The sequence below is a fragment of the Croceivirga lutea genome, assembly GCF_014235875.1.
Lineage (GTDB): Bacteria > Bacteroidota > Bacteroidia > Flavobacteriales > Flavobacteriaceae > Croceivirga > Croceivirga lutea.
In genome coordinates this window covers 345,859-403,529 of record NZ_JACJUK010000001.1, presented here as the reverse complement: position 1 = coordinate 403,529, position 57,671 = coordinate 345,859, and the positions used below count along the sequence as shown (strand labels likewise).

The window sequence follows — 57,671 nt, the reverse complement described above, 5'->3', positions numbered from 1 at the left end:
TCTGCAATAGTTTCGGTTTCATGGTCAAATACCGAACTCTGACGCACATACAAAGTTTTAGAATCTGGTAAATACTCAAAATTAAAATAGGTGTCATTTAATTTTTGAAGGTATAATGGGGTGTCAGCTGTACTTCTTGCGCTTATCCAAGTTTCATTTGGTTTAGTTAGGTTGTAATCTCTTGATAAATCTTCATACGCTATTTGCGGTAAGGCATAGGTGAAGGTGTTACCCTCTTTTTCAACGGTTATTTCTACAGTGGTCCCCAGTTCTGGAATAACACCTTGTGCATGTAATACGGCAGGTACACCTAAAAAACGTATGCCATAAGCTTTAAAATAACTGTCATTTTCAACTGGTACTACGGGGCGAATCATAGCGAGGGCTTCTTCAACCGAAAATGCACCTACGCTCAACACTTTTGCTCCATTTATTTTTTCATGTGCCTTGGTGGTTCCTTCAACATAAACTCCATCTTTAAAGTGATATAAATTCACAGGAAGCACACCGTATTTGGCTAAAGTGCTAAACGGTACTTGAGTATGACCGTATTTAAACATTGCTACCATTTTTGAAAAACCCACTTTAATCTCATGGGATTCTAAGTTGGGTATAGCATTTCGAAATTCAGCAGCAGCGGCATCCCACTCTTCAGCAGTTACTTTTTTAAATAGAAAGGGAAAATTAGAATGAACTTCTTCTTTTAAAAAATCTACATCTGCTTGCCATTGCGTTGTGGTTAACCCTTCTTGGGCTACCCCAAATACGGTAAACGCTAAGAGCATTACTGCGCATAGCATTGTTTTAATTGTATTCATTTTTTGTGTTTTTTTGATTGATTACGCTATTAGTTAGGTATACCTACAATTTGTTACATAGCAACTTAACAATTTTTTAGTTACCCTACACCTCGTAATACTTCTAAAGGGGCGCTTTTAAGTACAGGTCTAATATTACTTAATCCAATAGCTACGATTAATAAAACCAATGCAGGAAGAAACACTAAAAACGGAATTATAGAAGGAACGAAGGCTTCTTCAAACAGATAATACGCTAAAAACACGCTGCCTACAAGAGCTAAAACTAAACCTACTAGAGAACCCAAAACTCCTAAAAACAAGTATTCTAACACAGCTATTTTAATAATATGATGGTTTTTAGCACCAATAGTTCGTAACAAAACCGATTCTCGAATACGTTGATATTTTGAAGTTCGTACAGAACCAATAAGCACTATTATTCCCGTCAAAATACTAAAGAACGCCATAAAATTAATTACCCAAGAAACCTTATCTAAGATGTCTTCGATAATGGTGTACACTTGCCGTAAATCAATAATTGAAACATTTGGGAATTGCTCTACCAAGTCGCGCTGCAAATATGCAGAACGTTTTTCATCGGGCACGTAAGAGGTTAGCACATTAAATTGTGGCGCATCTTCTAAAACACCTTTGGGGAAAACAATAGAGAAGTTAAGCTGTAAACGTGTCCAATCTACTTGCCGAATACTCGCTACCACAGTTTTCATAAGTACGCCTTGTACATTAAATACAAGGTTATCGCCAATAGCTACCTGCGCATCGTAAGCAATATTATCTGAGATGGAAATTGGAATAGGTTCTCCGCTTCTATGTTGGGCTACCCACTCCCCTTGTTGCAATTGTTCTGAAGCAATTAAACTATCTCTGTAGGTTGTTCTAAACTCGTGATTTAGAATCCAGCCGCGAACACTACTTGTAGTATCTTTTTTAATATCATTAATTGTTACGCCTTTAATACTGTGCATTCGCATAGTGACTAAAGGAATGTTATTAATTACCTCTAAATCATTTTTCTCAAATGTTTGTACTACGGAATCTAACTGTGCTGTTTGAATATCTAATGCAACTATATTAGGATTTTGAGCTGTGTCTTCAATACTGGTTTTAGCCAATAGAATATCCTTTGTAAAATAGAGTGTTGCAATTAAGAAAGTTCCCAATCCAATAGCCACCAACAGCACTAGTGTTTGATTGTTAGGTCGAAATAAATTTAATAAGGGTTGGCGTATAGTGTACGACGCTTTTTTAGGGTAAAATCGTTTTACTAATCGCATGGTTAACAACGCAATTACAGCTAATATGGCGAAAGTGATTATTACACCTCCAACAAAAGCCAAAGCATACCAACCATCTTTAAGCAACCAGAAAGAAAAGGCATACAAAAAACCTAGAATAAATACCGCTAAAATCCATCTTGCCTTACGCGATTTAAACGTAGTTTCGGTTGTAATTCGAAGTACCTCTAAAGGAGAAACATACCATGTTCGTAACAAGGGTAGTAAAGCGAATAATACACTCATTAAAACCCCGAGGAGTACACCTAAAATTAAGGGCTGGGGTATCACTTCTACTTCCACCTCAAATGGTAAAAGCGATTTTAAGATGTATGGAAAAAGCTCTTGAATAAGCACACCTAAAGTGGTGCCAAGAATTCCGCCCAATAAACCAATTCCGGCAATTTGTATTAAAAAAATAAGAAAACTCTGTTTTCTAGTGGCACCCATACATTTTAGAACCGCTACCGATGGTAGTTTTTCTTTAATGTAAATATTTACAGAGCTCGCAATGCCAACACAACCTAATAACAGGGCTATGAACGCAACTAGATTTAGAAATTTACCTACATTATCATAGCGTCTACCTAAACGACTACTGGTACTGGTGTGCGTATCTATATCTGCATTCTCTAAATCGAGTTTGGGGTCTATAACGGAATTTAAAGCTTCTAAATCTACTACCGCATCTTTATAGAAATATTGATATTCTTTACGACTACCAAATTGTAACAGCTCAGTTGCGGTTATATACTGATACGGCAGTATCACCGGAGGTGCTACAGAGGTGGAGATAGCAGTGGTTCCTGGTATTGCTTTTAGCGCTCCTTGAATAGGTAGTGTTATTTCACCCACCTTAATAGAATCACCGGGCACTACATTATATTGAAGCATTAAAGTAGCGTCGACTAACGCACCACCTTCGGCTTGATACCTAGTTCCTGCGTTTTTAGGTTCTGATTCTATTTCACCATAGAATGGAAAATCACCCTGAATTCCACGAATACGTACTAATCGGGTTCCACCATTTTTAGGAAAAGCAATCATAGAGACAAAATTGACCTCCATAGCATCTGGACCTAAGGAATCTATAATTTGCTGTGCACGTTCTGTAGGCTCTTGGTCCGTATCAATCAAATAATCTGCGCCCATTAGGGCTTTTGATTGCACTTGTATATTATTTTTTAAATTCTCACTAAACAATTGAATTGAGACTACAGCTGCAATACCCAGTACAATAGATGCCATAAATAGTAGTAAGCGTATCTTACTAGCTTTGGCATCTCGCCAAGCCATTTTAAAAAGCCAAGCGGTATTTGTTTTGTTTTTAGATTGTATAGTTGTTGTACTCAAATTGAAGTTGCTGGTTCGTTAGTTACTATTTGCCCGCCTTTTAGACGAAGAATTTGCTGGGTTCTGCGAGCCAAATCTAGGTCATGTGTAATTATCACTAATGTGGTTCCAGCCTCTTTATTTAGCTCGAAAAGCAATTGTATTACTTTTTCTCCTGTTTCTTCATCAAGATTCCCTGTAGGCTCATCTGCAAATAAAATGGAAGGCGTATTCGAAAATGCTCTAGCTAAGGCTACCCGCTGTTGTTCACCACCCGATAATTGCGACGGATAGTGGTCTAAACGATTACCCAACCCTACTTTTTCTAATAATTCTTTGGCCTTATTGGCCGCATTTTTATCGTCCTGTAAGTCGAGAGGAACACTAACATTTTCAAGAGCTGTAAGTGTGGGAAGTAATTGAAAATTTTGAAAAATAAATCCCACCTCTTTGTTTCGGAGTTGAGCACGCTCATCTTCATTTAAAGCAAATAATTGATGCCCGCACAATTCTACCGTTCCTGCATTGGCGGTATCTAAACCAGCACATAAGCCTAGTAAAGTGGTTTTACCACTGCCCGAAGGGCCAACAATAGCAAAAGTTTGCCCTTTATCGACATCAAAAGAAACATCATTTAAAACAGTTAATTCTTTAGCTCCGCTAGTATAGGTTTTTCGTAGCCCGCTTATCTTTAATATCTTTGAGTTGCTCATCTAAAATTCACTTTCGCTCTAATGGCTAAAACTAAACAATCGTTTATAGATTCACTACTCCGAAGGAATCAAAACTTCTTAAAGTTCTGTTATTTAATGTTTTTTTTAATGCTTGTTTCTTGTAAAAATGAAACAACGCAAAAAAAGAAAACAGAAGCCAACGTTGAATCTATTGCGGAAACCAACACAATTACTGAAGATAAAAAAGTGATTTTATTTTTTGGAGATAGTTTAACCGCTGGCTATGGGTTGGAAGATGAAAACGATGCGTTCCCGGGAGTGATTCAATCTAAAATTGATTCTCTTGGTTGGAATTACCAGGTAGTGAATTCTGGTGTAAGCGGAGAAACCACCTCTGGAGGCCGAAGCCGAATTAATTGGATTTTAAAACAAGAGATTGCTGCTTTTGTTTTGGAATTGGGTGCAAACGACGGATTACGAGGCATACCTTTAACCGAAACCAAAGAAAATTTACAGGCCATTATTGATGCAGTTCGAGTCAAAAACCCTAATATTCCTATTGTGCTCACCGGTATGCAATTGCCTCCGAATATGGGAAAAGCATATACAACACAGTTTCGTCAGCTATTTATAGATTTGGCCGAGCAAAATAAAATAATTCTAGTTCCATTTCTATTAAAAGATGTAGGTGGTATAGCAGAATTGAATCAAGAAGATGGTATACACCCAACAGTTGAAGGGCATCAAATTCTAGCTAAGAATGTGTGGCCTTATGTAAAGCAGGTGATAGCACCTTAATTTTTATTGCTTCTAGAAATTTTACTGGGTAAGTAACCATAATACTTTTTAAAAGCGACTGTAAAATGTTGGGGGTTTTTGTAACCTACTTGATGTGATATTTGAGCAATTGATTTCTCTGACTCTCGCAATAAAACTAATGCTTTTTGCATGCGTAAACTTGTAAGATGTTTAAAAACCGTAGTTTGAAAAGTACTTTTAAAGTCGGTTTTCAATTTTGTTGTGTTGATTCCTGCGAACATAGCTAACTCTGAAATAGTTACACTTCTGTGAAGATTATAGGTTAAATAATCATGCACTTTATACATAAGGTTAGTAGTCTTTGGTATAGTGTTTACCTGATTAATCTTATTTGAAATAGTTTTCAATTGTGATGTAAAGATTTCATTTAAAAACTCAATTAGAATAGTTTCATAAAATGATTTTTTAAAGCCTTCAGGATAGGTATTCATTTTTAACTTAGAAAGTTGAGTCGTATGTACTGTAGTAAGTTTCACATTAGGTGACCATAAAGCGGATAAATGTCGTGTTGTTTCCATAAATTCAATTTGTTTCAATACTACAGGATTTCTTTCTGCTAAAACTTTTAACAACTTGGAGTCTATAGTAAAGCCTACTTAGAATAGAAAACTTAGCTGAAATTTTTAACATGTCGACCACTTATGTAAGCGAATTCTTCCGTAAGCAAATGAAAATGTCTTTACGCGAGTATATGATAAAAGCAAAGCTTAAACTTGTAGAAATACGTTTACTTAATAGCGATTATACGTTTACTCAAATAGCAGATGAGTTAGGTTTTACAGATGTAAGTCACCTCTCTAAAACCTTTAAACGTTATTCGGGAACCTCATTGAAAGAATTTAAAACCAACGGTGAATACCAATTGTTGAAACGAAGTGCTTGCTCTGCTTAAACTTTAATTTTTTAAAGCATAAAATAAATGATTCATGGTCCAAGCCGGACCAATTTTCAAAACTGTAAATTCATTAAAAAAAGATGGTTTCTAACCTTCATTATTGTGCCCTAAAATTAAAGGATACCTAACCATTTAATTGTACCAGACCAAAATGACTAAAAACGGTAAACTAGAACAACTCTATGACTATCTAAATACTATTGAAGATGCCAGAGCATGTAAAGGAATTAGTGAAGAAGAATGCAAAGAAGCGCCTGGCAATTATTTTATAATCCTTTTAAGTAATACGCTTACAAAGCTTGGAGATACCCTCAGCAATCCTAAAACTGTGCTAACGTGGGTTATGAGCTATATTAACGCTCCTGTTTATCTTATCAGCTTTATAGTACCCATAAGAGAATCTGGGTCTATGCTACCTCAAATAATTATTGCTAGTTATGTGCGAACACTGGAGAGACGAAAATGGGTATTTGTAATTGGCTGTATTTTACAAGGTTTAAGTATTGCTGGTATAGGTGCAGTAACCTTGTTTTTAAAAGGAACTATTGCAGGTTGGGCAATAATTGCATTACTTATCTTATTTAGTCTTTCTAGGGGGTTGTGTTCTGTGGCCTCAAAAGATGTTTTAGGCAAAACCATACCCAAAAAGAAAAGAGGAAAGCTAAAAGGCTATACCGTTTCTGCATCAGGGGTTTTGGTGCTTATTGCTGGGTTATATATTATGTGTCAATCTAAAAATGGGGCTGATGTAACCTTCTACGCTACCACCCTATTTTTTGCTGCTTCACTTTGGGTAATTGCTGCATTGCTGTACAGTAGAGTTATAGAATACAAAGGCGCTACAGAAGGTGGTAAAAACGCATGGAAAGAGGCTATTGACCGCATGAGTTTGGTAAAATCAGATAAAAACTTCAGAAACTTTATAATTGCTAGGTCACTTTTGTTATGTTCAGCATTAACCGCACCTTTTTATGTTTTATTGGCACAGAATCAATTAGGTAAAGAAAGTTATTTATTAGGGTTATTCATCTTAGCAAATGGTCTGGCTTCAATTATAAGCGCACCAATTTGGGGACGTATGGCCGATAAAAACAGTAAAAATGTTATGAGTATTTCAGCCCTTTTAGCCGCCGGCTTGGGTGTTCTAATGTTTGTTTTTATCACCTATATTCCATTCTTGAGAAATTCTTTTTGGCTTTATCCGGTTGCTTTCTTTTTGTTAGGTATTGCGCATAGTGGAGTTCGATTAGGAAGAAAAACGTATATCGTTGATATGGCTGAAGGAAATCAAAGAACCGACTATGTATCTGTAAGCAATACCATTATTGGTGCAATACTTCTAATTACAGGTGGCATTAGTGCATTAGTGGCTCTAATTTCAACAGAAGGAGTGATTCTTGTACTTTCCCTTTTTGGTATTTACGGCGCCTACCGTAGTTTTCAATTACCAAATGTGGAAGCGTAATTGTAAAATTAAAAATGCTTGTTAAATAGTACTTTTCTTCATATTTATTTTTAGAAGGATTTATGATAAAAGTCAAACTCTAGGAGCAAAACAAGTAATATCTTTAATTTACTAATAGCAAATGTATTTACAACTATGGAAATAAACTTTGAATATCACGATGTACACTCTAGCCAACGTCTAGAATCTTACGCAACAGAAAAATTAAAAGGATTAAGCAACCGCTATCAATTTATGGTAGACTCGGATGTTTACTTCAAAAAAGAAAATTCGTCTGACCCTGAAAAAGGAAAAGTTGCAGGTATACGTATTAATGTACCAAATGATAGGTTGTTCGCTGAAGCCAATGCCAAGGAATTTCAACATTCCATTAATGAAGCGCTAAAAGCATTAGAGCATCAATTGGCAAAATATAAATCTAAGTTGAAGAATTACTAAGGGTTAAGCCAATTTAACCAAGTATTCAGCGAGTCGTTGCTCAACTTGCTTGAAACGCAGCAATAAGCCTTCTATTTCAGTTTTAAATGATTCGCTGATTACTTGTTTCTTTTTCAAATTATTAATTGATTTAACTTGGTCTTCACTCAATAACGTTAAATCTGTTTTAATTCGCTGAAATAATTGGAAACATTCGTAATCTTTAGGCTCAAAACGGTAAGACCTTAGTTTAAGCAACATTCGAGAAACTGATTTATGGTCGCGTTCTACACGTACCTTTAGCGTTTCAATGGCTGTAAAATTTTCAGTAGTTGTTGTCACGATTATGGGATTTTTTTAGCTATCCCACAAAATTAAAAATATAACGTCAGAAAAAACTGATAAATATCAGGTTCTCATAACCTTAACAGAGAGATAACTTTAGTTTTGTTTGTTGTTAACGATTGCCGCAATATCGATGAGCAATCATTAGTAAACTATAACACAAATTTTATAAGGATATTGTATAAAAAAACCGAAAAACTCAGCAAAAACTGAATCTTTCGGTTGTCTACTTTCCGCTAAACTAACATATTACCCTTTGGTTTGTTGTATAGCTTCTTCTTTTAATTCATCATTGGCTATTATGGCTAACTCTACTCGTCTATTTTGCGCTTTACCTTCAGCGGTTTCGTTAGATTCCTTGGGTTGAGATTCTCCATACCATTTTGTTGTAAATCTACCTCCGCTTATACCTTGTGTTACCAAATAATTGGTTACCGATTCCGCACGTTTTTGAGAAAGCCCCATATTATATTCCTCACTACCGGCGCTATCTGTATGACCTTCTACCAGAATATTTGATTGCGGATATTCTTTGAATATTCCAGCAAGTTTATCTAAAGTTGTAGCCGAAGTACCTTTAACGTCTGATTTGTTAGTATCAAAATACACTCCTGCGTCTTCAGTAAATGTTACATTTATACCTTCTCCTACCCGTTGCACTTCCGCTCCAGGAATTTCTTGTTCAATACGTTCTGCTTGTCTATCCATTCGGTTACCAATGTATCCACCAGCCGCTCCACCAACAGCTGCGCCAATAATTGCGCCTAAAGCAGTATTACCTTTGCCTACATTATTACCAATTACTCCGCCGATTACAGCCCCACCCGCTGCGCCAATAGTAGCGCCTTTTTGTGTGTTATTTGCATTTTTAACCGCATTACAGCCTACCAAAAAAGTAAAGGCTATCAATAATGCTGTTGATTTTTTAATTGTTGTTATCATTATTTTATTGTTTTGAAAATTCATAAACTACAGTTACGGTTTCTCCGTCAACCGACACATTTGAGGTTAGCGTCATTTGAGTTTCCGTTAGATTGGTAATATTTAAGCGATAACCATATCCGCCTGAAAGATCGTTTCTTTTTTCATCAATAAATTTGAATTGTAATTGACTAACACTATTTGCAGGCTCTACAACTGACCAACGTATAAAACGGTCTCCACCTTGGCATAAAGAGCCTTGTTCTATGGTATAGTTACCTGTGCTATTGTTATCTCTAAAATACCATTGACTGCCCTCAAAACAGATGTCTTTGGCATCACCGAACAATACCGAAGAAAATGCTCCAGAATTGTTTTGATAATCGATGTTGTTTAAAATCCAAGTGCCACTAATAATATTACGTTGTGTTCTTGCAGATTTAGAAACCGAACAAGATGCTAAAAAGCCGAATGCCATTAGCAGAAGCATATATTTAGTTGTTTTCATATAAAAGTATTTTGCTGTTTATAGTTACGTTTACCGTAATTTATTAAGACACCAAGGAGTCATTAATAATTTGTTAAAACCGACAAACTGCACGCAAGATACCTTTACTGTAAAGTATAGATGGATGGAAAAGAATTAATTATTAACTCGAAAACTAGTATCGAAGTAATTCTATTAATTCTTCTTCAAATCGTTGTTTAGGTAAGTAGTTTTCTTCTAAACTTCGGGCAAACGGAATAGGCGTTTCTAAACTCCCCACTCTTTTTATTGGGCCGTCTAAGTATTCAAAACAATTCTCGGTTACCATTGCTGAAATGTCACTGGAAATTCCGCCAAACAAACTATCTTCTTGTAGAATAATTAATTTACCCGTTTTCTTTACACTAGTATAAATTGCGGCGGTATCAAGTGGCTGGAGCGTTCTTAAATCAATTAATTCTGCATCTATTTCTGGATGTTTCTCTAAAGTTTCTAAAGCCCAATGTACGCCCGCACCATAGCTTACTATGGTTATTTGTGTACCAGAGGTAATAATACTTGCTTGCCCAAAAGGTAAGGTGTAATAGCCTTGAGGGACATCTCCATATACGCTTCGGTACAAACCTTTATGTTCAAAAAAGAGTACGGGATTGGGGTCATTAATAGCTGTTGCTATTAAACCTTTTGCATCTGCAGGAAATGCCGGATATACCACTTTTAAGCCTGGTGTTTTTGTAAACCAAGCCTCGTTAGTTTGCGAATGAAATGGGCCGGCACCAACACCGCCCCCACAAGGCATTCTTATAACGGTGTTTGCAGGCTGTCCCCATCTGTAATGCACTTTTGCTAAATAATTAACAATAGGATTGAAACCAGTACTTACAAAGTCGGCAAACTGCATTTCTACTACTGATTTTATAGTATTAATTGCTAATCCCATAGCTGTAGACACTATAATGGATTCACAAATAGGGGTGTTACGTACTCTCTCTTTACCAAATTCTTCAACAAAACCTTCTGTGATTTTAAAAACACCGCCATATTCCGCCACATCTTGCCCCATAATAATAAGGTCTTTATGTTGGTGCATAGCTTGTTTTAACCCTTCTGAAATGGCATCAACAAATCGTATATTATTTGTTTGTGATGATAGCTCTACCATCTTATTATCAAAATTATAATATACATCACTTAATTCTTTACTTGAAGAACTAATAACTTCACTTTCGTTGTTAGCTAATGCCAGATTTTCATCAATTTCTTTAGAAATTTCTAGCTTTTTATCTTGAATCCATTCTTCTGAAATAATTTCATTTTTTAATAAAAAAGATTCATAATTGGTAATTGGGTCTTTAGCTTCCCATGTTTTCATTAGTTTTTCTGGAACATATTTTGTTCCACTTGCTTCCTCATGACCTCGCATTCTAAAAGTCTTAAACTCTATGAGCATAGGTCTTGGTCGTTTTCGTATGGCTTTAGCAAGCTCTTTTACTTTTGTGTATACTTCTAAAATGTTATTTCCTTCAATAGTACGGCCTTCAATACCGTAACCTTTGGCCCTATCCACTAAATGTTTACAGCGGTATTGTTCATTCGTTGGCGTTGACAAACCATACCCATTATTCTCTATACAAAAAAGTACCGGCAAATTCCATACAGAAGCTACATTCAATGCTTCATGAAAATCACCTTCACTTGTTCCTCCTTCACCTGTAAAAACAGCAGTAACTTTTCTCTGTTGTTGTAAAACATCGGCCAAAGCTATACCGTTAGCTACTCCTAGTTGTGGACCCAAATGTGAAATCATACCTACTATGTGATGTTCTTTTGACCCAAAGTGAAAACTACGGTCTCTACCTTTGGTAAACCCACTTTGTTTGCCCTGCCATTGGGCAAACAGCCTATTTAAAGGAATACCTCTGCCTGTAAATACTCCTAAATTTCTATGCATTGGTAAAATATACTCATTGGTTTTGAGAGCATTTACTACACCCGCTGCAATAGCTTCTTGGCCAATTCCACTAAACCATTTAGATATTTTACCTTGCCTAAGCAACACCAACATCTTTTCCTCAATCATTCGAGGCTTCAACATACTTAGGTATAGTTTTTTTAATTTTTTATCTTCTAAATCACCAATGTGATATCTCATAAAAGTGTTGTTTAAAATTGGCAGTGTGTTTCTCAAATTTAAAACAAACCTAATTTGTTCTAACTATAATTCTTGAAAGGATTTATTATTGATTATTTTTGTTCATCTTAATACCTAAAGCATTATGAAAGCAATACCCAGTGTAAATCTTCAAGAGTTTTTATCTGACGACCCAACGGTTAAACAAAAATTTATTGATGAAATTGGAAATGCTTTTTCGGAAATAGGTTTTGTGGCTTTAGGGGGTCATTTTTTGTCTGATGAATTGGTGGATAACTTATACACTCAAGTAAAAAAGTTTTTTGAACTACCACAAGACATTAAAGACACGTACGAAATTGAAGGTATTGGTGGTCAACGTGGCTATACTTCTTTCGGAAAAGAACACGCTAAAGGTCGTAAAGAGGGCGATTTAAAAGAGTTTTGGCATTTTGGACAATATGTGGAAGACAATTCTAAATTAAAAGCTGAATACCCTGACAATGTTATCGTTAATGAGTTGCCAGAGTTTAATCAAGTTGGCAAAGAGACTTTTCAGCAGTTAGAGAAAACTGCCAAATATGTTTTACGTGCCTTAGCGCTTTATCTAGGTTTAGAAGAGACTTATTTTGACCATTATATTCATAATGGGAATTCTATTTTAAGACCTATTCATTATCCGCCAATAACAGAAGAACCTAAAAATGCAGTTAGAGCAGCAGCTCATGGTGATATTAATCTAATTACGCTTTTAATGGGTGCTCAAGGTAGAGGTTTACAGGTTCAAAATCATGAAGGTGAATGGATTGATGCCATTGCACAACCTGGGCAATTAATGATTAACGTTGGTGATATGCTTTCTAGACATTCTAATAACATATTGAAATCAACCATACATCAAGTTGTAAATCCTCCAAAAGAAATGTGGGGCACTTCTAGATATTCTATTCCGTTTTTTATGCATCCTATTAGTGAAATGCCACTAAATTGTCTTGAGAACTGTATTACCGCAGATAATCCTAAACAATTTGAAGACATTACTGCTGGTGAGTTTTTACATGAGCGTTTAATTGAACTCGGTTTAGTTAAAAAATAAAAGGGAATGGATTTAAAAGACCAGTTACAGAATTTATTTCCTGACCACAAACCAGAAGAAACTCCAAATAATAACACTACTGAACCACAATTTTGGTTGCAAGATGACCCCATTATATGCAAATATGAAAAGCGTAAAGGAAAGCCTGTTACAATTTTAGAGGGTTATAATGGTGCAAAAACAGATTTTAAAAAGCTTACCAGTGCTTTACAATCTTTATTAAGTGTTGGAGGCAGTTTTAAAGATGAAACCATAATTATTCAAGGGGATTACCGCGAAAAAATTATGGAATTCCTTAAAAATAATGGGTTTAAAGTGAAACGTGTTGGAGGCTAGAGTTTTAGACCGATTAGTCTTTTCAAATTTTATTCGACAAGCTGTTAAAATTATCGATGTTTAACACAGTTTATTTCTTTTAAATTTTTGTTTTCCCATTATAACTTATACATTTACCTCCTAACCAACTAACACCTAATCTCAAAGATGAAGGCATCACTTTTGCATATAAGCAATGGGGACAGTTTCACTAGTAGGTTGAAAAAACTCCCCCTACATGGTGACATTATCACTTGGCGTGAAATGTTGTGTGAAGGAAAAACATTAAGCACGGTAGGAAGCGAGTCGTTTTGGAAGACACGTTTTGAATTTCTTAATAAAAACTACAAAGTTTCTAAGTCTTGGTTTATTGAGAAAACACTAAAGGAATACCGTTCACTTTGTAACCACAAGCAACAAGACCAAATAGTTCTTTGGTTTGAATACGATTTGTTTTGTCAAATAAATATGTTAGCTGTTATCAGCTGGCTAAAAACGCATAGAAGACATGCAGAAATTTATTTGGTTTGCAGTGGAAATGAAGACAATTCAGATAAGCTATACGCTTTAAATGAGCTTTCTGATGACCAAGTAATGGGTCTCTACAAAAACAAGAAACTTTTAACTCAAGATGATATTGAGTATGCTGACTATGTTTGGCAATTGTATTGTAGTGATAATCCTATACGATTAGAAAATCTGACCGATTTTAGTACCTATCAATTTGACTACCTTTCTGATGCTATACAAGCACATTTAAAACGCTTTCCAACTATCACCAATGGTTTAAATGCGGTCGAGAATAGAGCTTTAGAAATTGCAGACACAGAGAAATTAGATTCTAAAAAAGCCTTTTTAGGTAGACTTTTAACTAATCAAGGGTATTATGGATTTGGTGATTCGCAATACGAGCGTATGCTAGCTCACCTTAGACCACTTTTCAATTCTTTTAATCCTGTTAAGTTGACTAAAAGAGGAAAAGAAGTATTAGCTGGGCAAGAAAATTTTTATGCTAAAATACGTGATAATCAATCGTATCTAGGTGGTTCCTTAAAGTATAACTTCTTGTATAACGAAGCGGCTGGTAGAATTCATAAACTATAATGGAATCTATTCCTGATTCCGAATTAATATTAAATGCTGACGGTAGTATATATCATTTAAATCTACTGCCAGGAGATTGTTCAGAAACCATCATCACCGTTGGTGACCAAGAACGTGTTGGTCAAATTTCTAAACATTTTGATTCGATTGAACTGAAAAAAGGAAAGCGAGAATTTAGTACACATACTGGCTGGTACAAAGGGCATCGTATTTCTGTAATTTCTACGGGTATTGGCACAGATAATATCGATATTGTTTTTAATGAGCTAGACGCATTATTTAATATCGATTTTACAACAAGAAAACCAAAATCAACCAAAACAAAACTTAAGTTTATTAGAATTGGTACTTCTGGGGCTTTTCAGAAAGATATTGCTATTGATAGTTATTTGCTTACCAAAAAAGCTATAGGTATAGATGCTTTACTACATTTTTATGAAACTAAAGATTTAGAAAATAAACGATTTAAAAATGCTTTACATCAACATTTAAACTGGGCTAAGCATACTATTAATCCATATGTCTTTGATGGTAGTAATACCTTATCTAGTTTATTTAAAAACACTTTATTTAAAGAAGGATGCACAGTGACTAGTCCAGGATTTTATGGACCTCAAGGTAGAATTTTACAACTACAACCTAAATTAAAAGACTTTTTTGAAACGTTAAGTACATTTGAATTTGAAGGGGAGAGACTAACCAATTTGGAGATGGAAACTGCTGGTATTTATGGCTTAGCTAAACTTCTTGGGCATGAAGCAATTTCACTTAACGCTATACTTGCCAACAGAGCAAATGGAACCTTTTCAAAAACACCTCAAGAAACAGTTGAAAAGCTAATTGTTTTAACATTAGACGTTTTAACCAAGTAATCCTCTTAACATTTACTTTAAAACAATTGTAAATGTATTCTCTACATTTGAATTCATGGAAAATAGACCCTACAAAAATAGAGACATCAATTGGCTTTTTTTTAATGAACGTGTATTACAAGAAGCTGCCGACACCACTACTCCACTTTTAGAACGTTTGAAGTTTTTGGCTATTTTTTCTTCCAATCTAGACGAGTATTTTAAAGTTAGAATTTCACAACTGCGCCAGTTAAAAAATGTTGACAAGTCGCTTCGTAAGCGACTTATGACAAAAACCAATAAAACCTTAAAGATTATACTAGATATTGTAGCCAAACAGCAAAAACAGTTTGGTGAAACCATAAAGACTACTTTATCAGAACTTGAAAAAGAAGGGATTTATATAAGAACACGAGAAGACCTTACTCAAGAGCAAAAATTGTTCTTACAAGAACTATTTACTAATGCTATTAAAGAACATTGTAATATCATAAATATTGTGGAACAGGACCATGTTCAAGACAGCACAATTTATTTAATTGCTCAATTTTCTGCTCAAAAATTTGAAACAGTTAAAATACCTGTTGAGGAATATGGAAGATTTATTCCATTGGGGGGCGAAAAGCATCAATTTATATTTTTAGATGATGTGTTAAAGCTTTTTGCGCAAGAACTATTCCCCGACACTAAAATTCTGGCTAGTTATACAATCAAAATGTCCAGAGATGCAGAATTATACTTAGACGACGACTATACAGATAACGATTTGGTGGATAAAATTTATCAATCTTTAGGCCAACGTGATTCTGGTCAACCTACTCGTTTACTATATGAAAAAGAAATGCCCATATCTTTGGTAAAAGCCATACAGTCTGCTTTAGACTTGGCTGATGTTGATATGGTATTGGGTGGTAACCATCACAATTTATCTGACTTCTTTACTTTTCCTGAAATCGCAGAGAAAGAACATTTATACTACAAAAGAAAACCTGCGTTACGTCATCCTACACTTTCAACTTCAACAGATTTATTCAAAACCATTGCTTTTAAAGACCAATTGGTTCATTTTCCATATCAAAAATTTGATGTTGTGGAAAAATTTATCATGCAAGCAGCTCTAGATAAAAACGTAACAGCCATCAAAATGTCTTTGTATAGAATTGCTAAAACATCGGTGCTTACAGATGCTATTCTCAAAGCATTAGAAAATGGTAAAAAAGTAGTGCTCTTTGTTGAAGCTAAAGCTCGTTTTGATGAAGAAAACAATATTCATTGGGGTAAAATTTTTCAAGAAAAAGGCGCAGAAGTAATTTTTAGCGTGCCTAATATAAAAGTGCATTCAAAAATCGCACTTGTAGAACGTTTAGTAGATGACGTTATGCAACGCTTTGCATATATAGGCACTGGTAATTTTAATGCCAAAACTGCAAAAATTTATTGTGACCATGGTTTGTTTACTGCTCACAAAAAAATAACATTAGATTTAGCACAAGTGTTTGAAGTTTTGGAACGAAAACTCATTATACCAAAGCTTAAAAGGTTGTTGGTTTCCCCTTTTACCACACGTAGCACTTTTATGCAGTTAATTCAAAATGAAATGATGTTTGCCAAAGCTGGAAAAGAAGCTCGTATAGTTGCTAAAATGAATAGCTTAGAAGACTCGCATATGATATCAGCTTTATACCGTGCTAGCGAAGTTGGTGTAGAAGTGCGCCTAATTGTTAGAGGTTTCTGTTGTTTGGTTCCTAGAAATACTAATTTACTACCTAATGAAAAGCCTATAAAAATCACCAGTGTTGTTGACCGTTATCTTGAACATGGCCGTGTATACCTTTTTGAAAACGGGGGTAATCAAAAAATGTTTATGGGTTCTGCCGATTGGATGACCCGAAATCTTGATAGAAGAATTGAAGTGTTAACACCTATTTTAGATAAAGATGTATTTGCAGAATTAAAAGCTATTTTAGCTATTCAACTTACAGATAACGTTAAGGCACGTATTTTAGATGAAGCGGATAGTAATTTAAAAGTTCAAACTTTTGAACAAGCAGCAGACAATCGTTCGCAATATGCTATCTATGAATATTTAAAAAATAAACTAGATGAAAAAGATTAGAGTAATAGGGGTTCCTGAGCATTTTAACTTTCCATGGCATTTGGCTAATGATGAAGGAGCATTTGAAGAACGAGGTATTGAATTAGAATGGACAGATATTCCTGAAGGTACTGGTAGAATGGCCAAAATGCTAGCAGAACAGGAAACCGATTTAGCTATTATTCTAACCGAAGGTATTGTAAAAAGTATTGCAGGGGGCAATCCTTCAAAAATTATTCAAACCTATGTAGAATCGCCTTTGCTATGGGGAATACATGTGGCCGCCAATAGTAATTATAAAAATCTAACTGACTTAAAAAACGCAACAGCTGCTATAAGTAGATTTGGCAGTGGAAGTCATTTAATGGCTTTTGTTAATGCCCAAAACCAAGGATGGTCAACAGAGAATTTACAGTTTAAAGTGGTTAATAATTTAGATAATGCTGTTCAAAGCTTAACTAAAGGAGAAGCCGATTATTTTATGTGGGAACACTTTACCACCAAACCATTGGTAGATAATGGCACTTTTAGGAGAATTGATGATTGCCCTACTCCATGGCCATGCTTTGTTATCGCAGCTACGGATTCAATTTTAAAAAATGAGCCGGGTGTTATTAAACATGTTTTAGATGTTATAAACACCTATTCAGAGGAATTTGCTGATATTCCGAGTATTAACAGAAGTATCGCTAATGTATACGGACAAAAAGAAGAAGATGTTACCAATTGGTTGTTTCATACATATTGGGGACAAGAGCAATTATCAGAAGAGTTAATTAATCATGTTCAAAAGACATTGGTTGACTTAAAATTAGTAGATAAAATACGTCCTGCCTCTTTCTTTTTAGCTTCCGTTTAAAAGAAATGTTTATTTATTAAAGCCCTAAATTTAATATCTGACAACGGTTTTTGAGCAGTATCTTTTACATTTGGGTCCTGCAAAGCTTTACCTCTAGATTCAGGCGAATCATATGGTGTAATCATTACTATCTTTGTTTGCGACTTAACTACTTCATCAAATTTATTAAAGAATTCTAGAAATTGCCAACCATTACATTCTGGCATGTTGGTATCTAATATTACCATCATGGGAAATATTTGATTATCCTTGTTGGCCTCTATAAAATCAATAGCCTCCTTACCATTATTTGCTGTTTCAACTTTAAGATTCGAATCTAGTTGAGCAACAAAAAACTTATTCAAAAAGTTGGTGGTTAAATCATCATCAATCAATAATACTGTAGTTAACTCTTTCAATAGTAGGATTTTTCTTATACTGAAAGAAATAACGCATTACAATATTAAATATTTTAATGTAATGTAATTTTCACCACTTTATGGGTTTTTCACCGCTGTTTACTAGAATTTGATTTGTTATGCTAAAATGTTTGTTTCCGAACCAATATCCCCTATTAGCGCTTAAAGGTGAAGGATGACCAGAGGTTAAAATATGATGTTTAGAGGTGTCTACAAGTTTTGCTTTTTTCTTGGCAAATCCACCCCACAACAAGAATATCACTCCGTTTAAATTGTCTGAGATTGTTGAAATAACCGCATCTGTAAACTTTTCCCATCCTTTATTTTGATGACTACCCGCTTCATGAGCTCTTACAGTTAAGGTTGCGTTTAATAGTAATACTCCTTGTTTTGCCCATCGTTCTAAATCTCCATTTTCTGGATAGTCGGTATCTATATCAGCAACAATTTCTTTAAAAATATTAATCAACGATGGTGGATGGGTAATACCAGGTTTAACTGAAAAACACAAACCGTTTGCCTGGTTAGGTCCATGATAAGGGTCTTGCCCAATTATAACCACTTTGGTGTTTTCTAAACTACAATAATCAAACGCTGCAAAAATGTCTGAGCCTTTTGGATAGCAGGTATGATTTTGATATTCTTCTTTAACAAAACTAATTAATGATTTAAAGTATGCTTTGTCAAATTCTGTTTGTAATTTTTCTTTCCAAGAAGTCGCTATTTGAATGTTCAATTAAAATAGGTTTTAGTTGTATTGCGAAGTAAATAAAAAATACTTGGTATCAACAAAATCAATTAATTACTTTTTGAGGTATAGTTACTACTTTTCTTGCTTTTAATGGTAAATATTCATAAAAATTGTAATCAATTTTAGCAATACCCTTTATATTTAATTGAAATTATATACCATAACCTATGGAGGTTTCCTACCGAATAGAATATTTAAAGAAAAAATTTCCTTTACGTATAAGTAGAGGTGTAAGAGATGGTCAACACAATCTTTTTGTTGCTGTAACAGATGAAGAATATACCGGTTGGGGAGAAACTTCTCCCGGTAAATCTGAAGGTGTTGCCACTGCAGAAGAAGCCCAAGAACAACTGGAAAGGTTTTTGAAAAATCAAACCGATTTATCGGCAATAAATATCGTATACGATAATGCAATATCTTCTGGATTAGCACCTTGCGCATTAGCCGCTCTAGATATTGCTTTATGGGATTTAAAAGCAAAAAAAGCACAAATGCCACTTTACCAGTTACTTGGTTTTCCAAAACCAATACATCCTACTTCAATCACCTTAGGAATTATGACTCCTGATGAAGCTACCGAAAGATTACCACTGATTTTAGAAGATGAAGGCATTAGAACTCTTAAAGTAAAATTAGGAAATCCTGAAGGTATTGAGGCTGATAAGGCAATGTACGAATCTGTTTTAGCCTATAACAAATCGTATACGATAGCCATAAGAGTAGACGCTAATGGTGGATGGAGTGTTACAGATGCCAAACATATGATGCAATGGCTGGCCGAACGTAATTGTGAATATGTTGAGCAACCTTTGAAAGAAGGTGATGAAGCTTATCTTCCTGAATTGTATAAAAATAGACCTTTACCCATATTTTTAGATGAAAGCTGTCGGTTTGCTACTGATATCCCAAAATGGGCGCATACAGTTGATGGAGTTAATATGAAGCTTATGAAATGTGGTGGTATTACAGGGGCACTCCGTATAATTGCCACAGCTAAGGCATTTGGGTTAAAAACAATGATTGGTTGCATGGGCGAAACTTCAATTTCGATTGCCGCTGGCGCTGCTGTTTCGGGTATGTTAGATCATATTGATTTAGATTCTCACCTTAATTTGAATCCGGACCCCTGCGAAGGTGCTCCACTTATTAATGAAATAACCATGCCTTTAGATGTGCCAGGACATGGTGGAAAATTTAAATAACCATAGCAATGTTTTCAACTAACCAAAAAATATGCATCTTCATGGAAGATGCTTTAGACAATGATTCTGGCAAAATGGGATTTGGTCTTATGCGATTTTCTAAACATCCCATAGTTTGTGTAATTGATTCTAAATATGCAGGTAAAACTGTAGCAGAAGCCGTAGGGCTCCCCTATGCCATTCCTGTTGTAGCTACCGTTGATGATGCCGTAAACTTAAATGCAGAAATCATTGTCTTAGGTATTGCTCCAAGTGGAGGCCGTTTTCCAGCAGCTTGGGATGAGCCCATAATCTATGCCCTAAAAAATGGATTATCATTAATAAATGGTTTGCATGACGACCTAAATGCAAGATTTGGTCAATATCTGACAACAAACAGTATTTGGGATGTTCGTAAACCACAACATTCATATCCGATAGCTACAGCTAAAGCTGCAGAACTTAAAAACATTAGAATTTTGATGGTTGGTACAGATATGGCAGCAGGAAAAATGACCGCTGGTTTAGAGTTGTATGCAGCACTTTTAAATGCGGGAATTGATGTAGGATTTGTACCTACCGGTCAAATAGGTATTACATTAATGGGCAATGGTATTCCATTAGATGCTATTAAAGTAGACCAAGCTGCTGGTGCCGTTGAGCAAGCGGTGCTAGAGTTTTCAGATAAGCAAGTGGTAATTATTGAAGGCCAAGGTTCATTAGCCCATCCAGGTAGTACGGCTACGCTACCTTTACTTAGAGGCGCACAACCAACGCACTTAATACTCTGCCATAAGGCTGCACACTCCCATTTACGATACCCTGTTTCTCATGTGGCTATTCCGCCCCTAGATGAATTTATAAAATTGAATGAAGCAATGGCTAGCGTTTGTGGTTCCTTACAATCGGCGAAGACAATTGGTATAGCTTTAAATACCATTGGTTTAAGTGCTATTGAAGCTGAGATTAAAATTGAAGAAGTAGCATCCTTAACTAATTTACCAACTACTGATGTGGTAAGAGTTAGCACCGAAAAATTGGTCAAAGCTGTACTTGATGTTTTAAATGAAAAACAATAAAAGACTTATTGGTATTTTAATTTTTATTCTTTTGGCTTCGGTCATTAGATATCTTTCTTTTAGATATACTAGTGAAGGACCAATTGCCAACAAAGCCTTTTTTGTAGGTGTTGTTATAGCTATTATTTTCGGAGTACTTATCGATTTTATATTTCGGAAAACAGCAACAAACAAACGAAAAAGATGGCTTCTATTGCTAGTGTTGGCTATTTTAGTATTGCTATGGATAGAACTTGCAGTTGGAATTTTTAATACTCCATTTGCAGGAAGCTAAATCCCCAAAATAGCTTTAAAAAAATATAGCCTTTACCATTACTATTTTCATAATCGCTGCTCAGCTTCTACGTTAACTGATTGTAAAATTTTGTCTCAACCCTAATAATTACTTTTATTAATTGTAATATTGCGATTAATTTTATAGGCTTTACGCCTTTTTTATGTATTTAAAATATCGTTTTATTGCGATTAAGCATTTAATTGTTTTTTAAGATAATCACTTACAATGAAGAAAAAGTTAGGTTTTTTAGATAGTTATTTGACCTTATGGATATTTTCTGCGATGATATTAGGCGTTGGTATCGGTTATACATTCCCTTCGTTTCCAGCATATATAAACAGCTTAGGTAGTGGCAGCACTAATATTCCGCTTGCTATTGGCTTAATTTTAATGATGTACCCACCTTTAGCTAAAGTTAATTTCTCTTTGTTACCAAAGGTTTTTAAAGATGTTAAAATCTTATCGATTTCGTTACTTCTAAATTGGATTATTGGTCCAGTGTTAATGTTTGTTCTTGCCATTATATTTTTACGTGATTATCCAGAATACATGGTTGGGGTTATTTTAATTGGTTTAGCCCGTTGTATTGCTATGGTGCTCGTATGGAATGATTTAGCTGATGGAAGTAGCGAGTATGGTGCCGGTTTAGTAGCTCTAAATAGTATTTTTCAAGTTTTTGGATATAGTTTTTATGCTTGGCTGTTTATAACTATACTACCCCCCTATTTTGGTTTTGAAGGCGCTATTGTAGATATAGCTATTGGAACTATTGCAGAAAGCGTAGCTATTTATTTAGGTATTCCTTTTGCGATGGGAATTTTAAGCCGTGTAATACTAGTTAAACTAAAAGGTGAAAAGTGGTATACCGAGAAGTTTATTCCGGCTATTTCTCCTCTAACATTAATTGCTCTACTTTTTACAATTGTAATTATGTTTTCTTTAAAGGGTGAGTTAATTGTGCAAATTCCAATGGATGTACTTTTGATTGCTGTACCGCTATTAATATATTTTGGTTTAATGTTCATTATTGGGTTTTTCTTTACCAAAGCCGTTGGTGGAACTTACGATCAAACAACTTCTGTGGCCTTTACTGCTGCTGGTAACAATTTTGAGCTAGCCATTGCCGTTGCCATCGCTGTTTTTGGTCTAAATTCTGGACAAGCCTTTGCCGGCGTAATTGGTCCATTAGTTGAAGTGCCAGCATTAATTCTATTAGTAAGAGTGTCCTTTTGGCTTAAAAGAAAATACTATGACAAAAAATCAACAGAAAACTCCGTAGCATAATTTCATGTATAGGTAAGAAGTTTCTACGGTAGTTAAAGGCACTTTTTAAGTAAAGTGCCTTTTTATTTCCATTGTATTTAAAGCAAAATATGCCTTTGTAGTATATTTGAACTTGCTAGAAAAGAAAATGTCTTCTATACACACTAAAACGCTTCAAGATTTAGAATTTCCAACGGTATTAACACAACTTTCTGCACGCTGTAATACAGAATTGGGAAAGGTGGCTGCTTTAGAGTTAAGGCCGTTAGAGAATCATGAAGCCCTTTTAAATCAATTAGGGCAAACCTCAGAATATTTGTCTTCTTTTGAAAATGATAATCGAATACCTAATCACGGTTTTGACGCCATAGATAAAGAATTAAAATTGCTTCAAATTGAAAACACTGTTTTAGAGGTTTCTGGATTTAGAAGAATTTCGCATTTATGCGAAACCATAAGCCTGCACAAGAAGTTTTTTAAGAAATTTAAAGAGTACTATCCCCTATTATTTGAAGCTACTGAAAAACTTCAAGAGAACCCTTTTATACCCAAATCAATTTTAGAGGTTATCGATAAATTTGGTGAAGTTAGAGACAATGCATCGGTTGATTTAAAACGTATACGATTTGACATAAATAGCGTGCGAGGCAAGATAAATCAAAGCTTTGGAACCGCACTACAAAGATATCAGGCCGCTGAATTTCTTGATGACATTAAAGAATCTATAGTTGAAAATAGAAGGGTGTTAGCTGTTAAAGCAATGTACCGAAGAAAGGTAAAAGGTACTGTTTTAGGTAATTCTAAAACGGGTAGCATAGTTTACATTGTTCCAGAAACTACTTTACAATATACCACCGAATTAAGCAATCTAGAATACGAAGAACGTGAAGAGATTCGAAGGATTCTTTTACAGCTTACCAATACTATCCGACCAGAATCTGGGTTGCTAGAAACCTATCAGTATTTTTTAACACATATTGATGTTACCGCTGCTAAAGCCAAGTATGCCAACGAAATGCAGGCCATATTGCCTAATCTAAATACGGAACGAAAACTGTTGCTAAGAGATGCTTTTCACCCACTTTTATTTCTAAATAACAAATCAAAGGGTGAAAAAACGTGGCCACAAACTATTGAGCTATCCCAAAACAACAGAATTATCGTTATTTCTGGACCAAATGCTGGTGGAAAAAGTATTACATTAAAGACCATAGGCCTATTACAGGTAATGCTGCAATCTGGTTTATTAATTCCGGTTCATGAACGCAGTACTGTTTGTTTTTTCGATAAGATTTTGACAGATATTGGTGATAATCAATCTATTGAAAATCATTTAAGTACGTATAGTTACCGTCTCAAAAACATGAACTCCTTTTTAAAACGCTGTAACAAGAATACACTGTTTTTAATTGATGAGTTTGGAACGGGTTCTGACCCTGAATTGGGTGGTGCCCTAGCAGAAGCTTTTTTAGAAATTTTTTACGAAAGAGAAGCTTTTGGAGTTATTACCACACATTATGCAAATTTGAAGTTATTGGCCAATGAGTTACCAAATATGACCAATGCTAATATGCAATTTGACAATAAAACTTTAGAACCCACATACCAGTTGGTTTTAGGTGAAGCTGGTAGCTCTTTTACTTTTGAAGTTGCGCAAAAAAATGGAATTCCCTACAGCTTAATTAACAAAGCAAAAAAGAAAATTGACCGTGGTAAGGTTCGTTTTGATGCTACCATATCTAAATTACAAAAAGAACGCTCCAAAATGTCTAAAACAGAGTCTCGTTTACAAGACAAGGAGTCAAAGGCGAAGCAGGAAGCAGAACGTTTAGAAAAGTTAAACCAAAAGATTAAAAACAAACTCGAGAATTACCAAGAATTGTACGACCATAATCAGCGTATGATTCATTTAGGTAATAAGTTGAATGATGCCGCAGAGCGCTATTTTCACGATAAAAAGAAACGTGTTCTAATTTCTGACGTGCTACGTATTGTAGAGACTGAGAATAGTAAACGTAGAAAATCTTCGGTAAAAGAGGCCAAGGCAAAAAAGGCTGTTAAAAAACAAACTGCGAATGAACTTCAACAAAAAATAGTAAAGGTTCGAGAGCAGAAAAAAGTTGAAAAGAAAAAAGCCGTACAGCAAGAACAAAAAAAGCCACGACCGGTATTTAAATTAGGTGACCGTGTACGTATGCATGATGGTAAAGCTGTGGGTACCATTGACACTCTAGAAAAAGGAAAAGCCGTAGTTAACTACGGCCTTTTTACCACAAATGTTAGTGTAGACTTATTAGATTTGGTTGAGAAGAAAAAGTAAATTACTGTTTAGTACCTTCCCAAGTGCCCTCAAAATCTCGTCCAGAATCTATCCAAGTACCAATAGCTTCGTTATTTTCTTTTAATTGCCCCACAAATTCACGGTCTGTAGTATTACCAAGAGTAGCAGATAATGCCCCATTATCAGAGACCGTACCACTTATAGGTGACGAATCGTTAGTAAAGGAAGATGTTGCCGTACCGTTTACATTGCCATTGTTATCAACAGTTACCACCCAAACTCCCCTATCATCACCCGAGTAACTACCGTTCCAAGTACCAGATAAATTAGAGCTTATTTCAACTTCTTCGCTCTCACATGAGAGGTTTAACAACATGCCCATTACGATGGGTAAATACATTAATTTTTTCATTATTCTAGTTTTTAATTTAATCGCTGTGTTATTAATTCTATATTTTTTTGCGCCTTTGAATACGCTTGTCGCGCTCTTTCAATATTTTCTTGGGAAGGATTGGTCATTACCTCATTTAAATAGGGTAAATCAGAAAACTTGAACCATTTACTGTTAGCGTCATGAGACTCCATCAAATCATTGATTTTTAACAAAGCCTCTTTTGAATTGGTAGCTTCATTAATACCATATTGTTCCATAATTACTTCGCTAAGTGGTTGTGAAGTCGTCATTTGATTTCCATGGGATATTGAAACATTGGGTGCATCAAAATATGAAGGTTCATAATTAGGACTAAGCTGCGATAGAACTGTTTGCATTTGGTTCATAACAGCTTGCATAGCTGTTACTTGTTGGGTTAAATCATTACTATTTATCCCAACGGCAGTATTGATATAGCTGAAGAGTTCATTTCCATGGTATTCACTCCAAGAAACACCAATAATCCGGTTGTAATCGTTTACTTTCATTTTTCCCGGTGCGACTGCTATTGCCATTCCATCACCATTACCTGATGGTAGTATGTAATCCCCTTTATTCACCTCTCCTATAACCTTGACTGGCACTTGGCCTAAAAAAGCTATTTGTTTAAAGTTGTCCATTTCATCTTCTTTGGGCATAGCCCCGGAAACAATAGGGTTTTTAGAGACTACCATGTAATGGTCAGCTGTGATAAACCGTTTAGAAATTACTCCTGCTCGAACTCCAACAATATCTCCAAAATGCAAAATTTCGTTAGCATCATATTTCATCAACCATTCCGCATAATCTGCGCCGCCAGACTCAAATGCAACACCTTTATTATATTCGTTGTATCCTAAATACAGGGCTAATTGTGTTCCTTGAATAAAAACATCAAATATTGCTGTTACACAATCATCAATATCAGCATCTACACCAGGCACCCAAGTGATATAGCAAGCAGCATCCCAGAAAAAATCAAAAGTAGCCAGGACTATGTCCATGGAATACATTAAATAATCTAATGTATAGTCATTATTAAAATAAGTGTCAAGAGCATCAGGAAAATCGGTTGGATAATCATTCCTGTCTATTTCTTCTTCTTCTGGTTCTTCTCCATCTTCGGGTTCTTGAGGTTCATCATCTTCTGTAGGTTCAAAATCAAATAGAATGGAACTAATCGATGCGAAATCTAAAAGTGCTTGATTGGGTTGGAACCCTTCTATCCGACCAATTGGTTCATCTTGATTGTTCCAAAATGACATGAAATTATCTTTTCTGCCCGGAATATTCTCATTTAATTTAATTGCCATTCCGTGAGAACTACCCGAAACTAAAAAAGGATAGGCATTAATATCTGATTGGTCTGTGCTAGCCATTGTAGCATCAATAGTTACTCGGTCTTTAAAATTTGCAAAGGATTCAACATCTAAGGTTTGATTAATATCAACATCACCTGTAAATGTGGCTAAGCTTTCATTATTCACTGAAAAATCTCCGTTTAAATCTGTAAAACCATCAGCTATTAAATTTCGATGTCTTACATAGGGTACATAGGTTAATGATTGACTACTAAATGGCTCATAATTAGAACCTGCGCTTAAGTCAATTGCTACATTAAGTACCTTTGGACCATCCCAATTTATTTCATTAAAACCGCCTAGGCTTTCACCTGTGGTTTGACCATTACCAATGGTTAGATTTATAGTTCCATAATCATCAGTTGTAGTGTCTTGCGTTTCTTGATACTCAATAGTTCCAAATTCGTCTAAAATGGTAAACTGAACGCTTAACTCTTTATTAGGTAAATTATTAGAAGGTACATCTATACCGGGTATCTCATCAGGGTTATTATCTACCAATACCGCCTGATATGTAATTCCTTCGGTTTGTGCAGATACTATACTAATATTGAGCAGTAAGCATCCAATAATACAGTAAATCTTTTTCATTTTAGTAATTCTTAAAGGCACAGTTACAGCCAGGTAATTGTATAATTACCCCTACTCCAATATTGTGCATGTTAATATTTAGTTTTTCGTTGTCTTCAGGACTCGCATCAACTAAAGAGAAGCTCGTTCCGTAGGCATAGCTTACGTACAATGCTGCCTTGTTAGAAATGGGATATTGAACCCCTAATCCTAATCGAGGAACAGCAATAAAATTGTCAAATTCATCCTCTCCTGATAAATTAAAAACCTGATTATTCAAGGTTTGGGTGCCTCTTAGAAGGTATTCTACCGAAACTGTAGGTCTTATAAAAAATTGAAATTCTCTTGCTCTAGCGAAGTAATATTTTAATCCAACTTTTAAACCTAAGTAGCTTACATTCCATTCAAAATAATTGTCTAGCAAGGCATCACTACCAAGCGCTCCATAATTATTTAGTGACAATCCTACTATCACATTTGCTTTATCACTTGGTAACTGAAAATGATAATTTGCATTTATATAAGTAGCATTTGACGGTTGTAGGTTACTTAAACTTCCGCCTTGCGAATTGGTATAGCTAAAACCGGAGTAGGTTTGGCCCCATTCAGCGTTTAACAATTGCGAATGCATATCAGTAAAAACCAAGGTAAAAACGAACACACACATCAGCCTTTTCATAACTTTAATAACTGATGCGTTGCATACTGTCTACCCATTTTAAGCGTCATTAAATATGACCCTTCTGCCAGATTATATAAGGGAATTTGCAATTGGGTATTGGCAGCATACGAGTTTTGTAAAATTAATCGGCCGCTAATATCAAACAACTGCATTTCTACACGTTCCTCATCACTAGGTTCTAAATTGACAACAACACCATTAACAAATGGATTAGGGTAAACAACCACTTCTAATTCGTTTGGGTCTCCCCCAAGAACTATAGCAGGTAATGGCTGAACAAATCCTTGACGTAGTGAATGATTACTTTCTACGTAGGTGTTAATAACTGAGTTTTGACCAACACTTTGCTGAAGGAAAAAAGAACCTTGACCAACTACAACTAAATTGGAATTACCTGCTACTGAAAGGGTTTGGCGCTTTAAGGTCTGTGCATATCCTTGATGATATAAAATACTTAGTAGTATTACGATAACCGTTTTCATCTAACTTAATTTTTGGTAAATCAAGTAAGCGACCGATGCTAAGTTGTTGAATCTACAACTTTAAGCACCAGCCGCTAAAAATGATTTAGAGCCTTGTTACCGTAAAGGTTACTACCACAGTTTGCCCTGTAGGTTCCGAAAACGTAAGTTCAATATCTTGTGTGCTCGTAATAGATGCCAACGAAAACGTGCTAGACTCTTGCCCTTGACTTTGAGTGTTTCCGCTACCATCATACTCTTCTAAATCGCCTGAGCAAGCAATACTGCTTTCAGCCAATTCTTCTGTTTCAATAGTAAAGGTGGTATCACCTGTTAATTGCGTATCATTTTGTTCTACACGTATAGCATCAGCAACATCAGCAGTCCACAGTTGGCGGGTATCAACTACGGTTCCTATGGTTAAAGAAGTTGATAATTCTCCATAAATTTCTAGGTCAACATTATCGGCAGTGCCTTCGCCAGAAGTATCTGTTGCTTTAATTTTAGTTAGTTTAACTTCATAACTAATGGTAGAAGGTTCTACTGGCATTTCTGGTTCATCCTCTTCGGCGCTACAAGAAATTGCTGTAGCTAAGATTACTCCTAATACAAGAATTGATAACAATCTAAAATTTTGAATAATTGATTTCATGATTAATTGATTTTTAAGATTCAACACTTTCGAAATTAGACGCTTGTCAAAAGCTCACCTAAAAATGTCCATAGACAAACCATGGACGAATTTTAGAAATTCCTCCTAAAAACCTCTAGACAGCCATATCTCAACTAATTTGAAATTATATTTTAATTAGCTGTTTATCAATTACTTGAATAGTATTTTTTGTTTTTGCACTTGGTAAAATATATGGACAAACTATGGACAAGGCTATTTTACGGTAATTATGCTTTAAATTGTAGTAAACTAGTAACCTGTGTGTTATGTTATCGAAAAAACTTATCATAATACTGACTGTTTTTACCTGTTTTTTAGTTTTCCCTCAATCAAAAACACAAAAAGCGTCGGATAGTATTTTACTGTTGCTGAACAAAGCAATAACCGTAGAAGAAAAAGTGCCACTTTTAGACGATTTAAGTGAGGTTTTTATCTACACAGAGCCCGATAAAGCCAAATTTTATCTCGATAGCATGCAAAAGCTTAGTGAGAAAGAAAAGTATAACCATGGCATTTTAAGAGCAGTGTTTGGTTACGGTCATTACCATTCTACTTTAGGCCAAATGGATAAAGGCGCAGCTTACTATCGTAAGGCGCTTAACTTATCACTACAGTATAATGATGATATCTATCTAGCTACAATTCTTAAAAATTTAGCCATCTACGAAGAACATAAGGGTAATTACAAAAAAGCTATTGAACTTATGGATTCTTCTGCCACCTATCAATTAAGCTATGGCGATTTTTTACGGTATGGTTCCGCAATGAATGTTATTGGTTTTAATTATAAAGAATTAGGTAATTACCCTAAAGCCATGGAATATTTTAATAAAGCTTTACAAACCATGGATACCCTAGAGGTAAAAACATATCATAAGGCAGATACCTACCGAAATATTGGTTATTTACATGTAGAACGTAGAGATTACGAAAAGGCTATTACCGCATTTAAACAAGCAAATGAAGTATATGAGAATATTGAAGACCATTTGTACTTAGCTACTACCCTACAAGATATTGGGGACGTTTATCATGCACAAAAAAAGTATGACTTAGCTGCAGAAAATTTTATTGAGGGACTTCAATTAGCCCAAGCGCACGATTTTCCAACCGTAATAAACGCTTCATATTCGCATTTAGGTAATTTATACAAAGAACAAGGTGCTATTTCTAAAGCGATACCCTTTTTACAAAAATGTCTTTTTGAAAACACTACAGACATATCCAGTATTAACAAAGCTATCTATGCTTACAATTTAGGTCATGCTTATGTATTAGACAATCAATTAACTAAAGCCGAAAGTCTGTTAAACGAATCTGTAAAAATTACAGATTCGTTAGGTATTACAAAAGAATTAAAGCAAGCATTAGCTTATAGAAGTGAATTAAACACCAAAAAAGGCAATTTAACCGCTGCGTTGAATGATTTGAAGTATTCTCAACAACTTAATGATAGCATTTTTTCCATAGAAAAAGCAAAACAAATAGATGAATTACAAACCCTTTATGATACTGAGAAAAAAGAAGCAGAAATAGCACTGCAACAAGAGGAAATAAAAACACTTAATCAAAAAGCCAAGGTTGATAAACTTACTAAAGGATTATACGCAGGCGGAATGTTCACTTTTTTAGCAGTTTCTGGATTACTTTTCTTTGGATTTCGACAACGAATGAAAAAGAATAGAATTGCCCGAGAAAAACAAGAAGAAATCTATAAACAAGAAATTGCCCACAAACAGAAGGAATTGGCAAGTCAAACCTTGCATTTGGTTCAAAAGAACACCTTTATTCAAGAATTAATGCAAAACCTAGAAAGCATTAAAAATTCGCCCGAAAAATTTAAAATGGAGTTCCGAAGAATTGTAATGCTCCTCAAAAAAGAAAATGCTTCTGATAAAGATTGGGAAGTGTTTAAAACCTATTTCTCAGAAGTTCATAACGATTTTGACCAAAAGCTAAGAACACTATATCCTGATATTTCTGAAAAAGAAATGCGGCTTGCTACATTTCTAAGAATGAATTTGACAACCAAAGAGATTGCAGCTACATTAAACGTTTTACCTGATAGTATTTTAAAATCTAAATACAGGTTTAAAAAGAAACTTGGGTTATCTAAGGATGTTGATTTGGTTGATTTTTTAAAAACTGTTTAATAAACCTAAACCTTGTAATACCACATGTTCTGTAAAAAAGCAATTCTAGTACTTTTTATCATATTCAATTACGCATTTGTTTATAGTCAAAAATCTGTCAGTGATTCTAAAATTGATAGTTTAAAAAACATCTTAAATTCAACAGATAATCTTGACTCAAAAGTTGAAATCTACAATCAATTATTTACCACAACTATTAGTACAGACCAAAACAAAGCCAAGGTATTTTTAGATAGTATACAGCAATTACAACAAGTAACTAAAACATCTTTTTCTAAAGCTATCTATAACAAATGTGAAGGCTTGTATGCGTATTATCAGTCAGACTTCAAAACATCTATTTCTAACTGCGAAAAGGCAATTGAATTGTTTACAGCTATTGACAAACCACAGCAAGTGCCTGACCTTTTAAATCAAATTGGGGTTGGTCTAAAATACCTAGGTAGGTTTGAAGAAGCAATTACTTATCATCAAAAAGCAGTTGAAATGGTTTTAGAGATTAAGGGTAATCCAAAAGACCTAGCACGTAGCTATCTAAATATGGGTAATGTAATGGCTGAAGTTAAAAACTTTGACTCCTCTACCCAATATTATCGAATGGCAGAGGATGTTTGTCTAGAAAATAATATGAACCAATACATTTTAAAAGTATGGGGAAACTTAGCTGCAAATTTCAATGACATAAAAGACTACAGCACCGCTTTAACCTATTACAACAAATCAATTGAGTTATCTAAAAAAAAACCAAGCATAGACTTAACTAGACTCTACAACAATGTAGGTGTAGTTTATGACAATTTAGAGAACTACAAAGAAGCCAAAAAGTATTATCTAGCAGCATTAAAAAGTTCAGAAAAACATGGTGAGCCACAATTAGTAGGATTAATAACACGTAATATTGGAGAAACCTACCTTGCCGAAAGAAACTATACAAAAGCATTAGCATTTATAAATAAGTCTGTTACTATTGCTGAGGAAACTAACAATACAGTTCGTTTAATACGAGGAAATAAGATGCTAGCTGAGGTTTATTCCGCCATGAGTGATTATAAAAAAGCATTTGAATACAACAAACTGTATAACAAGTTAGAAGATAGTATTAGAGGAATTCAAATTAAAGAACGAATAAATGATATTGAGGTAAAATATCAAACCGAGAAGAAAGAAACAGAAATTGCGCTACAGCAAGAAGAAATAAATACCCTCAATGAAAAATCGCGGGCAGATAACCTTAAAAAAGGCCTTTTTGCAGGTGGGATGTTTACCTTTTTAGCGGTTTCTGGATTACTTTTTTTTGGATTTCGACAGCGAATGAAAAAGAACAGAATAGCTCGTGAAAAACAAGAAGAAATCTATAAAAAAGAAATTGCCCACAAACAGAAGGAATTGGCAAGTCAAACCTTGCATTTGGTTCAAAAGAACACCTTTATTCAAGAATTAATGCAAAACCTAGAAAGCATTAAAAATTCGCCCGAAAAATTTAAAATGGAGTTCCGAAGAATTGTAATGCTCCTCAAAAAAGAAAATGCTTCTGATAAAGATTGGGAAGTGTTTAAAACCTATTTCTCAGAAGTTCATAACGATTTTGACCAGAAGCTAAGAACACTATATCCTGATATTTCTGAAAAAGAATTACGGCTTGCTACATTTTTAAGAATGAATTTGACAACCAAAGAGATTGCAGCTACACTAAACGTTTTACCAGATAGTATTTTGAAGTCTAAATATCGATTAAAAAAGAAAATAGGACTAGATAAAGAAATTGATTTAACCTCATTTTTAAACGACTTATGAGATTCATTTTACTGTTATTTTTATTAGCTACCACAAGTTATACTTTTACTATAAACGCACAGGCATATAAAAATCTTGATAGCTTAAAAATGGTGTATCAAAATCATCCACCAGATACCACAAAAGCAAATTTAGCTGGAACTATAAGTCATAATCTCTCCTTTACAAATCCAAAGGAATCACTCAAGTATATTAAAGAAATGATAGCATTATCAAAGAAATTTGATTACTTGACTGGTTTATCCAAGGGTTACAATAACTTGAGCTTTTACTATGTTAATATTGATGAATTAGACTCAGCCTTATATTACAAAAAGGAAGCCTTAAAAATTGCAAAAAAACAGCCTAATTACGGTGGAATACTTACCATAAACATGGGCTTAGCTGTGCTTTTCAATAAAAAAAATCAATTTGAAGAAGCGGAAAAGTATCTGAATGAAAATATTTTAATTTTTCAAAATAAAGATTCTATAGAGGAAGCTAGAGAAAAAGATTTTGAGTTTATAGGGTCAACCTATCATGCGCTTGGTGATATTAATGTTAGAAAAGGCCAACTTAACTTAGCCTTAAAAAATCAATTAAAAGCTTTAGAATTATATCAAAATAGGACTAAAGATGAACTTTATATTGCAGATGCTTACAATGCTCTTGGGCAAACTGAAATGAAACTAGAAAACTTAGACCAAAGTTTAATCTATTTAAAAAGTGCCTTAGAAGTTTATCAAAATTTTAAAGATGTTTTATGGGAAAGTGATGTGCTTAAGCTAATTGGTGAAAATCTTGTTTTACAAGAAAAACCATTGGAGGCTATGCCCTTTCTTACCAAATGCATTCAATTGTCTAAAGACAATGATTTTAAACTTACTGGTGCTTCTGCTCATATTATTTTAGGTGATGCTCACACTAAACTTAAAAATTCTGATGAGGCCTTTGTTCAGTACAATAATGCACTCGAAATATATCGAGAGATGGATAATGCTACTGAAATTAACGCTGCATTTTTAAGTTTGGGTGTTTTATATAATAACACCAACAAACCTTTATTGGCTATTACAAATCTTACCAAATCAATATCCATTTCTAATGCTATTGGTGCAACATTAGATGCATATAACGCCTATTTAGAACGAGCTAAATCTTTTAAAAATATTGGGCAGTTAGATAAAGCGGTTAAAGACCTAGAAAAATCTAATCAATTACAAGACACACTTTATAGTTTAAAAAAATCGCAGCAAATAGAAGAATACAGAATTCTTTTTGAAACCGAAAAAAAAGAAGCTGAAATTGCTATTCAAGACGAAGAGATTAAAACTTTAAGTGAAAAATCACGAGCAGATAACCTTAAAAAAGGCCTTTATGCAGGTGGGATGTTTACCTTTTTAGCGGTTTCTGGATTACTTTTCTTTGGATTTCGACAGCGAATAAAGAAGAACCAAATAGCCCGAGAAAAACAAGAAGAAATCTATAAACAAGAAATTGCCCACAAACAGAAGGAGTTGGCAAGTCAAACCTTGCATTTGGTTCAAAAAAACACCTTTATTCAGGAATTGATGCAAAACCTAGAAAGCATTAAAAATTCGCCCGAAAAATTTAAAATGGAATTCCGAAGAATTGTAATGCTCCTCAAAAAAGAAAATGCTTCTGATAAAGATTGGGAAGTGTTTAAAACCTATTTCTCAGAAGTTCATAACGATTTTGACCAGAAGCTAAGAACGCTATATCCTGATATTTCTGAAAAAGAAATGCGGCTTGCTACGTTTTTAAAAATGAATCTAACAACCAAAGAGATTGCAGCTACATTAAATGTTTTACCAGATAGTATTTTGAAGTCCAAATATCGTTTTAAAAAGAAAATAGGATTGGACAAAGAGACCGATTTGGTATCATTTTTAAATAGTTTATAACAGGTAGATGTATTTGAGTTAATAATTAAATCATCTCCCATAAGCTTCTATTATAGGTTCTCTTACATTGCAGAAAACAAAATTCTAAAATGGAAAATATATTAGTTGCTGGTGCAAATGGTACTACGGGCAAACAAATTGTAAATCTTTTAAACAAATCGCAATACTTTAATCCGGTTGCCATGGTTCGTAAAGAATCTCAAATGCAACAATTTAAAAATGATGATGTAGATGTAGTCTTAGGCGATTTAGAAGAAAATCTTGACCACATAGTAAAAGGAGTTGATAAAGTAATATTTGCCGCAGGTTCTGGAGGTAAAAAAGTTGTAGCGGTTGATCAAGAAGGGGCAAAAAATCTAATCGATGTTTCTAAACAAGCTAACATCAAAAAATTTGTCATGTTGAGTTCAATGGGAGCTGATAAGCCTGAACAAGCAGAACAATTACAAGAGTATTTAAAAGCAAAACACAATGCTGATGAATATTTGAAAGAAAGTAATTTACCCTATGCTATCGTAAGACCAGGTTCTTTAACAAATAATGAGCCTAAAGGAAAAATAGAAATAGCAGAACACTTAAATAAAAGAGGGGAAATTAGTCGAGCAGACGTTGCGCAGACATTGGTCAGAGCATTACATGATGATAGCCCACACAACCAAACATTTGAAATTTTAGAAGGCGAAACCTTAATTGGTAAGGCTTTAGAGAAAGTATAAAAAACAACATACCAAAACATTGTTAAGAAGGCAGGTGAAAAAATCACCTGCCTTATCTTTGTATTGTGGAAACGGATAAGAAAATAATATTGTTTGATGGGGTTTGTAATCTCTGTAACGGGGCTATCCAATTTGTGATTAAACACGATAAAAATGATGTTTTTAGATATGCGGCATTACAAAGCGAAATTGGTCAAAAACTAATACATGACAGAGGTATTGATACTTCTAAATTAGATTCCATAATACTCATAGAACCGGGAGTGGCTTACTATGCTAAGTCTGAAGCTGCTTTAGAAATTACAAAAGCATTTGGCGGACTTTGGGCTGCACTTCAAATATTTCAATGGGTGCCAACTTCATTAAGAGATGTTATCTATGATTTCGTCGCTAAAAATAGATATCGTTGGTTTGGCAAAAAAGACCAGTGCATGATTCCCACACCAGAGCTACAGGCTAAATTTCTTTAACTATTTAACTTCATCATAATGGTCATCCCAATTTTTAACTTGGGGGTCTCCTAATTTACCTACAGACTTTGCTACAATGGTAGAAACCGTTGCATCACCTGTTATGTTAATTACTGTTCGCAACATATCTAAAGGTCTATCAACAGCAAAAATTAGGGCAAGACCAACAGCATATTTATCTGCCGGAAAGCCAACCGATTCTAAAACAATTACTAACATTACCATACCGGCCCCAGGTACGGCAGCAGTACCTATAGAGGCTAAGAGCGCCGTTAAAACTATGGTAAGCTGTGCGGCTAAGGGTAAATCAAAACTTAAAGCTTGCGCTATAAATACAGCTGCAATGCCTTGGTATAAACTGGTACCATCCATATTAATGGTTGCCCCTACAGGTAACACAAAACTGGACACTTCTTGGTCAACTCCAATATGTTCTTCAACCCTTTCCATGGTTACTGGTAAGGTTGCGGCACTAGAACTGGTTGAAAAAGCTAGTAATTGCGCTGGACTCAATTGTTTTAAAAACCAAAATGGATTTTTCTTTGCAAAGACTGAAATTAAGATGCAGTAAAAAACAATCATTAAGGCTAGTCCTAAGACTACTACCCCGGCATATTTTAATAGCGCTAAGAGTATTTCTGGATCGCTAGAAGATACTACAACATTTGCTAACAAGGCAAAAACTGCGTATGGAGCTACCAGCATTATTAAATCAACCATTTTTAGTACAACATCATTCAAAGAATCAAAAAAACCTTTTAATGGCCTTGCTTTTTCTTCACCAATTAAGAGCATAGAAATACCCATAAAAATGGTAAAAAATATAACTTGTAGCATTAATTGATTATTACCAAATGCACTAACTGCATTATCAGGCACCATATCTTCTAAAAACTGTAAAGGACCACGCTCTTTTTGTCTAGTGGCTTCCTCTAATTTTGCGGTTACGCTACTATCATTAGCATAGGTATCTGTTAGCTTGGTAATTGTTTCTTCAGAAATTCCATTGCCTGGTTGAATTACATTCACCAAAACCAACCCTAAAATAATAGCCACTGTTGTAGTACCTACATAAATGCCTATTGTTTTAAGACCAATGTTTTTAAACTTAGATATATCTTTTAAATCAGAAATTCCTTTGATAAGAGAAGCTAAGATTAACGGAACTGCAATTAGTTTAAGGAGTTTAATGAATATTGTACCGAAAGGACTCACCCAATTGGTAACAAAATCTTTTCCCCAAGAAAAGTAGGTCATTACAAATCCAAAAACGATACCTAGCACCATACCAATTAGTATTTGCCAGTGCAGTTCTAGTTTACGCATAGTTGATTGTTTAGTTTAGTAAGATACTATTTTGAATAGAAAAACCGAATTTCTTTAGATTTTATTGGTTTTGGAAAGCAAGAGATAATCTGCCAAAACCAATGCTAGCATGGCTTCTACAATTGGTACAGCTCTAGGCACTACACAAGGGTCATGTCTACCCTTACCTTTAGTTTGCACAACATTACCATCTTTATCAATAGTTTCATAGCCTTGAATTACCGTTGCTACTGGTTTAAATGCAACGTTAAAGTAAATATCCATTCCGTTGCTTATGCCTCCTTGTACACCACCGCTTTTATTTGTTTTTGTAGTACCATCAGCATTAAAAGAATCGTTATGTTGACTACCTAACATTGTTACTCCTTCAAAACCACTACCGTACTCAAACCCTTTAACCGCATTGATTGATAACATTGCTTTACCAATTTCTGCATGTAACTTATCAAAAACGGGTTCTCCTAAACCAATAGGTACATTTTGAGCAACTCCTGTGATGACACCACCAATGGTATCTCCTTGTTTTTTAATGGATTTTATATAGTCTTCCATTTTAAGCGCCATTTCAGCATCAGGACAACGCACCGCATTTGCTTCAATCTGTGAAAAATCTAGTTCTTTATACGACTTGTCTAATTTTAGGTTTCCGACCTGACTTACGAATGCGTTAATCTTTATATCACTCAAAAACTGTTTTGCAATTGCCCCAGCAACTACTCGGCTTGCTGTTTCTCTGGCAGAACTACGGCCTCCTCCCCTATAATCTCTAAAACCGTATTTTTTATCGTACACATAATCGGCATGAGAAGGTCTGTAAGAATCTTTAATATGAGAATAATCTTTTGATTTTTGATTGGTATTATGAATTGCAAAACCAATTGGTGTACCCGTTGTTTTTCCTTCGAAAAGGCCAGAGTAAAACTCAACACTATCCGGCTCTTTACGCTGGGTAACAATAGCCGACTGACCTGGTTTTCTCCGGTTTAAATCGGTTTGAATTGCTTCCAAATCCAATGTTATTCCTGCTGGGCAGCCATCTAGTACTCCACCAATTGCTTTACCATGAGATTCTCCAAATGTTGTTAACCTAAATAAATTTCCTAAACTATTGCCTGCCATATACTAAGTCTAAGCTTCAAAATTAACTTTTAATTGGCTATCTAAAAATGAGATTGCAATTAAAGATTTGTAAACATTGTAAAAATTTGTTTGCAATTGCTTAACCATAATGTTATAAACACTTTACAGCAATTTGATTTTCAGTTCATTGCAGTGCATTTACTTTGCATGTAAACTATTTTGTATTGAAGAAAAGAAAGATTGAGCTTGCTGTAATTTCTGACGTTCATTTAGGAACTTACGGCTGCCACGCAGACGAATTGATTGCTTACTTAAATAGTATACAACCAAAAAAGCTAGTGCTAAATGGCGATATTATTGATATTTGGCAATTTAGTAAGCGCTTTTTTCCACCCTCACATTTAAAGGTTCTAAAAAAGGTAATTGGTATGGCTTCTAAAGGAACTGAAGTCTATTATATTACTGGAAACCATGACGAAATGCTACGAAAGTTTGCTCCAACAGCAATGGGCAACTTTAAAATTGATAATAAATTGGTGCTTAATCTGGACGGAAAGAAAGCATGGATTTTTCACGGTGATGTTTTTGATGTTTCTATACAAAATGCAAAATGGTTAGCTAAACTTGGAGGATATGGCTACGACCTTCTAATTTTAATCAACAGCTTTGTTAATTGGTGCTTGGTTAAAATGGGAAGAGAAAAATACTCGTTATCTAAGCGAATTAAAAATAGTGTAAAGGGTGCAGTGAAGTATATTAATGATTTTGAAAAAACCGCTGCAGAATTGGCCATTGAAAATGATTATGACTACGTTATTTGCGGTCATATTCACCAACCCAAAAAAGAAGTTATTGAAACCAAGCAAGGTAAGACTACATATCTTAATTCTGGGGACTGGGTTGAAAACCTTACTGCCTTAGAATACTCTTTTAAACGTTGGAGGGTTTACCATTATAATCATGATAAACTATCTCCGTTTTTTGTGGATGAAGATTTAAAAGAAATGAATATTAATGATTTAATTGCTTCTATAACAGCAGTAGGTATTTCATCTAATCTTGAAATTTCTGAAGCGCCAGAGATTGAAAAAAAATCATCAGAAAAGGAGGGCCTTTCTCATGATACTGACGGGGTGTAAGGCAGTTTTACCAGTACCATCAAAAATTTGATGCCTACAACTAGTTCCATTAGCAGCAATTATGGTATCTAATGCTGCTTTTCTAACTGCCGGAAATAGTTTTAACTCTCCTACCTGCATACTTAAATTGTAATGTTCTTCTTCGTACCCAAAAGAACCAGCCATTCCGCAGCAACCAGAGGGTATTATGGTTACTTCATAATTTTCTGGAAGGTTTAAAACATCAAAAGTAAATTTTTGATTCGACAAGGCTTTTTGGTGACAATGCGCATGAATTTTAACCTGCTTTTGGTCTTTAGTAAATTGCGCCGCAGTAATAGTACCTTCTTTGATTTCAGCAGCTAAGAATTCTTCTATGATAAAGGCATTATCATTAAGTTTTTTGGCTTTTTCAGCATCATTCACTAATCTTTTATATTCATCTCTAAAAGATAAAATTGCTGAGGGTTCTAAGCCTACTATAGGAATGTCTTTACTAGTATACTTCCAAAGAGCGGTAACATTTTTATTCGCTAATTCTTTAGCTTCTTTTAAGAACCCTTTTGATAGATAGGTTCTTCCACTTTCGGCATAAAACAATTCTACTTTATAACCCAATCCAACCAACAAATCAATGGCATCTTTACCAACTTCAATATCAAGATATTTGGTAAACTCATCTAAGTAAAGAACAACAGTCTTTTTATTTTGCTGTGTTATGCTTTTTGAATTTAGATATTTTTTAAAGTTAAATTTATAAACTAGAGGCAAGTTGCGTTGGGTGGCAACTCCACTCGTCTTCTTAAGAATTCCACTTAATAGTTTTGACTTAAAAACAGTATTTGTAAGCGGCGCAAAATAACTGCCTAACGCATTATATTTAGTGTTTTTAGCAAATAATTTACTTCGTTGAGAATAACCGTTAGCTTCTTGATACTGGTACAAAAACTCAGTTTTCAACGTAGCAATATCTACATTACTAGGGCATTCTTTTGCGCATGCTTTACAGCTCAAACACAAATCAAATGCTTCTTTTATTTCTGAATGATTGAATTTATTAGGCTGGTCAGAATTAGTGATAAACTCACGTAAAACATTTGCTCTACCTCTGGTGGTATCTTTTTCATTTTTGGTAACATGATAACTAGGACACATACCCCCTTTCATGTTATGAGACTTGCGGCAATCACCACTACCGTTACACTTTTCTGCAGATTTTAAAATTCCCTCATTATCAGAAAAATCTAATAAGGTATTTAGTTGTGGTTCTACCCTATCTACCTCATACCGTAGTGATTTATCCATTGGATAAGAATCTACAATCTTACCAGGATTTAAAATTGAATTGGGGTCAAAAGCTGATTTTATTCGTTTTAATAATTGATAATTCCTTTCCCCAATCATTAAAGGAATAAACTCTGCCCGTACTATTCCATCACCATGCTCACCACTAAAACTTCCATTGTATTTTTTGGTTAATACAGCTACCTCTGTGGTTATTTTTCGAAATAGTGCAACATCTGTTGACTTTTTTAAATTCAAAATGGGTCTAAGATGTAGTTCTCCTGCTCCGGCATGCGCATAATACACCGCGTCTTGCCCATACGATTTCATGATTTCTGAAAATTCAAGAATAAAATCTTTTAAATCTACCACATCAACTGCAGTATCTTCAATACACGCAACAGCCTTACGATCACCCACCATATTGCCTAAAAGCCCTAAACCAGCCTTACGCAATTCTATGGCCTTATTAATATCAGAACCATACAAAACTGGACTAGCATAGCTTAAACCAGATTTTTCAATGGTTTTAAGCAATGCTTGAACTTGTTGTTCTAAAGCGTCTGCTGTATCTGCTTTTACTTCTAACATTAAAATAGCTGCTGGGTCTGCCTCCACAAAAAAACGATTCGCCAACTGTTGCCTATTATTTTTGGTGCAATCTAAAATGACTTTATCCATCATTTCACATAAATGCAACTGGTGTTGCATTACTGGTGTAACATCAGATAGACAATCTTCTAATCTTTTGTAATGGGTACAAACCATTGCAGATTTTCCCGGTGGTATTTCATCTAATTGCAATGTTACGGCAGTGGTAAAGGCCAGAGTACCTTCACTACCACATAGAAGTTTACTAAAATTAAATGGTGCTTGGGTACCTAAAAAGTGCTCATTATACAATAAATCATCAACTGCATAACCTGTACATCTGCGGTGAATACTAGGTTTAGGGAATTCTTTAAGAATTTCTTCTTGAACATTTTTATCTGATAATTCTTCGGAAATTGTTCTGTAAATTTTTCCTTCCAATCCTTCTAATTGTAGCTTCTCTTTAAACTGGGTTTTAGTTAAATCTGAAAATGAAACTTCACTACCATCAGATAATACCACTTGCATTTCTAAAACTTTATCTCTGGTAACGCCGTATTGTATTGATGTAGTTCCAGAAGAATTGTTGCCAACCATACCGCCAATCATACAACGGTTAGAAGTTGATGTATTTGGACCAAAAAAAAGTCCGTAAGGTTTTAAAAACTCATTTAGCTCATCTCTTACCACGCCTGGTTCCACCCTAACCTGTTTCTTTGCTTCATCTACAGAAATAATTTTATTAAAATGACGTGAAGTATCAACTATAATACCGTCTCCCACACATTGGCCGGCAAGAGAAGTTCCCGCAGTTCTAGGTACAAGTCCTATTTGGTGTTTAGTTGCAAAGGATAATAAAACCTTTAAATCATTATTGTTTTTTGGAAATGCTACGGCAATAGGTAATTTACGGTATACCGAAGCATCTGTAGCATATAGCGTTCGGTATAAATTATCATATTCTAATTCTCCTGCTAATTGGTCAGAAAGTTGTTTGAGCAAAGATTTATTCAAAATGGAACAATTTTTGTCAACGAAAATAAGTTTTATTGCAGTAATGTTTTTAAGGCATTAGAAATTTCACAATTTAATTGAATCACTTATGAAAAAATTAACTTTAGTAGTATTGTTCGCCATTGGTTTTGCATCTTTTGGTTTTAGCCAAAATTTAGCAGATAATACGCTCGGACTTCGATTAGGAGACAGTGATGGTTTTGGAGCAGAAATATCGTATCAAAAATCTATTGGTAGATATAACAGAGCCGAGTTTAATTTAGGCTGGAGAGATAGTAGAGAATTTGATGCTTTTAAGTTAGCGGGCGTTTACCAATGGGTACATAATTTAGACGGAAATTTTAATTGGTATTATGGTGTTGGCGGTGGTGTTGGTAGTGCTGATTTTGAACCCGTACCAAACGGTAATGGTGGTCTTAGAGATGAAAATGACGGCGCATTTGTTTTTGCAGCCGGTAATTTAGGTGTTGAATATGACTTTGACATTCCTCTCTTATTATCTATTGATATTCGACCAGAAATTGGACTTGTTGGATTTGATGGGTTTGATAATGACTTTTTATTTGATTTTGCTTTGGGTATACGCTACCAATTTTAAATAATACCACAAAATATTAGAAGGGCCATAGCGCCCTTTTTTTTATGCCTTTAATATGGCTACCTTTGAACAAAGGATAAAATAGAATGAAAAAAGTTTTACTATTATTTTTTGCGGTTATAACTATTGTAGCTTGTAGCAGTGAAAAAAGTGGATTCGAAATTAATGGAGAACTTATTGGTGATATTCCAGATAGTACGTTGGTTTTTCTTAAAACGGTAGATTCTACACGTAATATGATTGAAGTAGACACCACATTAATCTCACAAAATACTTTTCAATTTACAGGTAACCAAGATGCACCAAAGTTATATTACTTGTTTTTTCAAGGAATACGCGGAAATTCTCCTATTATTTTAGAAAATGGCAGTGTAAGTTTTAAAGCTCAAAAAGATAGTTTAGCATTCTCTAAACTAGGAGGTACACCACAAAACGATATGTTCATGACCTATCTAGAAGAACAAAGAAAGTTTGCAGATATTGGTAAAAGCTTTAATAAAGATTTGCAACAAGCGCAAATGGAAGGTGACCAAGCCATGATACAATCTTTACGGGAAGAATATGTGGAACTACAAGAAAAATCTAAGAATTTTGAGAAAGACTTTATAACTCAAAATCCTAATTCTCTGGTGTCTGCCTTAATCTTAGAACGTATTGCCGCTCAAAAAGCGTTACCGGTAAAAGAAATAGAAGAAATGACTAATGGATTGTCAGAAGAACTGCAAACAACTGCACCGGTTAAACGCTTAAAAAAAATGCTTGATAACCTAAAAAAGACTGCCATTGGCGAAAAAGCACCAGAATTTTCTGGGCCCCAACCAAATGGCGAATTGTTAGCTTTAAATGATGTTAAAGGCAAAGTAACTTTAGTTGATTTTTGGGCAGGCTGGTGTAGACCATGTAGAGCTGAAAACCCAAACATTGTAGCGGTTTATGAAAAATATAAAGACAAGGGCCTTAATGTACTTGGGGTTTCTTTAGACCGTAATAGAGATTTATGGTTACAAGCTATTGAAGAAGACAATTTACAATGGAACCACGTTTCTAACGTGCAATATTTTCAAGACCCAATTACAAGACTTTACAATATAAATGCTATTCCTGCTGCTTTTTTATTGGATGAAAACGGAATAATAATTGCTAAAGATTTAAGAGGAAAAGCCCTTGAAGATAAAGTTGCGGAGTTACTGAATTAAAAAGTACCTTTTAGAATAAAAAAACCTGGCTAAATGCCAGGTTTTTTTATGTATATGATTGCTTAGAGCAATTAGAATTTATTCATTCTGTCATTAAAATTACCTTCAACAGATGCACTATTTGCAATGACAACATCGCCTAAAACATAAACATTATTTTCATCACCTAAAAATTCAAGTGAAGCGTTTTCTTCAAGTATTAAATCACCATAAATTACCATAACACCTTCAACTCTTAATGTTGCTCCTGCTGCTACTTGAATGTTTCTTCTTCTGTTATTTCTACCCATATAAATAGAACCTTTAATTTCTAAAGTTCCATCTTCTTCAACTAAAAACTCATCTCTTACACTCCAAGAACCACATAATAACAGTTCACCAGCAACATTTAATTCTCTAAAGTTTTTGCTACCACTGTATCCTAGAGTTTGGTAAGATTCTACAGCTAAATAACTAGAACCACTATAACGTTGTGCAGAACTACAAGCTTCCTCAAGACTTTGAGAGGGTCTATTCATTTTTATAATCTGAATACCAGATTTGCCAGATGCAGCAATAATGTAATCGTCTTTAGATATAACATAGTTGATAGAACCTCGTAATTCTATTACGCCTACTAAATTTAAATCGCCTTCATTTTCTGATAATGCCAGACCAGCACCACCATTTGCCATTAAAAACACATCATCGTTAAAAGATACAGCATTGGTTACCACTTCATCTTGTGTGGCATCATCTGGATTTAAAACAATAGGTAAATGTCTTTCAAAAGCACCGGTTTCTGCATTGTAAATACCTGCACCATTGCTACCTTCAGCTACCGATATTTTGTCACCATAATAAGAAATGGTGCGCTTGTCTGCTTCTCTAAAATCTCCGTTAGCTACAGTAAAACTTCCAGTTTCACTTAAGGTTTCATCTAAAAAACGTACACCATAAGAAGCATCTAAAACCGCAAAATTGTTATCAATTTGTATAATTGAACGTAAGTCATCGTAGGCTACTTCTTTTACTACTTCTAGCGTATTTTTATCGTATTGTGTAACATAACCATTAACACCACTAGATACAAATAATCCGTTAGCATTAACAACTAAATCGTTTGCTACCAAACCATCTTGAAAACCATAAGAAATACCTCCAGAAATGCTTAAACTACCATTAGAAACGGGTATTTTTCCAATAAAAGAGTTTGCAGTAGCAGTAACTGATTGTTCTGAATCAACACCACCAACTACATACACATGTCCGTTTTCGTAAGCAATTGAATTAATATCTGCGTTAGTGTAATATAAACGAGAGGTTAATCTTGGTTGTACAATGTCTGAAATGTCTATTACATCTACACCGCCTGCGTAAGTTTCGCCTGCTGTATTGTAAGACACATACAAATAATTGCCATCCATAGCAACATGAGTAGCTGCGAGTTCTTCTGCCGAACTGTATGAAGGTGCTTCAATATTGGCAACTAAAGCCAAAGGATAACTATCGGCATCTACACTAGAATTTTTTGAAGCTAATTTTGCAGCTTCATCTTGGTAAATGTCTAGTACACCACTATTATCGAAGTTAACACTGTTTGTAAGTACGGTTTGATTTTCTTCTAGAATTAAAGACTCACTTGGGTCTTCGTAAATTGTAGTCTCATCTGAACATGAAGCTACTACTAAAGAAAAAATTGCGAGATAACGTAAAGATTTCTGCATAGGTTAAGATAATTGGTCAATTTGGGTACCCCAAAGAACGCGCATATTATCTAAATCATATAAAACTTATAAACTTTTCGATAAAGTGTATTATATCTTACAAATACTCCCACAAAAAGAGGTATTTATCCTACAAATTATATTTTTCCTACACGTTCTAAAATAAACAGAAGAACAATAGGAATTGCTAATAAAAAGACCATTAGCGTTTCTGTAACTAATAGTGAAGGCTTAAAGGCTAATGTGAGTAGATAACCACCAATAGCCCCACCAAAATGAGCAGTGTGCCCTATATTACCTACTCTACTTTTCATACCATAAATTGAATACAACAAATAACCTATACCTAAAACATAAGCCGGTAAGGGTATGGGTATAAAAAAGAAACCTAACCGCATATCTGGTTGTAATAAAATTGCAGAATACAAGATGCCTGTTACTGCACCGCTTGCACCAACAGCACTATAAAATGGTTCATTTCTATGAAAAAACATGGCTAACAAACTACCTGCAGCTAAACTTGCCATGTAGATTATTAAAAACTTGGTAGGTGAAAACCAATTGATAACCACATTTGCAAAAAAATACAGGGTTATCATGTTAAAAAGTAAATGTTGAAAATCTACGTGTAAAAAACCAGAAGTTACTATTCGCTCTTTCTGACCTGCATTTATTCCTCCTATACTAAACTTGTAACGTTCAAAAAACGTGCTATCATTAAATCCTCTCAAGGTCACTATTACGTTTGCTGCAATTATTGCTATTGTTGCCAACTGTAGTTGATACATAAGTCTATGTTTGGATTCAAATATAGCTATATTTGCAGCGTTATTTTCTAGCATGGCATTCCTAATATATTGTTTAGCCTATCCATTTCTTTGGCTAATTTCAAGACTACCATTTTGGCTACTTTACACTCTTTCTGATGGTGTATATATATTGCTATATCGAATAATTGGCTATCGAAAAAAGGTGGTACGCTCAAATTTAAGGCTTGTTTTTCCAGAAAAAACTGAAAACGAATTACTTCTGATAGAAAAAAAGTTTTACCGTCATTTATGTGATATGTTTTTGGAAATGGCGAAAACTATGGGTATTAGTGTAAAAGAAATTGAAAAAAGATTTTCTTTTACCAATCTTGAAGTAATACATGAACTGGAGAAACAAAAGAAAAACATTTTGCTTTTAACACCTCATTATGCAAGTTGGGAATGGATTATGTCTCTGAATACTCAGGTTACTTCTAATGGGTATGCTGTTTATCTTAAAATTGAAAACCCTTATTTTGATAAGCTTGTCAAAAGTATACGTAGCCGATTTGGCACCACTTTATGGCGTACGGTTGAAACTAGAAAAAATCTAGCAACGGCTATTGCTAATAAAGAACAACTAATTTTAGGAATTGCTGGTGACCAAAGTCCTCAACTTAGCAGAGCTAGACATTGGGCTAAATATATGGGTGTTACTGTACCAGTTCATGTTGGTGGTGAAGAACTTACTAAAACGTATGATTTAATACCAATTTTTCTTCAAGTACGTAAACTAAAAAGAGGGTATTACCAAACTACCTTCAAAGTGATTACCCAAGAACCAAAATCGATGCCCGATTATGAGATTACAGAAAGCTATCTAAAAGAATCTGAAAATCTAATTAAAGAAGCTCCAGAATATTATTTCTGGACACATAAGAGATGGAAACACAGAAATAAAGTTCCAGATAAATACAAAACGTAAATAAAAAACCCGGTAGTTTAAGACTATCGGGTTTTTTATTTTATTGACTTACTAGGTTTTTACAAACCTGCGATTTCTTTTATTTCAGCAATTATCTGGTCAGCAAGTTGGTCTGCCTCTTTTTGACTTTTTGCTTCGGTATAGATTCTTATAATCGGTTCTGTATTCGACTTTCTCAGATGAACCCAGTTTTCAGGGAAATCTATTTTAACCCCATCAATTGTAGAAACGTCTTCGTTCTTATATTTATCGTGCATCGCCACTAATAACGCATCTACATCTAGCTCTGGTGTTAGTTGTATTTTCTTTTTACTCATAAAGTAACTTGGGTAACTTTCTCTTAATTCTGCTACCGTTACTCCTCTTTCAGCTAATAGCATTAAAAACAACGCCGTACCAACGAGTGAGTCTCTACCATAATGACTTTCAGGATAGATAATACCTCCGTTACCTTCACCACCAATAATAGCATTAATAGCTTTCATTTTAGTAACCACGTTTACCTCACCAACAGCCGCAGCTTCATAAGTGCCCCCATGTTTTTCAGTAATATCTCTTAGTGCTCTTGATGACGACAAATTAGAAACTGTATTCCCTTTTGTTTTGCTCAAAACATAATCTGCACAGGCAACCAAGGTGTATTCTTCACCAAACATTTCACCATCATTACTAATAAAAGCTAAGCGGTCTACATCAGGGTCTACCACAATACCAAAATCTGCTTTTTCTTCAACCACTTTTTTACAGATGTCTCCTAAGTGCTCTTTTAACGGTTCTGGATTATGCGGAAAATGACCCGTAGGCTCACAATATAGTTTTACGACCTCTACACCTAGCTCCTCTAAAAGTTTTGGTATTGCAATGCCACCAGTTGAATTAACCCCATCAACAACCACTTTAAACTTTTTAGGTTTAATCTTTTCTGCATTAACTAATGCTAAATTTAACACTTCATCTATATGAATATCTATATAAGAGTCATTTTTAACTACTTGTCCTAAATCATCAACTTCGGCAAAGTCAAAATCCTCTTTTTCTGCAAGGGCAAGTATTTTAGCCCCTTCTTCAGCATTTAGAAACTCCCCTTTTTCATTTAGTAATTTAAGTGCGTTCCATTGTTTAGGATTATGACTCGCGGTTAAGATTATTCCACCATCAGCTTTTTCTAAAGGAACCGCAATTTCTACCGTAGGGGTTGTTGATAAGTCTAAATCAATTACATCAATCCCTAATCCTACTAAAGTAGAAACCACCAAGTTTTGAATCATTTCACCAGAAAGTCTGGCATCTCTGCCAATAACAACGGTTAATTTTTCTTTGTTGGAATAGTTTTTTAACCACGTACCATAAGAGGCCGCAAACTTAACTGCATCTATAGGAGTTAAGTTTTCACCAGTATTACCGCCGATAGTTCCTCGTATTCCTGAAATTGATTTAATTAATGTCATCTGTTGAAAAAGTTTTTGCAAATATAATTTGATGTGTTAAACACCGTGTTTCGAATTTGTAAATTTCGCTGTGAATTTTCTTGCACACATTTATTTATCGTTTAACGACCCAGAAATTACGTTGGGCAACTTTTTTGCTGACCATATTCGAGGCAATAAATTCAAGCACCTACCTATTAAGGTTCAAAAAGGGATTTTATTGCATAGAAATATAGACACTTTTACAGATGCGCATCCAATAACTAAACAAAGTAGTAAGCGCCTTCATAAAAATTATAGCCATTACAGCAGAGTAATTGTAGATATTTATTATGACCATTTTTTAGCTAAAAATTGGAATACCTACAGTATTGTTCCGTTAACTGAATTTGTGGAGAATTTCTACACCTTACTAGAAGAAAACTACGATTTGTTACCTCTTAGCACCAAACGTATGATGCCATACATGATTACTGATAACTGGTTGTATAATTATTCAAATTTAGAAGGTATTTCTAAAGTGCTCAATGGCATGAACAGAAGAACAAATAACCGCTCTAAAATGAATTTTGCCATCATTGACCTAGAAGAATATTACGAAGATTTTGAAAAAGAGTTCACAGCCTTTTTTAAAGAATTAATTACCTTTTCAAGATTAAAATTCAACGAACTATGCGAAAATTAATACTGCTACTACTACTATTTGTTTCCTTTTACAATTGCAGAACAGAGCCCATAAAAACAACAGGGCTTGTAACAGAAAAAGCTATGGTTGTAGCTGCTCGTAAAGAAGCTGCTGCAATTGGTGTTGCCATTATGGAAAAGGGCGGTAATGCCTTTGATGCCATGGTAGGTACAGAACTAGCATTAACAGTGGCGTATCCTTTTGCTGGAAATTTAGGTGGAGGAGGTTTTATGGTGTATCGTAAATCTAATGGTGAGGTAGGTGCACTAGATTATAGAGAAAAAGCTCCTTTAGCTGCGCATGAAGATATTTACTTAGACTCTTTGGGTAACGTAATTCCTAAAATGAGTACGGTGGGTGCTACGGCCATTGGTGTACCAGGTACCGTAGCTGGTGTGTTTGCCGTTCATGAAAAATTTGGTAGCCTTCCTATGAATGAAATACTAACTATGGTAATTAAACTGGCTGAGAAAGGAGTGGTTGTCACTGAAAAACAAGCTAAGCGTATTACAAGTTATAAAGAACAGTTTGTTGCAGTTAATGGTGATAGCACCAAGTTTGCACAAAATTTTACTGCTGGAGATACCATAAAATATCCTGCGTTGGCTAAAACCTTACAAATTATTGCAAGAGATGGAAAAGATGGATTTTACAAAGGTGAAGTTGCTCGCAAACTGGCATCTTTTATTCAAGAAAAAGGAGGTTTTATTACAGAAGAAGATCTAGCAAAATATGAAGCTAAGTGGAGAGAACCTGTTCAGTTTACCTATAAAGACCTAAAAATCATTAGTATGAGTCCTCCTAGTAGTGGAGGGGTTACTATGAATCAAATTTTTAAAATGATGGAACCCTATGAGGTTCGTGATTTTGGCCACAATTCTTTGAAAACTATTCAATTGTTTACTGAAGCTGCTCGCAGAGCATATGCTGACCGTAATTATTTTTTAGGGGACCCTGATTTTGTTGATATTCCTTTAGATGAGTTATTGAGTGATAGCTATATTCAAAACAGGATGAGTGATTTTTCTTTCGACAAGGCAACATCTTCAGAGGCGGTTAGTCATGGTGAAGTTACCATTGTGGAAAGTATGGAAACTACCCACTACTCTATTGTTGACGATAAGGGTAATGCAATCTCTGCAACAACAACCTTAAATGGCGGCTATGGTTCCAAACTCTACCATCCTGAATTGGGTTTCTTTTTAAATAACGAAATGGATGACTTTAGTTCTAAACCTGGTGAACCTAATATGTTTGGTTTAATTGGTGCAGAGGCCAATAGCATACAACCAGAGAAAAGAATGTTAAGTAGTATGACCCCAACCATTGTTGAAAAAGATGGTAAACTATATATGGTTGTTGGTACACCTGGTGGCTCAACTATTATTACCGCAGTAGCACAAACCATTTTAAATGTTTACGAGTTTAATTTAAGTATGCAAGAGGCTGTAAATGCACCTAGATTTCACCATCAATGGTTACCAGATGTTATTATGTTTGAAGAAGAAGGATTTTCAGACGAACTAAAAACACAATTAAAAAACAAGGAGTATAACATTTTAGAAGGTAGAACTCCTATTATTGGTAAAGTAGATGCCATTAAAATTTTACCTAATGGTAAATTAGAAGGCGGTGCTGACAAACGGGGTGATGATACCGCTGTTGGCTATTAATTTGTTTTATAAATTAAAAATACTTTGCTAACTTCATATATTATAGGTACACCTTGAATTTGCAAAAAAAATCAATTCGGTTCTCAAGAAACCTAACAACCAAAAAGGCCATAAAATCATGAAAAAAGTATTAAAAAGTTTAGGTATACTTTTCGTTTTAGTTTTAGTTGGCTTATTCATTTTTGCCTGGGTAACTAACGAACCTTTACCAACTGGTAAAATGGGTAAAGAGGCTGATACACTTGCCCAAAAGATGTTATCCGCGTTAAACGAAGACGCCTATAAAAACACTCGATATTTAGAATGGTCTTTTGCTAATGGTGCTCACTCGTATAAATGGGATAAAGCAATGGGTAAATGTGTGGTAATGTGGGATGATATTGTGGTGCACTTAAATCTAAATGACCCTACAAAAAGTAAAGTTTTTGAAAAGGAAAAATTAATATCCGCAGGTACTGAGAAAACTATCCAAAAAGCAGTAGATTATTTTAATAATGATTCTTTTTGGCTGGTAGCTCCTTATAAAGTTTTTGATAAAGATGTTGAAAGACGATTGGTTACCAAACCCAATGGTGATAAAGCATTGTTAATTACCTATAAGAGTGGCGGTTCCACTCCTGGTGATAGTTATCTTTGGGAATTAAATGACGATGGCTTTCCAAATAATTTTAAAATGTGGGTTAAAATTATCCCAATTGGAGGGGTTGAAGCTACTTGGGAAGATTGGCTGGTAACCGAAAGCGGCGCTTATTTACCAAAATCACATAAATTAGGACCTATAACACTAAGTATGGGTAATGTAAGAGGTTCAAACTAAAATTATTCGATAATGAAAAATTTGATTTCAATTTGTTTGCTTCTTTTATTCAGCAGTTCTTGTCATCGATTACAAGAGACAGAGTTGCCGAGCAAACCTGATTTTTCTACAAAAGAGACTACCCTGAATCCTAAAGACACCACGTTAACTTTAGGTACTTCTTATCTTTCTGTTTATTCTGATATTTATAGTTATTCTGAACATACCAGACATAATTTAACTGCTACTATTAGTTTGCGAAATTTATCTGAACGTAATCAGCTCATAATTTCTAGAGCGGATTATTATGACACTTCTGGTAATGCAATAAAGAATTACCTGAATAAGCCTATCAAATTAAATCCTCTGGAAACCGTAAACATTATTATTGATGAAGAGGATGAATCTGGTGGAACTGGGGCAAATTTCATATTTGATTGGGCAATTAAGAAAACCGCTCCTGAACCTTTGTTTGAAGCCGTAATGATATCAACAAAAGGGCAGCAAGGTCTTTCATTTACTACAACAGGACACCGAATTCGATAATAGTTTAGATTAACTATTGCTATGACTCAAAATACGTAGCTTCTTTTCTGAACATATGTAAAGGCAATAAGGATTTCTTCAATATAGAGTTATAACTCGCTTAAACCATATTCGCTAAGTACGACCTCCCACTCTGTAGTTTCAATAATTTCTAAAATCTGTTGTGATATTGCTTGTTGCAATTCTAAATTACCTGGTTTAACTCCAAAACCATAAAACTGCACATCAAATTTCATGGGTAAAATTTCCAGATTTTGCGGATTAGAATCTTTCTGAAGACGGTATTTTAAAATTGGTTCATCGTAAATAAATGCATCGATTTCTTGTTTTTCTAAAGCTTTTAGTCCACTTACAACGTTTGTATATTGAGAAATATCTTTAAAAAAATGAACCCTTAAAAAATCAAAAGAACTAGAACCTTGTATTGTCCCTACTTTACGTTCTTTAAATTCGTTAAAATTTTTAATGTTATCAGACAACCGATTTACCGTCAAGCTTGAAGCAATACTCGCCGTTAAACCAGAAATAAATAACAATCCAATCAGCATTAAACCTAACGCAACTAATTTGCCAAACTTGGTCTTTGGGGCTTTGTCTCCGTAACCAACGGTAGTCAAGGTAACTGCTGACCACCATAAACCGTCCCAAATTCCTTTATTATTTTCTCTAAACTCGTCTGGATTCTTTTTTCGTTCAAATAACCATATGAGCAAACCAAAAAAAAGTATAATTAAAAAAAGTATTAGAAAACCACTTAAAAAGCTTTTGGTAAAGATTGCATTTAATAAACCTAATACCTTATCCCATGACGTTTTCTTAGGTACCGCTACAGTGGAATGAGAAGCAAAAAAAGAACGAGAGAATCCCATTTCTTTTACCCTATCACTTGTTATGGTTAGCGGATTTATGCACACATCAACTTTTCCGGTTTTTACCGCAGCTAATAGTTCAGCAAAAGGCATTTCTTTGAGTTGATATTCCCACTCTAAATCTTTGGCTACCTGCTGCCACAACCAAACATTTATACCCTCTAAAAATTCATCTTCTTTAATAACAAAAGGTGCCGCTGGAGAATAGGCTACTACTAATGTATCTGGCTGCTGTTGTGCAACTATAACTGAGAACGAAAACAAAAATAGAAGTGTATACAACTTTTTCATACTACAAAATGAATTCTACCGAAAGATAAACCAAAGTGATGTACTATAACGGATAAAATATATTGACCTAATTTTTGTTTTAAATACAACAATAACATTATACTTTTGTTTTAAATAAAACAATTATGCATTTCAATACCAACATTCCCATAGAAAACATTTTAAAAGCGTTGTTTGAGCCATACAGGAAAAACGTTGAAGATGTAGATTTTATAAATGCTGAGATGGTTAAAGCTGGTATGATTGCTAAACCTGAAGATATTGAAAATGACCATATAGCTTTTAGAACACTTGGTGTTCCTAATCTTGGACTCAAATCAATTGAAAAGATTTTTTTACACCACGGCTACCAAAAACGAGACCATTTTTATTTTGAAGCAAAAAAACTAGATGCCTATTGGTATGCGCCACCTAAGGAGTTGTACCCGAGAATTTTTATAAGTGAATTGCGCGTTAATGATTTATCGCAACAAGCTCAAAATATCATAACAAAATATACCAAAACAATTACTAAAGACCCTGCTGATTCCCTTGATTTAAATAATACAGAGCAAGTTGGTAATTTCTTTTATCAACCGCTTTGGGAGATTCCGACCATAGAGGATTATGATTTGTTGGCTGCTGAAAGTGAATATGCTTCATGGGTAATTTACAACCGGTATTATCTTAATCATTATACCATTAGCGTACATAATTTGCCAAGCCCGTACAATAAGTTAGAAGAATTTAATAGGTTTTTAGAAAACATTGGTATCGTTCTAAATACATCTGGTGGTAAGATAAAAACCAGTAAAGACGGTTTACTAAAACAAAGTAGTTCTGTTGCAAAAATGATTACCGCGAATTTTGCAAATGGTAAGACCAAAAAAATATCAGGTAGTTATGTTGAATTTGCTGAACGTTTACCGCTAAAAGCCTATGAAAAAGAAAATACTCAAGGTTTAGACCGAGAAAAAAGACGTGATGGTTTTGAAGCAGGCAATGCTGACCGTATTTTTGAAAGTACATATGACGAACAAACCAAAAGGAGCTCGTAATTTATGGTTTTTGTAATTGCTTTTTAAGCTCTTCCATAGACTCTTGTAACTGCTTTAATAATCCATGGTTACTTGTTGGGTTTAAATCAAAAGTTAGCTTACTACTAACCTCCCAAATTTCTTGAATTTGAAATGGTTTAATGTCGTAAGCAGGATAACTTTCGTTTGTAGATATTAAAGTGATATTGTTTGAATTAGGTCTTTTTTCAATTTTTTTTACCATCACTGAATCTTGTAGCACCACTACATACATTTTGTTTGGACTCACATAATCTATATGTTCAATTGCCCTTGCCATTACCCAGTCTCCAGGATATAGATTAGGAAGCATACTATCGCCTTCTACCTGAAAACCTCTGTAAGTTGCATTTCTAAATTCAGGAATTGGTAAATCAAAAGCTGGTAACTGTTGGTACCAACTTGTATCTGCTATATTTTGTGGATAACCTGCCGCCGCCTTTGCATTAACTAAAACCATATTGTCATTATCTTGACTATCAACTGTTACTACCTTTGGTATTACACTTGTTTTATTGGTATCTAAATATTTTTCTTCGCTTTCTCCAAACAACCACAACGGATTTATTTTAAACTGTCTTAGAAGCTCTGCAACCACCTTACCAGAGAGTTTAGTCCGTCCTCTTTCTATATCTGCTGTGGTAGAAGATACTCCTATTTTTTCAGCAAAATCAGCCTGCGTTAATTCCAAATCTCTACGAATTTCAACAAATCTTTTAAGCGTTAATTCATTTTCCATAGGTCTCTTTTCTTATTGTCATTCTTCTTAACCCGCTTATCTTAAACAAGTTATTTGCGAGCTAACGTAATTTGAACCACCATAACCTTTTAAGAATCTTACAAGTCTATTAGTTCCAATACTACTCAAATATACCTTATTTGGAATATATCCAAAAATATATTTGGAATATTTCCAATATTAGGAATTAATCCATATTTTTGGATTAAAACCAAGTAACGTGAATTTTGAACGAATTAAAGAGAAATTAAACATCTTAGCAGATGCCGCTAAATACGATGTTTCTTGTGCCAGTAGTGGAAGTTCTAGAACCAATACGAATAAAGGTTTAGGCAACAGCACTGGCATGGGTATATGTCATAGCTATACAGAAGATGGTAGATGTGTTTCTCTCCTTAAAATTCTTTTAACTAATCACTGTATTTTTGATTGTGCCTATTGTGTTTCTCGCAGAACTAATGATATTAAAAGAGCAGCCTTTAAAGTGCAAGAAGTGGTTGACTTAACCATCAATTTTTACCGAAGAAATTATATCGAAGGCCTCTTTCTTAGCTCTGGTATTTTTAAAGACCCCGACCATACCATGGAACGCTTAATACGGGTGGCCAAAAAATTGCGCGAAGAGGAAAATTTTAACGGATATATTCATTTAAAATCTATACCCGGTTGTAGTGATGAGCTAATGTATGAGGCCGGATTGTATGCTGACCGTTTATCGATTAACATAGAAATTCCCACCGTATCTGGCCTCAAACTTTTAGCTCCTGAAAAAGACCATAAAGATTTTATTCAACCTATGAATAAGGTCAAAAATGAAATAATTAGATACAACAATGAACGTAAAATCATTAAAAACACGCCAAAATATGCCCCAGCTGGGCAAAGTACTCAAATGATTGTTGGCGCCACAGGTGAATCAGATAAAGACGTAATGTATTCTGCCACCTATTACTATAAAAAATATAGTATGAAAAGGGTGTATTATTCAGGTTATGTACCTGTTTTAGAAGACAATCGTTTACCGGCTATTGGCTCTCAAGTACCTATGTTAAGAGAAAATAGACTTTATCAAACAGATTGGTTGTTGCGTTTTTATGGTTTTGCCGTAAATGAAATTTTAAACGATGATTACCCTAATCTAGATATGGATATTGACCCAAAGTTGTCTTGGGCATTACGAAATATGCATTTGTTTCCTGTTGATATTAATAATGCTGATAAGAGGTTACTTGCTAGAATACCTGGTTTAGGTATGAAATCTGTTCACAAAATAATTCATGCTAGAAAATTTAGAAAATTAAACTGGGAACATCTTAAAAAAATTGGAGTAGCCTTAAATAGAGCTAAATATTTCATGGTTTGTGATTCTAGAGAATGGGAAAGAAAAGACCGTGAACCTAGTAAAATCAAAGGCTTAATCTTACAAAATTCGGCCAGTAAGTTTAGAAATCAAATTAGTAATCAATTATCATTATTCAATTAGCCCAATGAAAACGATGAACAAAACCAATTTTATTGAAGAAAAACGAAAGACTTTTTTAGCCCTTGGCTATACCCTTATAGCTTTTAAAAGTAACCTCAAAAAAAGTTTGCAATCTAGACCTAAATCTGTAGGT

The 57,671-nt window shown here is 34.6% G+C and carries 53 protein-coding genes (1 of these 53 running past the window's edge); 30 read left to right on the top strand and 23 right to left on the bottom strand.

Annotated elements, in window-relative coordinates; all coding sequences use genetic code 11:
• From H5V42_RS01860 to H5V42_RS01850, 3 genes are all read right to left on the bottom strand, one after another.
• Nucleotides 1-818, bottom strand: partial view of a hypothetical protein gene (locus tag H5V42_RS01860; protein WP_185781413.1) — the 5' portion only. Its footprint begins 787 nt before the window's first position; 818 of the gene's 1,605 nt are visible here — the first part of the coding sequence; it begins with the start codon at nt 816-818; its stop codon lies beyond the left edge, outside the window.
• A gap of 80 nt (nt 819-898) precedes the next feature.
• A complete protein-coding gene (locus tag H5V42_RS01855; RefSeq protein WP_185781760.1) occupies nt 899-3,391 on the bottom strand; it encodes an ABC transporter permease in 2,493 nt (830 codons plus the stop codon).
• A gap of 53 nt (nt 3,392-3,444) precedes the next feature.
• Complete coding sequence (locus H5V42_RS01850; protein WP_185781412.1) at nt 3,445-4,140, bottom strand: ABC transporter ATP-binding protein; 696 nt, start codon at nt 4,138-4,140, stop codon at nt 3,445-3,447.
• A gap of 21 nt (nt 4,141-4,161) precedes the next feature.
• On the opposite strand from H5V42_RS01850, the gene H5V42_RS01845 reads away from it, so the two are divergent.
• Nucleotides 4,162-4,899 (top strand): arylesterase, encoded by a 738-nt coding sequence (locus H5V42_RS01845; protein WP_185781411.1) that lies wholly within the window; start codon nt 4,162-4,164, stop codon nt 4,897-4,899.
• Here the strand turns inward: H5V42_RS01845 and H5V42_RS01840 are convergent.
• The gene (locus H5V42_RS01840) at nt 4,896-5,438 is read right to left on the bottom strand and encodes a helix-turn-helix domain-containing protein (RefSeq protein WP_185781410.1); all 543 of its coding nucleotides are present in this window, start codon (nt 5,436-5,438) and stop codon (nt 4,896-4,898) included. The two genes, H5V42_RS01845 and H5V42_RS01840, sit on opposite strands and share 4 nt — an antisense overlap.
• An 83-nt stretch (nt 5,439-5,521) precedes the next feature.
• Here H5V42_RS01840 and H5V42_RS01835 point away from each other — a divergent pair, with 83 nt between their 5' ends.
• The 3 genes from H5V42_RS01835 (at nt 5,522) to hpf (ending at nt 7,718) form a co-directional block, all read left to right on the top strand.
• Nucleotides 5,522-5,812, top strand: coding sequence for a helix-turn-helix domain-containing protein (locus H5V42_RS01835; RefSeq protein ID WP_313792121.1), 291 nt, complete (start codon nt 5,522-5,524; stop codon nt 5,810-5,812).
• Nucleotides 5,813-5,951: 139 nt separating this feature from the next.
• Nucleotides 5,952-7,280: an MFS transporter gene (locus tag H5V42_RS01830; RefSeq protein ID WP_241731807.1), complete on the top strand. Its 1,329-nt coding sequence runs from the start codon at nt 5,952-5,954 to the stop codon at nt 7,278-7,280.
• A 135-nt stretch (nt 7,281-7,415) separates the two neighbouring features.
• Complete coding sequence (gene hpf, locus H5V42_RS01825; protein WP_185781408.1) at nt 7,416-7,718, top strand: ribosome hibernation-promoting factor, HPF/YfiA family; 303 nt, start codon at nt 7,416-7,418, stop codon at nt 7,716-7,718.
• Nucleotides 7,719-7,721: 3 nt separating this feature from the next.
• On the opposite strand, the gene H5V42_RS01820 is transcribed toward hpf, so the two are convergent.
• From H5V42_RS01820 to H5V42_RS01805, 4 genes are all read right to left on the bottom strand, one after another.
• On the bottom strand, nt 7,722-8,039 hold the full coding sequence (locus H5V42_RS01820; RefSeq protein WP_185781407.1) for a hypothetical protein: 318 nt from the start codon (nt 8,037-8,039) through the stop codon (nt 7,722-7,724).
• 252 nt (nt 8,040-8,291) lie between these two features.
• On the bottom strand, nt 8,292-8,984 hold the full coding sequence (locus H5V42_RS01815) for an OmpA family protein (protein WP_229665645.1): 693 nt from the start codon (nt 8,982-8,984) through the stop codon (nt 8,292-8,294).
• 4 nt (nt 8,985-8,988) lie between these two features.
• Nucleotides 8,989-9,471: a lipocalin-like domain-containing protein gene (locus tag H5V42_RS01810; protein WP_185781405.1), complete on the bottom strand. Its 483-nt coding sequence runs from the start codon at nt 9,469-9,471 to the stop codon at nt 8,989-8,991.
• A gap of 154 nt (nt 9,472-9,625) precedes the next feature.
• Nucleotides 9,626-11,602: an alpha-ketoacid dehydrogenase subunit alpha/beta gene (locus H5V42_RS01805; protein WP_185781404.1), complete on the bottom strand. Its 1,977-nt coding sequence runs from the start codon at nt 11,600-11,602 to the stop codon at nt 9,626-9,628.
• Between the two features lie 124 nt (nt 11,603-11,726).
• Between H5V42_RS01805 and H5V42_RS01800 the strand changes: the two genes are divergently transcribed.
• The 6 genes from H5V42_RS01800 (at nt 11,727) to H5V42_RS01775 (ending at nt 17,901) form a co-directional block, all read left to right on the top strand.
• Nucleotides 11,727-12,677, top strand: a complete 951-nt coding sequence (locus tag H5V42_RS01800) for an isopenicillin N synthase family dioxygenase (protein ID WP_185781403.1) — start codon at nt 11,727-11,729, stop codon at nt 12,675-12,677.
• Between the two features lie 6 nt (nt 12,678-12,683).
• Nucleotides 12,684-13,013 carry a translation initiation factor gene (locus tag H5V42_RS01795; RefSeq protein ID WP_185781402.1) on the top strand — a complete coding sequence of 110 codons (330 nt, stop codon included), beginning with the start codon at nt 12,684-12,686 and terminating at the stop codon, nt 13,011-13,013.
• 147 nt (nt 13,014-13,160) lie between these two features.
• On the top strand, nt 13,161-14,096 hold the full coding sequence (locus H5V42_RS01790) for a DUF1835 domain-containing protein (RefSeq protein WP_185781401.1): 936 nt from the start codon (nt 13,161-13,163) through the stop codon (nt 14,094-14,096).
• A complete protein-coding gene (locus H5V42_RS01785) occupies nt 14,096-14,968 on the top strand; it encodes a nucleoside phosphorylase (protein WP_185781400.1) in 873 nt (290 codons plus the stop codon). Before H5V42_RS01790 ends, H5V42_RS01785 begins: the two co-directional genes overlap by 1 nt.
• Nucleotides 14,969-15,023: 55 nt before the next feature.
• Nucleotides 15,024-17,063, top strand: coding sequence for a polyphosphate kinase 1 (gene ppk1 / locus H5V42_RS01780; protein ID WP_185781399.1), 2,040 nt, complete (start codon nt 15,024-15,026; stop codon nt 17,061-17,063).
• The gene (locus H5V42_RS01775) at nt 17,050-17,901 is read left to right on the top strand and encodes a substrate-binding domain-containing protein (RefSeq protein ID WP_185781398.1); all 852 of its coding nucleotides are present in this window, start codon (nt 17,050-17,052) and stop codon (nt 17,899-17,901) included. Before ppk1 ends, H5V42_RS01775 begins: the two co-directional genes overlap by 14 nt.
• Here the strand turns inward: H5V42_RS01775 and H5V42_RS01770 are convergent.
• Nucleotides 17,898-18,299: a response regulator gene (locus H5V42_RS01770; protein WP_185781397.1), complete on the bottom strand. Its 402-nt coding sequence runs from the start codon at nt 18,297-18,299 to the stop codon at nt 17,898-17,900. The genes H5V42_RS01775 and H5V42_RS01770 overlap by 4 nt on opposite strands.
• 70 nt (nt 18,300-18,369) lie before the next feature.
• Nucleotides 18,370-19,035, bottom strand: coding sequence for a uracil-DNA glycosylase (locus tag H5V42_RS01765; RefSeq protein WP_185781396.1), 666 nt, complete (start codon nt 19,033-19,035; stop codon nt 18,370-18,372).
• Between the two features lie 182 nt (nt 19,036-19,217).
• Here H5V42_RS01765 and H5V42_RS01760 point away from each other — a divergent pair, with 182 nt between their 5' ends.
• The 5 genes from H5V42_RS01760 (at nt 19,218) to H5V42_RS01740 (ending at nt 25,170) form a co-directional block, all read left to right on the top strand.
• The gene (locus H5V42_RS01760; protein WP_185781395.1) at nt 19,218-20,252 is read left to right on the top strand and encodes a dipeptide epimerase; all 1,035 of its coding nucleotides are present in this window, start codon (nt 19,218-19,220) and stop codon (nt 20,250-20,252) included.
• A gap of 41 nt (nt 20,253-20,293) precedes the next feature.
• Nucleotides 20,294-21,310, top strand: a complete 1,017-nt coding sequence (locus H5V42_RS01755) for a DUF1611 domain-containing protein (protein WP_185781394.1) — start codon at nt 20,294-20,296, stop codon at nt 21,308-21,310.
• Nucleotides 21,297-21,584 carry a hypothetical protein gene (locus H5V42_RS01750; RefSeq protein ID WP_185781393.1) on the top strand — a complete coding sequence of 96 codons (288 nt, stop codon included), beginning with the start codon at nt 21,297-21,299 and terminating at the stop codon, nt 21,582-21,584. Before H5V42_RS01755 ends, H5V42_RS01750 begins: the two co-directional genes overlap by 14 nt.
• A gap of 228 nt (nt 21,585-21,812) precedes the next feature.
• Nucleotides 21,813-22,871 (top strand): ACR3 family arsenite efflux transporter, encoded by a 1,059-nt coding sequence (arsB, locus tag H5V42_RS01745; RefSeq protein WP_185781392.1) that lies wholly within the window; start codon nt 21,813-21,815, stop codon nt 22,869-22,871.
• Between the two features lie 127 nt (nt 22,872-22,998).
• Entirely contained in the window at nt 22,999-25,170 is a 2,172-nt protein-coding gene (locus H5V42_RS01740) for an endonuclease MutS2 (RefSeq protein ID WP_185781391.1), read from the top strand.
• 1 nt (nt 25,171) lies between these two features.
• Here the strand turns inward: H5V42_RS01740 and H5V42_RS01735 are convergent, their stop codons facing one another.
• The 5 genes from H5V42_RS01735 to H5V42_RS01715 form a co-directional block, all read right to left on the bottom strand.
• On the bottom strand, nt 25,172-25,543 hold the full coding sequence (locus tag H5V42_RS01735) for a hypothetical protein (RefSeq protein WP_185781390.1): 372 nt from the start codon (nt 25,541-25,543) through the stop codon (nt 25,172-25,174).
• An 11-nt stretch (nt 25,544-25,554) separates the two neighbouring features.
• Nucleotides 25,555-27,495, bottom strand: a complete 1,941-nt coding sequence (locus H5V42_RS01730) for a hypothetical protein (RefSeq protein WP_185781389.1) — start codon at nt 27,493-27,495, stop codon at nt 25,555-25,557.
• A 1-nt stretch (nt 27,496) separates the two neighbouring features.
• On the bottom strand, nt 27,497-28,153 hold the full coding sequence (locus H5V42_RS01725) for an outer membrane beta-barrel protein (protein ID WP_185781388.1): 657 nt from the start codon (nt 28,151-28,153) through the stop codon (nt 27,497-27,499).
• Complete coding sequence (locus H5V42_RS01720) at nt 28,150-28,638, bottom strand: T9SS type A sorting domain-containing protein (RefSeq protein WP_185781387.1); 489 nt, start codon at nt 28,636-28,638, stop codon at nt 28,150-28,152. Before H5V42_RS01720 ends, H5V42_RS01725 begins: the two co-directional genes overlap by 4 nt.
• Nucleotides 28,639-28,723: 85 nt before the next feature.
• Nucleotides 28,724-29,269, bottom strand: a complete 546-nt coding sequence (locus H5V42_RS01715; RefSeq protein WP_185781386.1) for a hypothetical protein — start codon at nt 29,267-29,269, stop codon at nt 28,724-28,726.
• Between the two features lie 287 nt (nt 29,270-29,556).
• Between H5V42_RS01715 and H5V42_RS01710 the strand changes: the two genes are divergently transcribed.
• The 5 genes from H5V42_RS01710 (at nt 29,557) to H5V42_RS01690 (ending at nt 36,327) form a co-directional block, all read left to right on the top strand.
• Nucleotides 29,557-31,443 carry a tetratricopeptide repeat protein gene (locus tag H5V42_RS01710; RefSeq protein ID WP_185781385.1) on the top strand — a complete coding sequence of 629 codons (1,887 nt, stop codon included), beginning with the start codon at nt 29,557-29,559 and terminating at the stop codon, nt 31,441-31,443.
• A gap of 24 nt (nt 31,444-31,467) precedes the next feature.
• The gene (locus H5V42_RS01705; protein WP_185781384.1) at nt 31,468-33,237 is read left to right on the top strand and encodes a tetratricopeptide repeat protein; all 1,770 of its coding nucleotides are present in this window, start codon (nt 31,468-31,470) and stop codon (nt 33,235-33,237) included.
• Nucleotides 33,234-35,141 carry a tetratricopeptide repeat protein gene (locus tag H5V42_RS01700; protein WP_185781383.1) on the top strand — a complete coding sequence of 636 codons (1,908 nt, stop codon included), beginning with the start codon at nt 33,234-33,236 and terminating at the stop codon, nt 35,139-35,141. The genes H5V42_RS01705 and H5V42_RS01700 overlap by 4 nt, the downstream gene beginning before the upstream one ends.
• A gap of 89 nt (nt 35,142-35,230) precedes the next feature.
• Entirely contained in the window at nt 35,231-35,857 is a 627-nt protein-coding gene (locus tag H5V42_RS01695; RefSeq protein WP_185781382.1) for an SDR family oxidoreductase, read from the top strand.
• Between the two features lie 65 nt (nt 35,858-35,922).
• Nucleotides 35,923-36,327, top strand: a complete 405-nt coding sequence (locus tag H5V42_RS01690; protein WP_185781381.1) for a thiol-disulfide oxidoreductase DCC family protein — start codon at nt 35,923-35,925, stop codon at nt 36,325-36,327.
• On the opposite strand, the gene H5V42_RS01685 is transcribed toward H5V42_RS01690, so the two are convergent.
• Entirely contained in the window at nt 36,328-37,653 is a 1,326-nt protein-coding gene (locus tag H5V42_RS01685) for a dicarboxylate/amino acid:cation symporter (RefSeq protein ID WP_185781380.1), read from the bottom strand.
• Nucleotides 37,654-37,707: 54 nt separating this feature from the next.
• Complete coding sequence (aroC, locus tag H5V42_RS01680) at nt 37,708-38,772, bottom strand: chorismate synthase (protein WP_185781379.1); 1,065 nt, start codon at nt 38,770-38,772, stop codon at nt 37,708-37,710.
• A 185-nt stretch (nt 38,773-38,957) separates the two neighbouring features.
• Between aroC and H5V42_RS01675 the strand changes: the two genes are divergently transcribed.
• Nucleotides 38,958-39,872, top strand: a complete 915-nt coding sequence (locus tag H5V42_RS01675; RefSeq protein ID WP_185781378.1) for a UDP-2,3-diacylglucosamine diphosphatase — start codon at nt 38,958-38,960, stop codon at nt 39,870-39,872.
• Here the strand turns inward: H5V42_RS01675 and H5V42_RS01670 are convergent.
• Nucleotides 39,831-42,740, bottom strand: coding sequence for an FAD-binding and (Fe-S)-binding domain-containing protein (locus tag H5V42_RS01670; RefSeq protein ID WP_185781377.1), 2,910 nt, complete (start codon nt 42,738-42,740; stop codon nt 39,831-39,833). The genes H5V42_RS01675 and H5V42_RS01670 overlap by 42 nt on opposite strands.
• An 88-nt stretch (nt 42,741-42,828) precedes the next feature.
• Between H5V42_RS01670 and H5V42_RS01665 the strand changes: the two genes are divergently transcribed.
• Together H5V42_RS01665 and H5V42_RS01660 are read left to right on the top strand one after the other, a co-directional pair.
• Nucleotides 42,829-43,338 (top strand): hypothetical protein, encoded by a 510-nt coding sequence (locus H5V42_RS01665; RefSeq protein WP_185781376.1) that lies wholly within the window; start codon nt 42,829-42,831, stop codon nt 43,336-43,338.
• A gap of 86 nt (nt 43,339-43,424) precedes the next feature.
• Entirely contained in the window at nt 43,425-44,534 is a 1,110-nt protein-coding gene (locus tag H5V42_RS01660) for a TlpA disulfide reductase family protein (RefSeq protein ID WP_185781375.1), read from the top strand.
• 71 nt (nt 44,535-44,605) lie between these two features.
• On the opposite strand, the gene H5V42_RS01655 is transcribed toward H5V42_RS01660, so the two are convergent.
• Both H5V42_RS01655 and H5V42_RS01650 read right to left on the bottom strand, forming a co-directional pair.
• The gene (locus tag H5V42_RS01655) at nt 44,606-46,240 is read right to left on the bottom strand and encodes a hypothetical protein (protein ID WP_185781374.1); all 1,635 of its coding nucleotides are present in this window, start codon (nt 46,238-46,240) and stop codon (nt 44,606-44,608) included.
• Between the two features lie 137 nt (nt 46,241-46,377).
• Nucleotides 46,378-47,028: a rhomboid family intramembrane serine protease gene (locus tag H5V42_RS01650; RefSeq protein ID WP_185781759.1), complete on the bottom strand. Its 651-nt coding sequence runs from the start codon at nt 47,026-47,028 to the stop codon at nt 46,378-46,380.
• 52 nt (nt 47,029-47,080) lie between these two features.
• Here H5V42_RS01650 and H5V42_RS01645 point away from each other — a divergent pair, with 52 nt between their 5' ends.
• Nucleotides 47,081-47,974, top strand: coding sequence for a lysophospholipid acyltransferase family protein (locus tag H5V42_RS01645; RefSeq protein WP_185781373.1), 894 nt, complete (start codon nt 47,081-47,083; stop codon nt 47,972-47,974).
• A gap of 59 nt (nt 47,975-48,033) precedes the next feature.
• Here H5V42_RS01645 and glmM read toward each other — a convergent pair whose 3' ends face one another.
• Complete coding sequence (glmM, locus tag H5V42_RS01640) at nt 48,034-49,422, bottom strand: phosphoglucosamine mutase (RefSeq protein WP_185781372.1); 1,389 nt, start codon at nt 49,420-49,422, stop codon at nt 48,034-48,036.
• A gap of 70 nt (nt 49,423-49,492) precedes the next feature.
• Here glmM and H5V42_RS01635 point away from each other — a divergent pair, with 70 nt between their 5' ends.
• The 4 genes from H5V42_RS01635 (at nt 49,493) to H5V42_RS01620 (ending at nt 53,101) form a co-directional block, all read left to right on the top strand.
• Entirely contained in the window at nt 49,493-50,086 is a 594-nt protein-coding gene (locus H5V42_RS01635) for an acyl carrier protein phosphodiesterase (RefSeq protein ID WP_185781371.1), read from the top strand.
• Complete coding sequence (gene ggt / locus H5V42_RS01630) at nt 50,074-51,759, top strand: gamma-glutamyltransferase (protein ID WP_185781370.1); 1,686 nt, start codon at nt 50,074-50,076, stop codon at nt 51,757-51,759. The genes H5V42_RS01635 and ggt overlap by 13 nt, the downstream gene beginning before the upstream one ends.
• 118 nt (nt 51,760-51,877) lie before the next feature.
• Nucleotides 51,878-52,576, top strand: coding sequence for a hypothetical protein (locus tag H5V42_RS01625; protein WP_185781369.1), 699 nt, complete (start codon nt 51,878-51,880; stop codon nt 52,574-52,576).
• A 12-nt stretch (nt 52,577-52,588) separates the two neighbouring features.
• The gene (locus H5V42_RS01620; RefSeq protein WP_185781368.1) at nt 52,589-53,101 is read left to right on the top strand and encodes a DUF3124 domain-containing protein; all 513 of its coding nucleotides are present in this window, start codon (nt 52,589-52,591) and stop codon (nt 53,099-53,101) included.
• Between the two features lie 89 nt (nt 53,102-53,190).
• On the opposite strand, the gene H5V42_RS01615 is transcribed toward H5V42_RS01620, so the two are convergent.
• Nucleotides 53,191-54,261 carry a transporter substrate-binding domain-containing protein gene (locus H5V42_RS01615; RefSeq protein ID WP_185781367.1) on the bottom strand — a complete coding sequence of 357 codons (1,071 nt, stop codon included), beginning with the start codon at nt 54,259-54,261 and terminating at the stop codon, nt 53,191-53,193.
• Between the two features lie 125 nt (nt 54,262-54,386).
• Here H5V42_RS01615 and H5V42_RS01610 point away from each other — a divergent pair, with 125 nt between their 5' ends.
• Nucleotides 54,387-55,298, top strand: coding sequence for a DUF1338 domain-containing protein (locus H5V42_RS01610; RefSeq protein WP_185781366.1), 912 nt, complete (start codon nt 54,387-54,389; stop codon nt 55,296-55,298).
• 1 nt (nt 55,299) lies between these two features.
• Here the strand turns inward: H5V42_RS01610 and H5V42_RS01605 are convergent, their stop codons facing one another.
• A complete protein-coding gene (locus H5V42_RS01605; RefSeq protein WP_185781365.1) occupies nt 55,300-56,055 on the bottom strand; it encodes an XRE family transcriptional regulator in 756 nt (251 codons plus the stop codon).
• Between the two features lie 220 nt (nt 56,056-56,275).
• Here H5V42_RS01605 and H5V42_RS01600 point away from each other — a divergent pair, with 220 nt between their 5' ends.
• Nucleotides 56,276-57,538 carry a putative DNA modification/repair radical SAM protein gene (locus tag H5V42_RS01600; RefSeq protein ID WP_185781364.1) on the top strand — a complete coding sequence of 421 codons (1,263 nt, stop codon included), beginning with the start codon at nt 56,276-56,278 and terminating at the stop codon, nt 57,536-57,538.
• Nucleotides 57,539-57,671 lie beyond the last annotated feature (133 nt).

Coding starts and splice junctions, on each gene's coding strand:
- H5V42_RS01855 (WP_185781760.1), bottom strand. CDS start 3,391: ATGGCTTGGCGAGATGCCAAAGCTAGTAAGATACGCTTACTACTATTT.
- H5V42_RS01850 (WP_185781412.1), bottom strand. CDS start 4,140: ATGAGCAACTCAAAGATATTAAAGATAAGCGGGCTACGAAAAACCTAT.
- H5V42_RS01845 (WP_185781411.1), top strand. CDS start 4,162: ATGGCTAAAACTAAACAATCGTTTATAGATTCACTACTCCGAAGGAAT.
- H5V42_RS01840 (WP_185781410.1), bottom strand. CDS start 5,438: ATGGAAACAACACGACATTTATCCGCTTTATGGTCACCTAATGTGAAA.
- hpf (WP_185781408.1), top strand. CDS start 7,416: ATGGAAATAAACTTTGAATATCACGATGTACACTCTAGCCAACGTCTA.
- H5V42_RS01815 (WP_229665645.1), bottom strand. CDS start 8,984: ATGATAACAACAATTAAAAAATCAACAGCATTATTGATAGCCTTTACT.
- H5V42_RS01810 (WP_185781405.1), bottom strand. CDS start 9,471: ATGAAAACAACTAAATATATGCTTCTGCTAATGGCATTCGGCTTTTTA.
- H5V42_RS01805 (WP_185781404.1), bottom strand. CDS start 11,602: ATGAGATATCACATTGGTGATTTAGAAGATAAAAAATTAAAAAAACTA.
- H5V42_RS01800 (WP_185781403.1), top strand. CDS start 11,727: ATGAAAGCAATACCCAGTGTAAATCTTCAAGAGTTTTTATCTGACGAC.
- H5V42_RS01795 (WP_185781402.1), top strand. CDS start 12,684: ATGGATTTAAAAGACCAGTTACAGAATTTATTTCCTGACCACAAACCA.
- H5V42_RS01790 (WP_185781401.1), top strand. CDS start 13,161: ATGAAGGCATCACTTTTGCATATAAGCAATGGGGACAGTTTCACTAGT.
- H5V42_RS01785 (WP_185781400.1), top strand. CDS start 14,096: ATGGAATCTATTCCTGATTCCGAATTAATATTAAATGCTGACGGTAGT.
- ppk1 (WP_185781399.1), top strand. CDS start 15,024: ATGGAAAATAGACCCTACAAAAATAGAGACATCAATTGGCTTTTTTTT.
- H5V42_RS01775 (WP_185781398.1), top strand. CDS start 17,050: ATGAAAAAGATTAGAGTAATAGGGGTTCCTGAGCATTTTAACTTTCCA.
- H5V42_RS01760 (WP_185781395.1), top strand. CDS start 19,218: ATGGAGGTTTCCTACCGAATAGAATATTTAAAGAAAAAATTTCCTTTA.
- H5V42_RS01755 (WP_185781394.1), top strand. CDS start 20,294: ATGGAAGATGCTTTAGACAATGATTCTGGCAAAATGGGATTTGGTCTT.
- H5V42_RS01750 (WP_185781393.1), top strand. CDS start 21,297: ATGAAAAACAATAAAAGACTTATTGGTATTTTAATTTTTATTCTTTTG.
- arsB (WP_185781392.1), top strand. CDS start 21,813: ATGAAGAAAAAGTTAGGTTTTTTAGATAGTTATTTGACCTTATGGATA.
- H5V42_RS01740 (WP_185781391.1), top strand. CDS start 22,999: ATGTCTTCTATACACACTAAAACGCTTCAAGATTTAGAATTTCCAACG.
- H5V42_RS01735 (WP_185781390.1), bottom strand. CDS start 25,543: ATGAAAAAATTAATGTATTTACCCATCGTAATGGGCATGTTGTTAAAC.
- H5V42_RS01730 (WP_185781389.1), bottom strand. CDS start 27,495: ATGAAAAAGATTTACTGTATTATTGGATGCTTACTGCTCAATATTAGT.
- H5V42_RS01725 (WP_185781388.1), bottom strand. CDS start 28,153: ATGAAAAGGCTGATGTGTGTGTTCGTTTTTACCTTGGTTTTTACTGAT.
- H5V42_RS01720 (WP_185781387.1), bottom strand. CDS start 28,638: ATGAAAACGGTTATCGTAATACTACTAAGTATTTTATATCATCAAGGA.
- H5V42_RS01715 (WP_185781386.1), bottom strand. CDS start 29,269: ATGAAATCAATTATTCAAAATTTTAGATTGTTATCAATTCTTGTATTA.
- H5V42_RS01710 (WP_185781385.1), top strand. CDS start 29,557: ATGTTATCGAAAAAACTTATCATAATACTGACTGTTTTTACCTGTTTT.
- H5V42_RS01705 (WP_185781384.1), top strand. CDS start 31,468: ATGTTCTGTAAAAAAGCAATTCTAGTACTTTTTATCATATTCAATTAC.
- H5V42_RS01700 (WP_185781383.1), top strand. CDS start 33,234: ATGAGATTCATTTTACTGTTATTTTTATTAGCTACCACAAGTTATACT.
- H5V42_RS01695 (WP_185781382.1), top strand. CDS start 35,231: ATGGAAAATATATTAGTTGCTGGTGCAAATGGTACTACGGGCAAACAA.
- H5V42_RS01685 (WP_185781380.1), bottom strand. CDS start 37,653: ATGCGTAAACTAGAACTGCACTGGCAAATACTAATTGGTATGGTGCTA.
- aroC (WP_185781379.1), bottom strand. CDS start 38,772: ATGGCAGGCAATAGTTTAGGAAATTTATTTAGGTTAACAACATTTGGA.
- H5V42_RS01665 (WP_185781376.1), top strand. CDS start 42,829: ATGAAAAAATTAACTTTAGTAGTATTGTTCGCCATTGGTTTTGCATCT.
- H5V42_RS01660 (WP_185781375.1), top strand. CDS start 43,425: ATGAAAAAAGTTTTACTATTATTTTTTGCGGTTATAACTATTGTAGCT.
- H5V42_RS01655 (WP_185781374.1), bottom strand. CDS start 46,240: ATGCAGAAATCTTTACGTTATCTCGCAATTTTTTCTTTAGTAGTAGCT.
- H5V42_RS01650 (WP_185781759.1), bottom strand. CDS start 47,028: ATGTATCAACTACAGTTGGCAACAATAGCAATAATTGCAGCAAACGTA.
- H5V42_RS01645 (WP_185781373.1), top strand. CDS start 47,081: ATGGCATTCCTAATATATTGTTTAGCCTATCCATTTCTTTGGCTAATT.
- glmM (WP_185781372.1), bottom strand. CDS start 49,422: ATGACATTAATTAAATCAATTTCAGGAATACGAGGAACTATCGGCGGT.
- ggt (WP_185781370.1), top strand. CDS start 50,074: ATGCGAAAATTAATACTGCTACTACTACTATTTGTTTCCTTTTACAAT.
- H5V42_RS01625 (WP_185781369.1), top strand. CDS start 51,878: ATGAAAAAAGTATTAAAAAGTTTAGGTATACTTTTCGTTTTAGTTTTA.
- H5V42_RS01620 (WP_185781368.1), top strand. CDS start 52,589: ATGAAAAATTTGATTTCAATTTGTTTGCTTCTTTTATTCAGCAGTTCT.
- H5V42_RS01615 (WP_185781367.1), bottom strand. CDS start 54,261: ATGAAAAAGTTGTATACACTTCTATTTTTGTTTTCGTTCTCAGTTATA.
- H5V42_RS01610 (WP_185781366.1), top strand. CDS start 54,387: ATGCATTTCAATACCAACATTCCCATAGAAAACATTTTAAAAGCGTTG.
- H5V42_RS01605 (WP_185781365.1), bottom strand. CDS start 56,055: ATGGAAAATGAATTAACGCTTAAAAGATTTGTTGAAATTCGTAGAGAT.